The sequence below is a fragment of the Nonomuraea sp. NPDC005692 genome, from assembly GCF_040631115.1.
Taxonomy (GTDB): Bacteria; Actinomycetota; Actinomycetes; order Streptosporangiales; family Streptosporangiaceae; genus Nonomuraea.
Map to the genome: position 1 here is coordinate 113,665 of NZ_JBEXYU010000023.1, position 57,215 is coordinate 170,879.

Consider the following 57,215-nt stretch of genomic DNA (forward strand, 5'->3'; position numbering starts at 1 on the left):
GTCGTCCGCCGGGACGTCGAGCCGCGCCGCGGCGAGCTCGCGCTGCCCGGCGGGTTCATCGACCTGGGGGAGTCCTGGCAGCAGGCGGCCGTGCGCGAGCTGCGCGAGGAGACGGGAGTGGTGGCCGAGGCCGCCGACGTCACGCTCTTCGACGTGGTCAGCGCTCCCGACGGAACCGTGCTGATCTTCGGGCTCGGCCCGCGGGTCTCCGCGTCCGCGCTGCCGCCGATGGAGGCCACGGACGAGACGAGCGAGTGGGTGGTCATCGACGGGCCCGCCGAGCTGGCCTTCCCCGCCCACACCCGGATGGCGTCCGCCTACTTCGCGGGACGGGCCCGCCGCGGGCCGGAGTGAGCGGGGTGGGCGGCCGGCGGGTCAGCTCAGGTCGAGGCCCGGGTAGAGCGGGTGGGCGGCCAGCAGCTCGGCCGCCGCGGCCCGGGTCTTCTCGGCGGTGCTCTGCGGCAGGTCGTACTTCGCCTTGGAGGTGGCCGACGGCGTGGTGTCGGCCAGCACGCCGACGATCAGCTCGGCGACCTGGTCGAACTCCGGCGTCCCGAACCCGCGCGAGGTGAGCGCCGGGGTGCCGATCCGGATGCCCGAGGTGTACCAGGCGCCGTTGGGGTCGCGCGGGATCGCGTTGCGGTTGGTGACGATCCCGGCGTCGAGCAGCGCCGACTCCGCCTGCCGGCCGGTCAGCCCGTACGTGGACACGTCGAGCAGCACCAGGTGGTTGTCGGTGCCGCCGGTGACCAGCCGTACGCCGCGGCGCGCCAGGCCCTCGGCCAGGGCGACCGCGTTGGCGGCCACCGCCCGCGCGTAGTCGGCGAACGCGGACTGCCGCGCCTCGGCCAGGGCGACGGCCTTGGCCGCCATCACGTTGCCGAGCGGGCCGCCCAGCACCATCGGGCAGCCCCGGTCGATGGAGTCGGCGTACTCGCGCTGGCACAGCACCAGGCCGCCGCGCGGCCCGCGCAGCGACTTGTGCGTGGTGGTCGTCGTGACGTGCGCGTACGGCACCGGGTCGTGCACGCCGGTGAACACCTTGCCCGCGACCAGCCCGGCGAAGTGCGCCATGTCCACCATCAGGACCGCGCCCACCTCGTCGGCGATCTCCCGCATGCGGGCGAAGTCGATGCGCCGTGGGTAGGCCGAGTACCCGGCGATCAGGACCAGCGGGCGGAACTCGCGGGCGGTCGCGCGCAGCGCGTCGTAGTCGAGCAGGCCGCTCTCCGGGTCGGTGCCGTAGGAGCGCTGGTGGAACATCTTGCCCGAGATGTTGGGACGGAAGCCGTGCGTCAGGTGACCGCCCGCGTCGAGCGACATGCCGAGGGCCCGCTGGTCGCCCAGGGCCTTGCGCAGGGTCTCCCAGTCGTCCTCCGACAGGTCGTTGACGTGCCGCGCGCCGGCGGCGGCCAGGGCCGGGGCCTCGACCCGGTGGGCCAGGATGCCCCAGAACGCCACCAGGTTGGCGTCGATGCCCGAGTGTGGCTGGACGTAGGCGTGCTCGGCGCCGAACAGGGCCTTGGCGTGGTCGGCCGCCAGCTGCTCGACGGTGTCGATGTTCTGGCAGCCGGCGTAGAAGCGGTGGCCGATCGTGCCTTCCGCGTACTTGTCGGACAGCCACGTGCCCATCGTCAGCAGGACGGCAGGGGAGGCGTAGTTCTCGCTCGCGATGAGCTTCAGCGAGGCGCGCTGGTCGGCCAGCTCGGCGCGGATCGCGCCGGCCACGCCGGGCTCCACGGCGGCGATCACGTCGAGCGCGTTGCGGTAGGCGGCCGACACGGTGGCCGCGTCGTGGGCGCCGTAGGAATGGGGGTGCTCTTCAGCCATGACTTCTCCCGAGCCGTCGAAGTGAGGGCACCCAGGCGCGCGGCGACGTCCAGGACCGCTCCCCGGTGGTCAGTCCCACCTTACGATCACGCCAGTCACGATCCGAGGCTGACACTACGGTCATCGGCCTGAGCCGCGCAACGAGGGAGGCGCTTGAGCCTCCACCAAGGGGAGACGCCAAGGTGGAGCCATGGACGGCGGCACTCTCTACACGATCGGTGACCTGGCGCGGCGGACCGGGCTCCCGGTCAAGACCATCAGGTTCTACTCCGACCGCGGGATCGTGCCGCCGGTGGAACGCAGCCCGGCCGGCTACCGCCTCTACGACGCCGCCGCCGCGGCCCGCCTCGACCTCGTGCGCACCCTGCGCGACCTCGGGATCGACCTGGTCACGGTCCGCAAGGTCGTGGACCGCGAGCTGACGCTCGCGCAGGTCGCGGCGGCGCACGCCGAGGCGCTGGAGGTGCGCATCCGTACGCTGCGGATGCGGCGCGCGGTGCTGACGGCGGTGGCCCGGCGCGGCTCGGGGCCCGAGGAGATGGAGCTCATGCACAGACTCGCAGGACTGTCGGAGGACGAACGCCGCCGCCTGGTCGGCGACTTCCTGGACGCCGCCGTCCCGGACGCCGGGCCGGGGCTCGCGGGGATCAGGGTCTCGCTGACCCCCGAACTGCCGGACGACGCCGAGCCGGAGCAGGTGGAGGCGTGGCTGGAACTGGCCGAACTGATGGCGGACCCGTCCTTCCGCGCGAGGCTGCACGACCTGACCACCGACCACGCCACCGACCATGCCGGAGGCCATGGGGAAGGGGTGCTGCGGGACGCCGTGTCGCTGGGCGTGTGGGCGGCGGGGAAAGCGCTGGCGGCGGGCGTGGATCCCGCCGCGCCCGAGTCCGCGCCGGTCGTGGCGACGGTCGCCGGCGAGTACGCACGCCTCCTGGGCCGTCCCGACGACGCCGGCCTCCGGCGGCGGCTGCTGGCCAGGCTGACGGCGGCGAACGACCCCCGCAGGGAGCGCTACCTCCGCCTGCTCGCCGTGGTCAACGCCTGGCCGCCCCCGGCCCCGTCGGCCCCGGCCCTCGACTGGCTCGTCACCGCCCTGCGCACCCACCCGGCCCCCTGAACCCAGGCCCCGAAGACACCACCGGACGGGGCTCAGCCGCGGGCGGGGGCCTCGGCGGTGGTGGGGCCGGTCTCGGGGAGGCCCCGGGTCAGCAGGCGGGCGCCGATGCCGAGCAGCGCGCTGACGACCAGCGTGACGCCCATCGGCAGAGCGGTGTCCGCGCCGCCCAGGCCGACCAGCGGCGACACCAGCGCCCCCAGCGCGAACTGCAACGCGCCCATCACGGCCGCCGCCGTGCCGGTCGCGTACGGCGCCCGCCCCACCGTCAGCGCCGCCGCGTTCCCCATGATCAGCGTGAACGAGCTGACCAGCACGAACAGCACCGGCAGCACCACCACCGCGGCCACCCCCGCCCCCAGCAGCACCAGCAGGACGGCCGACAACCCCAGCACGGCCCCCTGCCCGGTCCGCAATAGCCCCTCCGGGCTGAACCGGAGCACCAGGCGCGCCCCGACCAGGCCGGTCAGCGTCATGCCCAGCGCGTTGGCGGCGAACGTCACGGTGTAGGCGGGGGTGGACAGGCCCAGGACGTTCTGCACGACGAAGGGCGAGGCCGAGATGTACCCCATCAGCCCCGCGAAGCCGAACGCGAAGGAGAAGGCGTAACCGAGATAGCCCCGGTCGGCGAACAGCCGCCGCACGGTCCGCCCGGTGGCGGCCAGGCCGCCCGCGTGCCGGCGCTCGGGCGGCAGCGTCTCGGGCACGACGAGCGCCGAACCGAGCAGCATCACCGCCGAGATGCCGGCCATCACCCAGAACTCCGCGCGCCACCCGGCGGGCGACAACGCGCCGCCGATCAGCGGGGCCACGACGGGCGCGACGCCGACCACCGAGGCCAGCAGCGAGAAGATCCGCGCCGCCGCCCGGCCGGACGTCAGGTCGGCCGCCACCGCGCGGCCGATGACGATGCCCGCCGACCCGGCGAACCCGTGCACGAAGCGCAGGGCGACGAGCGTCCGGATGTCCGGCGCCAGCGCGCACAGGACGCAGGCGGCCAGGGCCGCGGCGGTGGCCAGCAGGATCGGCCGGCGGCGGCCGAACCGGTCCGACAGCGGCCCGATGACGAGCTGCCCCAACGCCAGCCCGGTGAGGAACGCGGTCAGCGTGAGCTGCACGCCGGCCGCCCCCGCCCCCAGGTCGGCCGCCAGGTCGGTGAACACGGGCAGGTACATGTCGGTGGCCAGCGGCGCCACCGCCGACAGCAGGCCGAGCACGACCAGCAGCGGCCCGGACACCCCGGTCCTGGTCACGAGGCACGCCCCGGCGGGCAGTGGCGCTGATGGCGGTGGTGGGGAGTGGCGAACTCCATGGTGTCTCCAAGACGGCCGCGCGGCTAGAGACCTAGGATGTTCCGTGATCCGGCCACGGCTAACCGCGCCACCGGCAGCCGAGGGCGAGACGTTACCGCAGGTCCACCCACCACCGGAGCCGGCCAGAGCCCGGGTGAGCCGCGCCGTCGCCGAGACAGGAGCACCGCATGACCGCCCGGCTGCCCGCCCTTCCCCCGGAGGACCTGGACGACGCCCAGGCCGAGGTCTACCGCGCCGTCACCGGCGGCCCCCGGGCGGCGGGCCCCCAGGTCTTCCCCCTCGCCGACGAGCGGGGACGGCTGCGCGGCCCGTTCAACGCCATGCTGCTGAGCCCGCCGGTCGGCGGCGCGCTCCAGGCGCTGGGCGCGGCGGTGCGCTACGGCTCGGTGCTGCCCGACCGGGCCAGGGAGCTGGCGATCCTCGTCGTCGCCGCCCACTGGGGCAGCGACTTCGAACGCGACGCGCACGAGGCGGTGGGCCGGTCCTGCGGCCTGACCGAGGCCGAGCTGACCGCGGTGCGCGAGGGACGTCCGCCCGACCTGGCCGACCCGGCCGAACGCGCCGCCGTCCGCGCCGCCCGCGAGCTGACCCGGGCCGGGACGCTGGGCGAGGAGGACTACCGGGCGGTCACGGCCGCGCTCGGCGAGCGCGGCCTGTTCGAGCTGACCACCCTGGTCGGCTACTACGCCACGCTGGCCCTCCAGCTACGCGTCTTCGCGGGCGAGCTGCCCCCGAAGCAGCGCGAGAGCTGAGCGGCGGGCGTTCACGCGTCTCACGCCGGGAGGCGGCCGGTGGGTCTGGTGGCCACGGCGACCAGGGCCGTTCTCGGGACCTCCGCCACGTACTGCCCGTCGCGCCGGTGGACGACGGGGCGGGGCGGCGTGGCGGGCTCCGGCGGCCGGCGCGTCCCGTGGTCGAAGTGCCGTTCCAGGACCCGCCAGGCCGCCTCGGCGTCCTCCAGGGCGGCGAAGTACCCGCCCAGGCCGTACATGTCGGCGACGTAACGGCACATCCGCTCCTTGGCGGCCCGCTCGCTCCCGGCCCGGACGATCAGCGGGTCGTACAGGTCGAGCACCCGTACGGGCAGGCCCGCGTCGGCGAACAGGGCGGACAGGCCGGGCCGGGTGAAGTGCCGGTAGGCGTGCCCGCCCGCCGCGTGCGGATGCACGACCTGCGCGAAGAAGCCCGCCATGGGGCCGGAGTCGTCGAAGTCGTGCAGCACGATCCGGCCGCCCGGCCGCGTCACCCGCGCCGCCTCGGCCACCGCGCCCGGCCGGTCCGCCGGGGGGATGTGATGGGTCCCGTACGCCAGCAGCACCCCGTCGACCGACCCCTCCCGCAGGAACAGGAACTGGGCGGCCTGCCGCACCGCGGGCAGCCCCTGGGCGAGCGCCCGGTCGACCATCTGGCCGGACAGGTCGCCGGTGATGATCGCCGGTTTGGCGTCCAGGCTGCCGAGCCGGCCGGCGGCCGCCCGCGCGACCGTCCCGTCCCCGCCGAGGACGTCCAGCAGCAGCGGCGGCCCGGCCGCCGGATCGGGGGCGAGCAGCCCGAGCAGCGCCCGGATGCCGGTCCAGCGCACCAGCGCGTCCTGCTGCGCCCGGCGGTAGGAGTCGCCCCGCCCGCCGCGGTCGGAGTCGAACTCGCTGCTGGTCGCGGCGAGCACGCCGAGCGCCCGCGCCGCGCCCGGCCGGTCGAAGTCCAGCACGGCGTGCAACTGCGGATGGACGGTCGCGACCAGGCGCAGGTACTCGTCCAGGGTCAGTGAAGGGAGATAGGAGGCGCGCACCGGCCCTCGTCCTTTCCTGGTCACGTGCTGGATGGCGGGGACGGGAGCTGCGGCGGGTCGAGGCGGTGGCCCAGCCCGCCGACGAGCCGGGTGACCAGCTCGCTGCGGGCGGCGAACAACCGGCTGCGCGGCTCCAGCCGCACCCCGAACTGCTTCTTCGTCTCGTACGCCGCGCCGCCGAGCCGCAGCCGGCGCGCGCCCGAGCCGACGGCGGCCCGTACGCACGCCGTGAGCAGCGCGTGGTAGACGGCGGTGCCCTCGGTGAGGGCGTAGTCGCGCCCGATCCACCGGGCGACCAGCTCGTCACCGTCGCGGAGCAGGGCGACGCAGCCGGCCGGCGCGCCGTGCCGGCGGGCGGCCAGGACGGTCAGGTCCGCGCCCAGGGCGCCGGCCGCCTCGGTGAACAGGCGCGGTCGGTAGAAGACGTGCGGCCCGTGGCGGAGGTCCACCGCGGCCACCATCGGGCCCAGCCGGTCCAGCAGCCGGCCCGGCAGCCGGTCCGGCTCCCCGCCGGGCCCGGCCGTCAGCGGCCGGACCTCGATGCCCTCCCGCGCGGCCCGCCGCTGCGTGCGCCGGATCTCGGCCCGCCTCTTGCGCGGCAGATGGTCCAGGTACGCCTCGTACGACGGCCACGTCAGGTCCAGCAGCGTCTCCGGCAGCCAGCCCAGGCGGCTGTACCCCGGCTGCCCGGCGGCGTACGGCAGGTGGTCGACGACGCAGAACAGCAGCCGCTCGCGCCTGACCAGCGACCGCACCGCCCGCAGCAGGACCCGCCGCTGCGGCCCCTCACCGCCCAGCAGCCCGGACGTCGCCGTCATCGGCGCCTGGACCTGGAGGAACGGCCACCTCCTGGTCAGCCGCCCGAACCGGGACTCCAGCACCGGGTTGTGCAGCCGGTGCTCCAGGGCGCACACCGCCGCGGCCACGAGCCCGCCGTCCTTGCGGACCAGCAGGTAGCGCGGCCGGTGCCCGGACAGGACGCGTTCGGCCAGGGCCAGCCAGTGATGCCGCACGAAGGGCACGCCGTCGGCGAGCGCGTCCCACTCCCCGGCCCCGACCTCGCCGATCGAGGCCGCCACCTCAACGCTGTACATCGCCCACCTCGCCCGCCGGGCGGGCCACGTCAGCGCCGTCCATCGCCGCGCACCTCGAAGCGCAGCGCCCGGGTCACGGCGGCGGCGGCCGCGTCCAGCTCCGCCGGGCCGGACGCGTGCACGACGAACCAGCCGAGCCGGTCGGAGACGTCGCGGTAGGGCCGCACCCGCTGCCCGGGGCGGGCCAGCAGGACCAGCTCGGCCACCTCCGGCAGCGCCCTGGCCGCCTCCACGCCGGACACCGACACCAGCTCGCCCGCCCGCCCGGCGGTCAGCACCCGCCACAGGACCGGCCGGGGCGGGTGCGGGCGCAGCTCGATCGGCAGGCCGACCGCGGCCTGCACGGCGGCCCGCACCGGATCGACGCCGTAGCAGGACCGCACCATGTCGTCGGTGCCGTTGCCGCCCGTGCGCAGCCCGAGCTCGATGACGTACGGCCGGCCGTCCGGGGTGACGATCAGGTCGAGGTTGAGCGGGCCGCGCCGGTAGTCCAGGCGCTCGCAGACCTTGTCCATGATCGAGCGCGTGGTGTCCAGGACGCCGCCGGGCAGCCCGGCCGGCATCCGGCGGCTCATGGTCAGCACCAGCGGGGGCGGGCTCACCGTCTGCAGGCTGGTCGCGACGAACGCCACCCGCCCGTCGTCCACGACGCACTCGCAGTTGCACAGGATCCCGCGGATCTCCTCCTCGACCATCACCAGCCCGCCGTACGAGCTGCGCCGGGCCTCCTCGGCGGCGGCGAGCACGTCGCCGGGGGAGGCGCACCTGCTCACCCCGCGCCCGCTCTGGGCGTCGGCGGGCTTGACGACCACGGGGAAGCGCAGCTTGCGCGCCCGGACCGCCAGGTCGGCCGGGGCGTCGCCGATGATCCACGGGTAGGAGGACACGCCCAGGTCGTCGAGGATGCCGCGCAGCACCCATTTGTCCACCGAGGCCCGCGCCGCCGTCTCCGACAGCCGGGCCGGCAGCCCGTACGCGTCGGCCACCGCGCGCAGCGCGGGCACCGCGACGTCGCTGGAGGGGGCCACCACGCCCGCCAGGTCGGCACGTCCGGCGAGCGCGGCCGTGACGGCGGCCGGGTCGTGCGTGCTGACCGGCAGGTACTCGTCGGCGAGGGCGACGCCGGGCGCGTCGGCCGAACGGTCGACGGCGATCGTCCGCAGGCCCATGCCGGCCGCCGCCCGGTAGGTGGACAGCGAGCCGTCGGCGGCCCCGAGCACCACCAGGGATCTCGCGCCGCTCACCGGTCCGCCTCCTGGCCGCCCCGGTCGTCCGTCCGGCGCTTGCGGGCCCAGAACGGGCCGAGAGCCAGCGCGTCCGCGCCCGTCCTGAGGTAGCAGGCGACGGCGTCCTCGGGCGTGCACACGATCGGCTCGTCGTCGTCGCGGAAGGAGGCGCCGGCCAGCATCGGCACGCCGGTCAGCGCCTCGAAGCGGGTGATCAGGGAGTGGAAGAGCGGGTTGGCGGCACGGCTCACCGTCTGCACGCGGGCGCTGCCGTCCACGTGCGTGATCGCGGGCACCTCGCCGCGGCGGTGGTCCAGCACGTCGAACCCGAGCAGCATGACCGGCGAGGAGTGGCCGCCGGCGAAGTAGTCCCCCGACCGCTCGGCCAGGCACGACGGCGCCAGCGGCAGGAACGGCTCCCGGCGCCTGACCCGTTCGTTCATGCGCGCGGCGGACGTGGGGTCGCGCGGGTCGGCCAGCAGCGAGCGGTTGCCCAGGCCGCGCGGCCCGCACTCCGTCCGGCCCTGGAACCAGCCCACGATCAGGCCGTCGGCGATGCGGGCGGCGGCGTGCCGGGCGATGTCGTCCGGCCGCCGGTAGTCCACGCCCGCGTCGCGCAGCGCCTTCTCCATGCGTTCCTCGGTGTAGCCGGGCCCGGCGAAGACGTGACCGCCCGCCGGGCGGGGCCGGCCGTACAGGCCGACGCTCACCTCCAGCGCCGCGCCGAGCGAGGCGGCGGCGGGCTGGGCGAACAGCTCCTCGAAGCCGGACTCGGCCAGCAGGCGGCCGTTCAGCATCGGGTTCATCGCCGTCTCGCCGGCCACCGCGAGCCGGGTCGTCCCGGTCGTCTCGCGCAGCCATCGGGCCAGGTGCAGCCCGGCCCGCTCAAGGGTGGCCTGGAGGGCGAAGGCGATGTCCACGGCGTGCTGGGTGAGGGCCTCACCGGCGGGCGGGCCCGGCGGCCCGAAGGCGTCGAGGAACTTCGCCGAGACCGTGTGCCGCCCGCCGCCCGCGTGCGGCTCGAACCAGCTCAGGTCCAGCTCGTGGCCGCCGTACGGGGTCAGGCGCAGCAGGTCGGCGAAGGGCTGGACGTAGGTGTCGCCGCCGTACGCCGCCAGCGCCATCACCTTGTCCTCGTCCAGGCCGGGACGGAAACCGAGGTAGCCGGTGACCGCCGCGTACAGGGCGCCCAGCGAGTGGGGGTGCCCGACGTGCCGCAGGTGCCTGATCCGGTCCCCGTCGGCCACGGCCAGGCAGGTGCCGGTCCCGTCCATCGTGAGCACGGCGGCGGAGTCGAACGGGCTCACATGGAAGGCGCCGGCCGCGTACGCGCGGTGGTGTTCCACCAGGTGCACCCCGAACCCGGCGGGCCCGGTGTGCCCGGCGGCCTCCTTGACCTCCCAGCCGGGCGGGGAGCCCGTCCGCTGCCCGTGGAAGGCCACGTGGTCCACCTCGTCCAGCCCGATCCCCGCCTGTTCCAGGCAGTACGCGACCGCCCGGCGGGGGAACCGGCCGTCGTGCCGGACGCGGGTGAGTCGCTCCTCCTCGGCGAACGCCACGATCTCGCCGTCGCGCACCAGCGCCGCCGCAGAGTCGTGCGCCCGGGAGATGCCCAGTACGTACATGTCGTCACTCCGAGTCTCGCGAGATCAGCATCCGGCGCATCACATGGGCCTTCACGGGCACCCCGAGGGCGAGCGCCACCAGGCCCCCGGCCGCCCCCGACCACGGCACGACGACGACCGCCAGCGAGGCGGTGGCCACCAGCCCGGCGAACGCGCCCGCCGACGTCACGGCGAGCACGTCGTTGTTCGTGTTCTCCACCAGGTAGGCCGCGTACATCACGGTCAGGAACAGCGCCAGGACGACGACGACCAGCCCCGCCAGCACCGGTGGCGACGTCGCGAGCCCCCACCCGAGCAGGGCCGCGCAGGCGACGGCGACGGCGGCCCCCGCCCACCCGGCCCGGCCGAGCAGCCGTGCCGCACGAGCCCGCCCGGCCCGCCCGGCGAGCCCGCGCAGCCGTCGCGAGGTCGCGGGCTGCGCGACCCGCAGCAGGTAGATCACGAGCTGGCAGACCGCGACCGCCGGAAGCAGCGCGAGATACAGCACGCCGCTCTGCCCCGCCCGCCCCGAGGCGCCCAGCACCAGGTACACGACCGCGAAACAGAGCGCGTCACACAGGTCGGCCGCCCCCAGCAACCAGGTGGCCCGCGCCAGGGGACGCAGCAGCGACCGCCGCCCACGGCCGGAAGGAGGGCGCAGCCAGTCGCGAGGCAGCGCCGCGAGCGCCCCGCAGGTCACCGCGACCGTCCCGGCCAGGACGAGCAGCAGGTGCGTCTGCGGCGGCCAGCCGATCCACAAGGTGGCGGCGGTGACGGCGAGCACCACGCCGCCGCTCGCCGCGAACGCCGCCGTGTCCAGCACGGGCCGGCCCCGTACGCGGTGCAGCCCGGAGACCGTCATCAAAAGGCCCGTGCAGGCCGACCACGCCCCGGCCGCGAGGCAGAGGGCCGCCATCGACGACGGCGCGGTCACCGCCACGGGAACGAGCACCGCCAGCAGCACCGCGACCGGCGCGGCGGACATGGCCACCGTCAGCCTGGCCACCGCCGGGCCGGTCCGCCTGACCCGCGCCAGCGTCTTCAGCGCGGCCTTCTCCGGCGCGTCCGCGACAAGGAGCAGCCATCCGCACAGCCCGAGCGCGGTGGCGTAGTGGCCGAACGCGGACCCGTCCCACACGGCCGCCGGCGCCGCCGCGGCGACCTGCGTACCGGCCCTGAACGCGCCCCGCCCCGCCAGCAGCCGCAGCACCGCCACCGGCCGGAGGCGGGACGCGGCGTGCGCGTCGGGATGGGTCTGGGTCAACGTGGTCCCCCGTCGGTCGCCTGACGGCGTGGTGGCGTTCGTGCGCCGGGTCAGAGCGTCCGCCGTGCGGCCGGAATACCGGCCAGGGGGCCCAAAACAGATCAGTCAGCGGACGCCGGCGGTGGTCAGGCGGCGCCGGAGCGTTGTGCGGCCTGGTAGACGGCCATGGCCTCGTTGCCGAAGAAGGGGCCGAACATGAAGTCGGGGGCGAAGTCGTACTTGAAGCTGTTGACGGAGTTCAGCCAGCCGAGGCCGCTGGCGGTGTCGAACCCCTCGAACCACGGCCCGCCGCTCGACCCGCCGGTCATCGCGCAGCGCAGCCCCTGGTCGCGGGTCCTGACCGGGTCCTTGAACACCCGCCCGCTGCAGAACACCAGGTCGGAGCCGTCGAAGGGGGCGGCGGCCGGGTAGCCGAAGGAGAACATCTGCCGTCCGGTGGGCTGGTTGAAGGCCACCCCCTGGCCGCCGACGACGTCGGTGAGCGTACGCCCCTGTAAGGGCGCGACCACGGCGGCGGCGACGTCGAAGTTGATGTCCTCGTTGGTGTTCCACTGCTGGGTGGTCAGCAGCCGGGTGGCCACCCACGTGCCGAACGGGCGGCGGCCGTCGTCGAAGCCCGGGACGAACACCCAGTTGCGGTGGGCGGCGCCGCCCATCTTGACGCAGTGGCCCGCGGTCATCACGACGCTCTCGTTGGCGCTGGTCACCGCGGTGCCCGAGCAGGAGGCCGTCCGCCCCTCGGCGGTGGTGAAGAAGACCCGGCCGACCGTGCGGGCGACGCCGCCCCCGTCGGCCCACGCCTGGCCGGGACTGTTCTGCGCGGGCGCCGCCCGGCGGGCCGCCGCCGTGCTTCCGGCGAGCGAGGAGGCCGCCCCGCCGGTCCGGGGGCCGGTCCAGGAGCCGGTCCAGGAGGAGGTCGTGATCCGGCGGCCGCCCGTGACGCCCCGGGTCGCCCAGGGCGTGCCCTGCGTCGGCCCGTCGGAGGACGTCCCGCGGCGCGGCGTGGGCGCGGAGAGCGGCCTGGCCGCCCGCATGCGCTCCGGCGTCCAGTAGTCCATGACGGTCCTGCGCTGGGCCGACGAACCGGCCCCCGACCAGCCCACGGGGCCGCGGTCCTGGGTGGTCCCGGCCTGCGCGGGGACCGGCGCGCCCGCCACGGCGAGCGCGACGACGGCGAGCAGGGCGACTCTGCGGTGCATGACGTACCTCCGAAACCGGAACCGGGATCTGCCGTCAGGAGGTACGCGCGCCGCCCCCGCGCGGGCTCAAGCCATGCGGAATCGGGTATGGGCGCGGCCGGATTACACACCCGGTTACACACTCTGGACCATGCCGCCCGGCCGTCCCCCTTCCTAGCCTGGGGGCCATGACTGGTTGGACGGAGACGGTCCTGCTGCGGGCGGCCGCTCTCGGCCCGCGGGTGGCGGTCGCCGAGGCCGCGAGCGGCGCCACGCTCACGTACGGCACGCTCGCCGTCCGCGCCCGCCAGGCCGCCCAGGGCCTGCGGCGGCGGGGCCTGCGCCCCGGCGACCCGGTGGTCGTGCTGCTGCGCGGCGGCTGCCACCTCCCCGTCGCCGGGTACGCCGTGCTCGCCGCGGGCGGCGTGGTCGTGTCCATCCCCGGCGGACCGGCCGCCGCCGGCGCCCGCATCATGATCACCGACCGGGACGACGCCGACGCCATCGCCCAGGAGGCCGACATCCGGCAGGTCTACTCCTTCACCGGCATCCCCGGCACCGCCGGCTTCGACAGCCTGCTCGGCGCCGACGGCCCGATCGAGCCCACCGCCCGGCTCACCACCGCCCGCAAGGTGGGCGCCGCCGACGTCGTCCTGGTCGCCGGGGCCGACCTGCGGGCGTACGACATGGTGCTCGGCGCGGGCGCGCGGCTGGTCGCGGCGCACGAGCCCGACCCGGCCGAGTGCCGCAGGATCATCACCGAGCACGACGTCACCCTGCTGATCGACGCGCGGCTGCGGATCGTCCCGGTCCGCGCCCCCGATCCCGCGCTTGGGGCAAACCTCTGACAGCTCGTGAGGGCGGTGTCACACTGGGTGCCAATCCTGGGGTCCAGACACATGAGGATCATGGTGACGTTGCTCAGACACAACCTTCCCGCCGAGCCCGACAGGTTCATCGGCCGGGAACGGGATCTGGAGGAGTTGTGCGGGCTGGTCGGTGAGGTCAGGCTGCTGACGCTCAGCGGCGTCGGAGGCACCGGCAAGACCCGGTGCGCACTGCAGATCGCCTCCCGGCTGGTCCCGTCCTTCCCCGACGGGGTCTGGCTGGCCGAGCTGTCCAGGCTGACCCGGGCCGACCTGCTGGTCCACGAGATCACCAAGGTGCTGGGCGTGCACGAGGAGGGCGTGCGGCCGCTGCTCGACACGCTGGTCGACTTCCTGCGCGGCAAGAAGCCGCTGCTCGTCCTGGACAACTGCGAGCACCTGGTCGAGGCGTGCGCCGAGCTGGCCGAGCGGCTGCTGACCTCCTGCGAGGACCTGCGGCTGCTGGTGACCAGCCGGGAGCCGCTGAAGATCCCCGGCGAGCTGGTGTGGCGGGTGCCGCCGCTGGCGCTGCCCGGCCCGGCGGAGGCGGCCGAGGAGGTCGAGCGGGTCGAGTCCGTGCAGCTCTTCCTCGACCGGGCGCGCTCGGCCGGGTCGGGGCTCTCGGTCACCGGCGCCAACGCCGGCGACATCGCCCGGCTCTGCCACGCCCTCGACGGCCTGCCGCTGGCCCTGGAGCTGGCCGCGGCCAGGACCGCCGCGATGTCGCCCGGCCAGATCTCGGCCCGGGTCAACGACCGGTTCCGGCTGCTGACGGCGAGCGGCCGTACCGCGCCGGCCCGGCAGCGCACCCTGCTGGCCACCCTCGAATGGAGCCACGACCTGCTCTCGCCGCGCGAGCAGGTGCTCTTCCGGCGGCTCGCGGTGTTCAGCGGGCCGTTCACCCTCGACCTGGCCGAGTCCGTCTGCGCGGGGCCGAGCCTGGCCGCCGCCCAGGTCCTCGACGTGCTCAGCGGCCTGGTCGACAAGTCGCTCGTGCTGTTCGACCAGGGCAGCTCGTGCTACCGGCTGCTGGAGTCGGCCCGCCAGTTCGCCGCCGGGAAGCTGGAGTCGGCCGGCGAGGCCCGGCACCTGCGCGACCGGCTGCTCCACGGCCTGGCCGACCTCGCCCACCACCACGGCCGCGACGTGTGGGCCACGCCCGGCCTGACCTGGCCCGAGCGCTACGCCCGGCTGCTCGCGCTCCAGGACCTGCTGGGCAACGCCCGCGAGGCCCTGTCCTGGGCCGTCGAGTCCGGCCTGGCCGAGCCCGGTCTGCGGCTGGCGTGCGGCTACATGCCGCTGTGGGCCGGGTTCGGCGAGCTGACCGAGGGCCGCCGCTGGTACGAGAGCCTGCTCGCGCTGCCCGCCGCCCGCCCCCTCGGCGACCTGTCCGCCGAGGCCCTGCTCCACCACGCCAACCTGGCCTACGAGCAGCAGGACGCCGCCGCCTGCGGCGAGTCGGCCGCCCGCGCCCTCGAGCTGCGCCGCGCGACCGGCGACGACTTCATGCTGGCCTTCACCCTCGTGATCGCCGGCATGTACGAAGGCACCAAGGGCGACATCGCGCTGGCCGCCGAGCGCGGCGAGGAGGCCCTGGAACTGGCCCTGCGCGTCGGCAACGGCCTGATCGAGGCGTCGGCGCGGCTGCTGCTGTCCGGGGTGGCCGCCTTCCACGGCCTCCGGCGCGAGTCGCTGGCCAGGGGCGAGGAGGCCATCGAGGTCTACTCCCGCTTCGGCCACCTGTGGGGGGTCACCAGGGCCCACCTGGAGCTGGGCCGCTTCGCCGACTTCCTCGGCGATCTCGACAGCGCCCGCCGCCACCTGGAGGAGTGCGCCGAGCTGGCCGAGGAGATGGCGGCCAAGCCGGTCCTCGCGACCAGCCTCGGCCTGCTCGGCGCGGTCCTGGCCCGCCAGGGCGAGGCGGAGCGGGCCAGGGCGCGGCTGGCCCGGTGCGTGACGCTGAGCCGGTCCATGGGGCAGCACCTGCCGATCATCTCCGCGCTGGTCGCGCTGGCCGTCCTGGCCGAGAATCAGCACGACCTGGAGACCGCCGTACGCCTCTGGGCCGCGGCCAAGGCCATGGAGGAGCGGCTCGGGCTGCCCGTCTGGACGTCCGCCACGCCCGAGCCGCTGCTCGCCCGCGCCCGCGCGGAGGCCGGTGAGGGGCAGGTCCAGCTCTGGTGGACGATGGGCGGCGGCATGACGGAGGAGGAGGCCCTGCGCTACGGCCTCCAGGGCGAGCGGCCGGCCCAGGGCGCGCCGCGGCCTGCGGCTGGCCCGGCGTCGGTGCTCACGCCGCGCGAGCGGGAGATCGTCGTGCTGATCAGCCGGGGGCTGTCCAACCGGGCCATCGGCGAGGAGCTGTTCATCAGCCCCGCCACCGCCGCCCGGCACGTCGCCAACATCCTGCTCAAGCTCAACTTCGGCTCGCGCACGCAGGTCGCCGCCTGGGCCGCGGAGCACGGCGTACTCCACTGATCCCGCCGGGGCCTCGGCGGGGCCGGTCATCGGCCCGCGGCCACCTCGGCGGGCCGGGCCGGTGGCGGATCCAGGACCGCCGTGAACAGGTCGCCGGCCCGTTCCCGGAACCGTTCGGCGGCCGGCTCGTCGCCGGTGCGGCGGTGGGCGCGTCCCAGCGTCACCAGGGCCCGCGCCTCGCCCAGCTTGTAGCCGCTGCCGGCGTGCACGCGGGCCGCGCGGGCGGCGTAGGAGATGGCCAGGCCCGGATCGCCGGCCGCCAGCGCCGCCTCCGCGCCCGCCGCCAGCGCCGCGCCCTGCACCAGCACCGCGCCCGCCTTCCTGGCCAGCGCCAGCCCCGCCAGCGTGTCGCGCATGGCGGTCACGTGCTCGTCCAGGCGGGTACGCGCCACGGCCAGCCCCACGAGAGCGTCCGCCTGGCCCACGGCGGCGCCGATGCCGCGGGCCCGCTCCAGCGCGGCGCTCAGGTGCCCGACGGCGGCCACGGGGTCGGTCTGGCAGCCGATCCGGCCGAGCCCGAGCAGGGCGTCCAGCTCCAGCTTGGGATCGCCGACCGCCAGCGCCCGCCGCAGCGCCTCCTCGGCGTAGCCGAGCGCGTCGGCCCGCCGGCCCGCGTCCAGGTGCACGTCGGCCAGCTCCCTGCACAGGTCGGCCTGGTACCGTTCGCCGATCGCGGCGCCGAGCCCGCGCGCCGCCGTCAGGCAGCGGACGGCCTCGCCCAGCCGGCCGGTCAGCCGCAGCACGTTGCCGAGGCTGGCCAGCGCGGCGGCCTCGGTCGCCGTCAGTCCGCGGTCCCGGCAGAGCGACACCGCCTCGCTCAGGCGTTCCTCGGCGGCGTCGAGCCGGCCCATCTGGGTCAGCGCCAGCCCGAGGTCGACGAGCGGCGCGGCCCCCACCCGCGAGGAGCGCCGCGAGCCGTCCACGGCCAGGGTCAGCAGCCGCCGGGCCGCGCCGAGCCTGCCCTGCTGGAGGTGGACCACGCCGAGCGCGGCCAGCGCCGCGAGCTTCCCCTCCGGCCAGCCCGCCAGCTCGGCGGCCGTGAACGCCCCCCGCAGCTCCGCGACCGCCTCGGTCAGCTCGGCCGCCCGCCACCGGGTGGCGGCCAGGCAGTGCCCGACGGCCGCCTGGCCCAGGTGGTCGCCGGCCGCGCGGGCGGCCCGCCGCGCGTCCCGCAGCACGTCGGTCCAGCCGGGCTGGCCGCCGGTCAGGTCGAGGTAGCCGTTCATGGCGTCGATGAGCCGCCAGGCGTACGGGTGGTCCGGGGCGTTCCGTACGGCGGCGACGAGGTTGGCGCGTTCGGCGTCCAGCCAGGCCAGCGCGGGGGCGGCGGCGGTGAAGGCGGGCGGGCGGCCGGAGCCGTCGGCGGGGGCGCGCAGCAGATGGGGGTAGGCGACGTCGCCGGCCTCCCGGACCATCCGCAGGTACCAGGCCATCAGCGCGTCCAGTGCGCGGGCCCGTCCCGGCGCGGCCTCCTCGGCCAGCACGCGTTCGCGGGCGTACTCCCGCATCAGGTCGTGGAAGGTGTAGCGGCCCGGCTCCGGCTCCTCGACCAGGTGCGCGGCGGCGAGCCCGGACAGCAGCCGGTCGGCCTCGGCGGGCACGGTCCCGGCCAGCGCGCCGGCCGCCCCCGCGGTGAACGTGGGCCCGGGGACGAGCGCCAGCAGCCGGAACAGCCGCCGCGCCGCCGGATCCAGGCGGTGATAGGACAGGTCGAACGCGCCGCGCACGGCCGCGTGCGGATCTCCGGTGACCGCCAGGGCCGATAATCGGGTGCCGGTGAGCCGGCGCACCTGACCGGCGATGTCGCCGACGGCGTCCCCGCCCGGCCGCCCGAGGATGCCCGCGGCGGCGATGCGCAGCGCCAGCGGCAACCGGCCGCACGCCCTGGCCAGGTCGAACGCCGCGTCCCGCTCGGCGGCCAGCCGCTCGCCGCCGAGGATCCCGCCGAACAGCGTGACCGCCTCGCCGGTGGACAACACGCCGAGCGGGACGGGGATCGCGCCGTCCCGGGCGACCAGGCCGTCCAGGCGGTCCCTGCTGGTGATCACGGTGGCGCAGCGCCGTCCGCCCGGCAGCAGCGGGCGGACCTGCTCCTCGCTGCCGGCGTTGTCCAGCACCACCAGCACCCGCCGGTCGGCCAGCAGGCTGCGGTAGGCCGCGCTGGCCTCCTCCACCGTGCCGGGCACGCGCTCGGCGGGCAGGCCCAGCCCGCGCAGGAACCGGCCGAGCGCCTCGATCGGCAGCAGCGGCCGCTCGGCCGAGTGCCCGCGCAGGTCCACGTAGAGCTGGCCGTCGGGGAAGCGGTGGCGGTTGCGGTGGGCCCAGTGCAGGGCCAGGGCCGTCTTGCCCGATCCGCCCGCGCCGGTCAGCACCGAGATCGCCGTCCCGCCGCCGGCCGGGTCGCCGCCGTCCGCGAGCGGGTCGAGCAGCCGGAGCTCGGCCGTCCGGCCGGTGAACTGGCCGGGGCCGGGCGGCAGTTGCGCGGGCGTCACCGTTTCCCGGGAATCGGCCCGCCTGATCGGCGGAACGTTCCCGCGCAGGATGCGCTGGTGCAGTTGCCGCAGCTCGGGGCCGGGGTCGAGGCCCAGTTCCTCGGTGAGGCGGCGGCGGGTGCGCTCGTACCGCTCCAGCGCGTCCACGCGGCGGCCGGCCCGGCACAGCGCCAGCATGAGCAGGCCGACCAGCCCCTCGCGGAACGGGTGCTCGGCGACCAGCGCGATCAGCTCGGGGACCAGCACGGCCGCGCGGCCCGCCCGGACCTCGGCGTCCAGGCACTCCTCGACGGCTCCGAGGCGTTCCTCGGCGAGCGCGTCGCGCAGCCGGTCCAGCAGCTCGCCGCCGGAGACGCCGGTCAGCGGCTCGCCGCGCCACAGGGTCAGGGCGCGGCGCAGCCCGGTGGCCTGCCGCTCGGCCGTCTCCCCGGCGCGCGCCCGGGTGACCGCCGCGCGGAACTCGTGCACGTCCACCTGCCCGGGGTCCAGCCCGAGCTGGTAGCCGCGCGGGCGGTAGGCGATGGTGACGCCGGCCGCCGCCAGGAGGGGACGCAGCCGGGAGACGTACCCCTGCACCAGGTTGCGCGCCCCGGCCGGAGGACGCTCGCCCCACAGGCCCTCGATCAGCCGGTTCACCGAGACGAGCCGGCCCGCGTCCAGCGCGAGCAGGGCCAGCGCCGCGCGCTGCCGGGGCGGCCCGAGCGGGATCTCCTGGCGCCCCCGCCATGCCCGCACCGCCCCCAGGAGCCCGATCTTCAGTACGTCCGCCAGACCCGCCCGTGCTGTTTCGTCTGACATATCGCATTTCCCCTTTGCCACGTCGCAGGCCGCCATACAGGAGACATGACAGGCAGTACAGCCGAAATCCTGACGCCATCAAGCCCCCGTGCAGCGCCCTGCTGCACTCTGAACGCGATCTCGCTTGGGTTCGCTCCACATTCGCTTGACACGGGCTGACAGACGCGCGGACGCGCGGCCGGCCCCGTCGCGTCACCCGGGGAAGAGGCAGCGTTGTCCGAACCGCACCACGACGTTCTCCAGGAGTTCGCCCGGACGGCCGGGCGCCATCCCGGCCGTCCGGCCCTGGTCCACGACGGTCGCACCGTCACCTACGCCGAGCTGGCCGCGTGGGTCCGCGCGACGGCCCGGCGGCTCGGGCCCGATCCCGGGGCGGTGGCCGTGCCGGCGTCCCGCACGCCGGGGACCGTGGCCGCGCTGCTCGGCACGCTGGCGGCGGGCGGCGTGTACGTGCCCGTCGACCCGGCGCACCCGCGGGCCCGCCGGCAGGCGATGCTGGCGGCGGCCGGCTGCCGCACGCTGGTCGCGTCCGGACCGGACGCATGGGCCCCGGACGGCGTGCGGGTGATAGAGCCGCCCGATCACGGCGACCCCGACGGCGGCCCGGCGGGCGAGCTCCCGGCCGTCGCGGGGGACGCGCCCGCGTACGTCCTGTTCACCTCCGGTTCGACCGGCGCGCCCAAGCCCGTGGTGACGCCCAGGCGGGCGATCTCCGTCGTGACCGGGGCGCTGCGCGAGCTGTTCGGCATCACCCCGGCCGACCGGGTGCTCCAGTTCGCCTCGCTGAACTGGGACACCTGCCTGGAGGAGATCCTGCCCGCCCTGACCGGCGGGGCGGCGCTGGTCTTCCACGACGGCGCGCACTCGGGCTCGTTCCGCCGGATGTTGCGCGCGGTCGCCGACGAGCGGATCAGCGTGCTGGATCTGCCCACGGCGTTCTGGCACGAGCTGGTACGGCACCTGGCCGACGAGGGGGCCGCGCTGCCCCCGTGCGTCCGGCTGGTGATCATCGGCGGCGAGGCGGTCAGCCCGTCGCGCCTGGCGGACTGGCGGGCCCTGGACACCGGCGGCGTCCGCCTGCTCAACACCTACGGGTGCACGGAGACCACGCTCATCACGCACGCGATCGACCTGCACGGCCCGATGGCCGGCGGGGTCGCGGGGGGTCGGGCTTCGGCGGCGGGGGAGCGGGTGCCGATCGGGTGGGCGCTTGCGCACGTCGAGCAGCGGGTGAGCGCGGAGGGCGAGTTGCTGGTCGGCGGACCGGCCCTGGCGCTGGGCTACCTGGGCCTGCCGGAGGCGACCGCCGCCCGCTTCGTCACCCCCGAGCCGGGCGCCGGGCGGTTCTTCCGCACCGGGGACCGGGTCACCGTGACCGGCGGCGGGGCGCTCGTCCACGAGGGACGGCTCGACCACGAGCTCAAGATCCGGGGCATCCGGGTGGACCCGGCCGAGGTCGAGGCGCACATCGCCGGCCATCCGGGCGTGGGCGCGGTGGCGGTGGCGGGCGTCACGGTCGCCGATCACACCACCCTCGCCGCGTACGTCGTGCCCAGCCCGCAGCCCGGCCGGGACGCCGGGGACGGCTTGGCCGCCGAGGTCCGGGACTACCTGCGGGACCGGGTGCCGGGCCACCTGGTGCCCAGCCGGATCACCGTCGTGCCCGAACTGGCCTACACCACCAGCGGAAAGGTCGACCGCGCCGGTTCGCACCGGCGCTACACCACCAACTGAAGGAGATCATGCACGTGGACGTCACCGCCGTCTCTGACATCTTCCGGCGGGTACTGGAAAACCCCGAAATAACGGATGATTCCGACTTTTTCGTCTTAGGTGGGGATTCGCTGCTCGCCACCCGCGTCCTCAGCGCGATCGCCCGCGACTGCGGCGCCGAGCTGGACTTCGACGACTTCCTCGACGCGCCCACCCCGGCCGCGCTGGCCAAGAAGATCGCGAGCCTGGCATGAGGGTCGTCGTCGTGGGAGCGGGCCTCGCGGGGCTCACCGCCGCCGCCGACCTGGCCGCGACCGGCGCCGAGGTCACCGTGATCGAGGCCAGGGACCGCGTCGGCGGGCGTACGCACGGCATCGAGGTCGCCCCCGGCGGCTGGGCCGACGCGGGCGCGGCGTACCTGGGGGAGCGGCACACCGCGCTGACGACCCTGCTGGCCGAGTTGGACCTGAAGACCACCCCGGCCACCGTGGGCGGCGCGGCCAGGTTCGCGCTCGGCGGCGAGCCCGGGACCGGCCGGTTCCCGCCCCTGTCGGCGGTCGCGCTGGGCGGCCTGTTCGACGCGCTGGAGGAGCTGGCCGCCGCCGTCCGCCCCGAGGCACCCTGGCTGTCGCCGGACGCCGCCCGCCTGGACGCCACCACGGCGGCGGACTGGGCCGCCGAGCACCTGACGCATCCGGACGCGCGGCTGTTCTTCCCGCTGTTCGCCGGCGAGATGATGGCCGCGGACCCGGCGGACGTGTCCGTCCTGCATCTGGCCTTCTACCTGCGCTCGGGCGGCGGCCTGCGCTACCTGAACGCCTTCGCGGGCGGCGCGCAGGAGGACCGGATCGACGGCGGCGCCCACCAGGTGTGCCTGCGCCTGGCCACCCGGCTCGGCGACCGGGTGCGCCTGGGCGAGCCGGTGCGCGCGGTCCACCAGGACGCGACCGGCGTGGACGTCGTCACCGTGACCGGCGTCACCAGGGCGGACGCGGTGGTGGTCGCCGTGCCGCCGGTGCTGGCCGACGCCGTGGAGTTCCGGCCGGGCCTGCCCGCGCCGCGGTCGGGCCCAGGCACGGCGCCCGGCTGCGCGGTGAAGGTGCACCTGGTCTACCCCGCGCCGCTCTGGCGCGAGCAGGGCCTTTCGGGATGGTCGGTCAGCGCGGACGGCCCCCTGCTGTCCACCGTGGACGACTCGCCCGCCAATGGCTCGGCGGGCGTGCTGACCGGGTTCGTGACCGGCGCGCAGGCCAAGGCGTTCGCCGCGCTGCCCCCGGACGAGCAGGCCGGTCAGGCGCGGGCCCAGGTCGCGCGGCTGTTCCCCGGGCTGCCCGCCCCGGACGCCTGCCACGTGACCGACTGGCTCGGCGAGCGGCACAGCCGGGGCTGCTACGCGGCGCTGTTCGGGCCGGGCGACTGGCTGCGGCTCGGCCCGCGGCTGACGACCCCCCACCAGCGGGTGCACTGGGCCGGCACCGAGACGAGCACCGAGTTCTTCGGCCTGATGGAAGGCGCCATCCGCTCAGGACACCGGGTGGCCGCGGAGATCGACGCGACCTGGAGGCACAACCATGACTGACCGGACCCCGATCGCCCCCCTGGCCGTACGGCAGGGCTTCATGACCGAGCCCGGCCTCGGCGCGGGCAACTTCCTCGACCACGCGCTCGCGGCCAACCCCAACCGGTCGGTGCCGTTCGTCCACAGCCACCACACCGACCACCGCGGCCAGGTCGTCTTACGCGGCCACAGCCTGACCGACCTCGCGGCCCTGCGCGACCGGTACGCCACCTGGTACCACGCCAACGGCGTGCGGCCCGGCGAGCCCGTGGGCGTCGTCGTCGCCGAGGGCCTGGAGCCGCTGCTGCACTTCCTGGCGCTCACCGCGCTCGGCGCCATCCCGGCGATGGTCAACGACGCCATGCGGGCCGACGTCATGGCCGGCTACCTGGAGCACGTCGGCGTGGTGGGCGTGGTCGCCGACGACACGACCCGGCTGCAGCTCGCCTACCGCAACACGCCGCGGGCCCGGCCCCGGTTCGTCGCCCTGGCGTCCGAGGTGCGGGCCCACGACGCGGCGTCGGGCGGGCTGCCGCAGCAGTACCCGTACCGGCACGAGCCGGACGACGTGGTGGCGCTCATCCACTCCTCCGGCACCACCGGCACCCCCAAGTCCACCATCCTCGGACATCGCAGCTTCTGGGACGGCAAGCAGCTCCGGATGGTGCGTTTCCCGGCGGAGCCGTACGACCGGCTGATGTCGCTCATGCCGCACACGCACGCGGGCGGGCTCAGCTACTTCCTCACCGCGGTGCTGCTCGGGCTGCCGACCGTGATCATGTCGGACTGGCGGCGGGCCGGGGTGGAGCCGGTCATGGAGGCGTTCCAGCCGACCATGGTGGCCTCGTTCCCGCGCACGTTCGTCGAGCTGGCCACCGGCGAGCTGCCGGTCAGGGGCGCGGCCAGGGTGCACTCCTGGTTCAACACCGGCGACAGCGCCCACTACGGCCACATCCGGCGGCTCGTCCAGCTCGGCGAGCGGCCCGCGGGGCTGATCAGGTCGTGGCTGCTGCCGCGCGGCGAGGCCGCCGGCGAGCCGCTGCCCGGCTCCCAGTTCGTGGACGGCCTCGGCTCCTCGGAGATGGGCATGGCGCTGTTCGGCCAGGTCACCTCCCCCGAGACGCCGCGCGCCGACCGCTGCGTGGGCAAGCCCCAGGACGCGGTGATCAAGGCCGCCGTGCTCGACGAGAACGGGCGAGAGCTGCCCGACGGCGAGGTCGGCCTGCTGGGCGTGATCACCCCGTCGCGCACCCCCGGCTACTGGAACGACGCCAGGCTGACCGGCAGCTTCGAGCTCAACGGCTACTGGCTGACCGGCGACGTCGCCCGCCGGGACGCCGAGGGCGACTTCTACCACCTCGACCGCACCGTGGACGTGATCGACACCGCCGCCGGGCCGGTCTACAGCCTGCCCGTCGAGGAGGTCCTCATCGCCGACTGCGCGGACCTCGTCCAGGACTGCTCGGTCGTCGGCGTGCCGGGGCCCGAGGGGCAGGTGCCGATCGCCGTCGTACGGCCGCAGGCCGAGGCCGCCGCGGTCACCGCCGAGGAGATCAGGGAGAAGGCCAACAAGGCGCTGGCCGACGCGGGCCTGGCCACGCTGGCCGCCGTGATCCTGGCGCGCACCGAGCAGGACTACCCGCTCGGCCCCACAGGCAAGGTGCTCAAGCGCGAGCTGCGCACCCGGCACGCGGCGCTGTTCGCCGGATGAGCCCGAACGACGACAGGTCCCGCCGCCCCGCCGCCGACGTCGAGACCGCCCGGTCCGGGGCTGCGGGGTCCGGGGCCGCGGGGTCCGGGGCCGCCGGCCGCCCCTACGTGTACGCGCGGCGGGCGCTCGCCGAGCCCGACTGGCGGCGGCTGCCGGGGTGGCGCGGGGTCACCGAGGCGCAGTGGCGCGACGCCCAGTGGCAGCGCGCCCACTGCGTGCGCAACGCGGCACAGCTCCGCGCCGTGACCGGCGACCTGCTCCAGGACGCCTTCCTCGCCGACCTGGCCGCCGACGTGGCCCGGTTCGCCACCATGTCCATCCTGGTCACGCCCCAGCTCCTCAACGTCATGGCGCCGGACGAGGCCGGCGATCCGGCCGCGTTCACGGCGGCGTTCCTGGCCAACCCGGTCCGCCGCTACCTGCTGCCGGTCGCCTCCGACCGGCACCCGGTCTGGCCCAGCCATCCGCGGGCCCAGCGGGACTCGCTGCACGAGGCCGAGATGTGGGCGGTGGAGGGCCTGACCCACCGCTACCCGACGAAGGTGCTGGCCGAGCTGCTGGCCACGTGCCCGCAGTACTGCGGCCACTGCACCCGGATGGACCTGGTCGGCACCTCCACCCCGCAGGTCGTCAAGGCCAGGCTCACGCTCAGGCCGGTGGACCGGCAGGAGCTGATGCTGGACTACCTCAAGCGCACGCCCGCCGTCCGGGACGTGGTGGTCTCCGGCGGCGACCTGGCGAACATGCCGTGGCCGCGGCTGGAGGCGTTCCTGCTGCGACTGCTGGAGCTGGAGTCCGTACGCGACATCCGGCTGGCCACCAAGGCGCTGGTCGGGCTGCCGCAGCACTGGCTCCAGCCGGCCGTGGTCGAGGGCGTGGGCCGGGTGGCCGCCGTCGCGCGGGCCCGCGGGGTGAACCTGGCCGTGCACACCCACGCCAACCACGCCCGCTCGGTGACGCCGCTGGTCGCCGAGGCGGCCGGCGCCCTGCTCGCGGCCGGCGTGCGGGACGTGCGCAACCAAGGGGTGCTCATGCGCGGCGTGAACGCCACCCCGCACGACCTGCTCGACCTGTGCTTCGCCCTGCACGGCGAGGCCGGCATCCTGCCCTACTACTTCTACGTCTGCGACCTGATCCCCAACGCCGAGCACTGGCGCACCCCGCTGCACCAGGCGCGGCACCTCCAGGAGGCCATCATGGGCCACCTGCCCGGCTACGCCACGCCCCGGATCGTGTGCGACGTGCCCTACGTCGGCAAACGCTGGGTGCACCAGGCCGCCGCCTACGACCGGGAACGCGGCGTCTCGTACTGGACCAGGAGCCACGGGATCGGGCTGGAGCCGCCCGGCCCGGAGCGCCGCTTCCCCTTCTACGACCCGATCGACACCCTGCCCGAGCCCGGCCGCCGCTGGTGGGCGAGCCAGAAGGGAGAGTCATGACCCCGTTGCGCCGTTTGTGCTGGATCTTCCCCGACCGGGAGTCCACCAGGGCCACCGCGATGTGGCACCCGTTCTTCTGGGACCTGTACGAGGACGTCGCCGCCGAGCTCGGCCTGCGCTGGACCAGGAACTCCCCGGACTCGGTCACCGTGGACGCGCTGGAGCCCGGCAGGCCCCGCGTCTTCGTGGACGACGAGCCCGTCACCCCCGAGGACACGCTCTTCATCACCGCCCTGTACTCCCTGCCCTACCAGTCCATGGACGTCTTCAACCAGTACGCCCTCTACGCCGTGCTGGAGGAGGCCGGCTTCTACCTGCCGTTCCCGCCGTCCCTGTCGCCCGTGGCCAACGACAAGCTGGCCACCGTCCTGCGGCTGAGCGACTCGCCCGTGCCGCCGATCCCGACCCTGCGCATCGGCACCGGCCGGGACACCAGCAAGCACCTGTACGAGGCCGCCATCGCCGGCCTCACCTACCCGGCCCTGGTCAAGCCGTCCGGGTGGTGCGGCGGCGGCGGGGTGAACCTGGCCCGCGACTCCGAGGAGCTGCGCGGCCTGGCCAGCCTCGCCCAGGGCGGCGACACCACGCTCGTCGTCCAGCCCTACCTGGGCGACGGCACCGTGGACTACCGCGTCTACGTCGTGGACGGCGAGCCGTACGCGGTCATGAAGCGCATCCCGGAGCCGGGCTCGCCGGTCGCCAACGCCAGCAGGGGCGGCACGATGGAGTTCCCGCCCGTGCCGCCCGAGCTGGCGGCGGCCACGGCGTACTTCTACGAGCGGCTGCCCATCCCGTTCTTCTGCGTCGACTTCCTGCACGACGGCGAGCGCTACTGGTTCTCCGAGCTGGAGCCCGACGGCGTGATCGCGCCCGACCTCGGCGACCCCGCCCGTACCCTCCAGCGCGACGTCACCCGCGCCCGCTGGACGGCCTACCGCGACGGCCACGCCCGCTTCCTCAAAGACCGCCTGCCGCAAGACCGCCTGCCGCAAGACCGCCTTCCGCAAGACCGCCTTTCGCACGAACCCGAGAGCTGGTGACCCCCATGACCGAATCGTTCTCGCTGACGTCCGCGGCGGCCGAGCCGCTGCTGCGCGTCCCGAGGCGCTCGCTGGAGCGGCTGAGGAGCGTGCCCGCGCTCGCGCCGCGCTACGAGGGCCACGAGAAGGTGCTCACGCTGGAGGACCTGGCCGCCCTGCCGCCGCTGGTCAAGGACGACCTCAACGTTGCGCTCGCGCACCTGGAGCCCAAGGCCGGGCAGGGCGCGACCTGGCTGTTCCAGAGCGGCGGCAGCACCGGCGCGCCCAAGGTCGGCTACGCCCCCACCGGCTTCTACATGGAGGGCGTGCACCGCCATTGGCAGCCCCTGGAACCGGACGACGTCTTCGTCAACGCCTGGGGCGCCGGCCGCATGTGGGGCGCCCACTTCCTGGCCGCCGCCCTCGCCGACCTGTCCGGCTGCCGGGTCATCGCCCTGGGCTCGGTCGGCAAGGAGGAGTACGGCGACTGGCTGGGCTTCTTCGCCGACCGGAGGGTGACCGCGTTCGGCGGCACGCCCAGCGTGCTGCGGCTGTGGTTCGCCCACGCGCGGGCGGCCGGCCTGCGCCTGCCCGCGCTGCGCAAGGTGCTCTGGCTGGGTGAGGCCTGGCATCCCCAGCTCGACGAGGACCTGGCCGAGGTCGCCCCGGACGCCCGCCGCTGGGGCATGTTCGGCAGCACCGAGACCTGGGTCGCCGCCACCAACACCCCGGACTGCCCGGCCGACGTCTTCCACCCGCTGCCCGACCAGCTCGTGCACAGCGACGCCGACGAACTGCTGGACTTCACCACGCTCAACCCCGACATGCTCAACCCGGTGCTGCGCTACCGCACCGGCGACGCCGGCCGCCTCGTCTCCTGCCCGTGCGGCCGGGACGGCCGGGCGCTGCGCATCCTGGGCCGTCGCGACTCGGTCGTCCAGGTGCGCGGCCTCGGCCTGCACGTGGACGACGTCGTCGCCCAGGCCGAACGCGAGCCCGGCGTGCTGCGCGCCCAGGTCCTGGTCACCGAGCGGCAGGGCCGGGTCTCCGGCGTGGACGTGCTGCTGCTGACCGGCCCCGCGACCCCGCCCGACCTGCCCGAACGGCTGCGCCGCGACCTCCTGGCCGGCACCTTCACCCTCAGCACGGCCTTCCAGCACGACCCCGGCTCCTTCCGGGTGCGCACGGTCGACGCGCTGATCGGCAACGACCGCACCGGCAAGACCTCCTCCTTCGTCGTGCGGGAGGAGCAGTGAGGATGCCGGGGTCGCTCGGCAGGGAGTTCGGCCTCTACTGGAGCGGCCAGACGGTGAGCCTGCTCGGCGACCGGATCACCGTGTTCGTCGTCCCGACGTTGATGATCTTCGTGTTGCACGCCTCCGCGCTGGAGGTCGGCATCGTGGCCATGGCCCAGTACCTCGGCATCCCGCTGCTGGGGCCGATCGCCGGGGTGCTCGTGGACCGGTGGGACAAGCGGCTGACCATGGTCGTGTGCGACCTCGTCCGGCTGGTGGCGGTGGGGGTCATCCCGGTCGCGTACTGGTTCGGGGTGCTCTCGACGCCGGTGTTGTTCGTGTGCGTGGCGCTGATCAGCGGCGCGACCATCTTCTTCAACATCGGCTACCTCGTCGCCGTGCCCACGACCGTGCCGCAGGACCGGCTGGTGCGGGCGTACTCGCGGCTGGAGGGCAGCAGCACGGTGTCGGAGGTGGCCGGGCCGTCGATCGCGGCGGGCCTGTACCACCTGCTCGGCGTCGCCTCGCTGCTCGTGGACGCGGCCACCTACCTGGTCTCGGCGGCGTGCCTGCGGGCCATGAAGCCGTGGGGCGTCACGACCGGGGAGCGGGTGCCGGTGCGCTCGCGGCTGATGCTCGGCTTCCGGCTGAACTGGGCCGACCCGGTGCTGCGCCGGGTGGTGCTGGCCGCGGTGGTGCTCAACTCGGGCGGGCCGGTCTTCGTCACGGTCCTGCCGGTGCTGGCCTACCAGGGGCTCGGCGTCTCGGTGGGCGTGTTCGGCGCGGCGATGTCGGCGGCGGCCGTGGGCGCGGTGCTCGGCGCGCTGGCCGCCCCGAGGATCAGCGACCGGCTCGGCCTCGGCCGGACCATGGCCTGGGCGCTGCTGCTGCACTGCCTGGTCGGCCTCGGCGTGCTGGCCGCGCCCGCGCTGCCCGCCGCGCCGGTGATCGGCGTGACGTTCGGCTGCTACGGCTTCTTCATGTCGTGCATCAACGTGTGCAGCGCGCCGATCCGGCAGTCGCGGATGGCCGCCGAGAACCAGGGCGTCATGCACGCCGCGTTCCGCACGGCGACCTGGGGGGTGATCCCGCTGGCCGCGCTCGCGGGCGGGTCGGCGGTCACCCTGCTGACGCCCGCGCTGGGCGTGCTCGGCGCGGCGCAGGCCGTCATGGCCGGCGGCACGCTGCTGGCCGCGTTCTCGTTCCTGCCCGCCTCGGGGATCCAGGCCCTCATGGACCGGGCCGAGCCGCAGGCCCACCTGGCGGGGAGCGCGTCATGACGACTGTGCTGATCACCGGGACCTCGTCGGGGATCGGGCTGGCCACGGCGGTGACCGCCGCGCGGGCCGGGATGACGGTGGTGGCCACCATGCGCGACCCCGGCCGGGACGGCGACCTGCGCGCGGCGGCCGACCGGGCCGGCGTCACCCTGGACGTCCGCCACCTCGACGTCACCGACCCCGCCTCGGCGCGGGCGTGCGTGAAGGGCGTGCGGGAGACGTACGGAGGGCTGGACGCGCTGGTCAACAACGCGGGCGTGTCGAACTTCGACCCGACGATGGAGATGTCCACGCCGGAGGCGCTGCGCGCCAACTTCGAGGTCAACTTCTTCGGGGTGATCGAGGTCAGCCGGGTGGCGATGCCGCTGCTGCGGGCCGCCGGAGGGCGTCTGGTGACGGTCGGCAGCGTGCACGGCGTCGTGGGCCAGCCGTTCAACGAGGCGTACGCGGCGGCGAAGGCGGCGGTCGAGGGGTTCATGGAGAGCCTGGCGCCGGTCGCGGCCGCGCACGGCGTACGGGTGAGCGTGGTCGTGCCCGGCTTCGTCTCCGACACCCGGTTCGGGATTTTTCCGGACATCAACCGGAAGACGATCCGGGCCGCCTCCGGCCCGTACGCCCCCACCTTCGACGCCTACCTCGACTGGGTGCGCGGCCCCGGCTGGGAGGGCGCCGGCCAGACCTCCTGGCAGGTGGCCGACGTGATCGTGGACGCGCTGACCGCCGCCGACCCGCCCTTCCGCATCCCGACCGGCCCCTGGGTGTCGCGGTACGTGGCCGGCAAGCTCGCCGACCCCGACGGCTCGGCCGTCCAGGAGATGGCCGAATCCTGGATCGGCGGCGCCCCATGACCGGCCCCGACCCGGCCTGCCGGGCGCTCGGCATCGCCCTGGAGGAGGCCGCCGCCGGGCGGGCCCGGCTGCGCATGCGCGTCACCGAGGACATGGTGAACGGGCACGGCGTCGCCCACGGCGGCTACCTGTTCCTGCTCGCCGACGCCGCCTTCGACCACGCCTGCAACAGCCGCGGCCCGGTCATGCTGGCCCACAGCGCCCAGGTGACGTTCCTGCGCCCGGCCGCGGCGGGCGACGTGCTGGTGGCCGAGGCCACCGAACGGGCCAGGCACGGCAGGCATGGCGTCTACGACGTCACCGTACGCCGCCCGGCCGGCGAGATCGTCGCAGAGTTCCGCGGCCACGGCGTCGTGGTCGCCGGCCGTCCCGCCAGCGAAGGGAGAACCTCATGAACCGGCGGACCGGACGCTGGATCGAGCACTGGGAACCCGAGGACCCGGGGTTCTGGGCGGCCGTCGGACGCCGCGTCGCCACCAGGAACCTGATCTTCTCCATCTTCGTCGAGCATCTCGGCTTCGCGGTGTGGCTGCTCTGGAGCGCCGTCGTCGTCCTGCTGCCGAAGGCGGGCTTCCCGTTCACCGTCGACCAGCTCTTCTGGCTGGTCGCGGTGCCGAACCTGGTCGGCAGCACGCTGCGGCTGCCCTACACCTTCGCCGTCTCGGCCTTCGGCGGGCGCAACTGGAACGTGGCCAGCGCCCTGCTGCTCCTGGCGCCGACGGGGCTGCTGGCCTGGCTGGTCACCGATCCGGCCAGGCCCTACTGGATGTTCCTGGCCGCCGCGGCCACGGCCGGGCTCGGCGGCGGCAACTTCGCCTCCTCCATGGCCAACGTCTCCTACTTCTACCCGGAGCGGCGCAAGGGGTTCGCGCTCGGCGTGAACGCGGCCGGCGGGAACCTGGGCGTGGCGGTCGTGCAACTGCTGATCCCGCTGGTGGCGGCGGGTGGCCTGGCGTACGCCGGGCTGGTGTGGATGCCGCTGGTCGTGGCCGCCGCGCTGTGCGCGTACCTGTTCATGGACAACCTGGCCGTCGCCAGGACCGGCTTCGGCACCCAGGGCAGGGCGTTCCTGCGTCCGCACACCTGGGTCATGTCCTTCCTGTACATCGGCACCTTCGGCTCGTTCATCGGTTACTCGGCGGCGTTCCCGCTGGTCGCCCGGTCGGCGTTCGCCGAGTCCGCCTCGCCGTACCTGGCCTTCCTCGGGCCGCTGGCCGGGTCGCTGGCGCGGCCGGTCGGCGGCTGGCTGGCCGACCGGCACGGCGGCGCCAGGGTCACCTCGTGGTCGTTCGTCGCCATGGCCGCCGGGGCGGTGGCCGCGCTGGCCGCGCTCGGACGGCACAGCTTCCCGCTCTTCCTGGGCGCGTTCCTGCTGCTGTTCGTCGCCTCGGGGGCGGGGAACGGGTCCACGTACCGGATGATCCCGGCCATCTTCACCGCGCAGGCCCGGCACGGGTCGCCGGACGCGCGGCTGCGGGCCAGGCGCGAGGCCGCGGCGGCCATCGGCATCGCCTCCGCGGTCGGCGCGTTCGGCGGGTTCCTCATCCCCCGGGGCTTCGCCGTCTCGCTGGCCGGGTCGGGTTCCGTCGCGCCCGCCCTCCAGGTGTTCATCGGCGCCTACGCCGTCTTCCTGGCCACCAACTGGTGGTTCTACCGCCGCCGGGTGCTGGCGCGGGTCCCGAGCCTCGCTCACAGCCGGATCTGAGCATCGACGACCAAGGAGTGACCCATGCCCGCCAAATCCCTGCGTGACCTGATCGACTTCGCCCGGCGGCACTCGCCGTTCTACGCCGAGCTCTACCGCGACCTGCCCGACGGCGTGGACGACCTCACCGCGCTGCCGATCATCGACCAGAACGCCTTCTGGGCCGCCAACACCTATCCGGACAACAGGCTGCTGACCGGCCCCCTGACCGACGCCGGCGTCTACGCCTCCGGCGGCACCACCGGAGCGCCCAAGTTCTCCCCCTGGACGCGCGCCGAGCACGCCGACTCGGTGACCGCGTTCGGCGCCGGCATGGTGCGGGCGGGCCTGCGGCCCGGCCACCGGGTGGCGAACCTGTTCTCCGCCGGCGAGATGTACGGCGGCTTCCTCTACATCGAGCACGCCCTGCACAACGCCCCCGTGGAGAACGTGCGCCTGCCCATCGCCTGCCACGCCGAGGACGGCTACATCGCCGACCTGATCGAGCTGTTCGGCGTGCACGTGCTGGCGGGGCCGCCGATGAAGCTCGGCAAGGTGGCCGAGGCGGTGATCGCGCGCGGGCGCAGCGCGGACACCGTGGAGCTGCTGCTGTTCGCCGGCGACCTGCTCTTCGACGACCTGCGTCCGCAGCTGGCCAAGGCCTTCCCCGGCGCGGCGATCGCCTCGCTCGGCTACGCCTCCGTGGACGCCGGGCTGATCGGCGGCCCCGTGGCGGGCGCGGACGTGCGGGTGCACGAGGCGTTCCCCGACCGCACCCTGGTGGAGCTGATCGACGAGGTGACCGGCGACCCGGTCACCACGCCCGGCGTGCGCGGGCGGGTGGTCGTCACCAACCTGTTCAGGACGCTGATGCCGGTCATCCGCTACCCGGTCGGCGACCTCGGCGAGTGGACCGACGCAGAATGCCGGGCCTTCCGGCTGGTCGGCAGGACGTCCGAGGGGGCCAGGGTGGAGACGGTGGCGATGTCCAGCGAGGCCGTCCGGGCCGTGCTGGTCGCCGCCGACCCGGACCGGGCGATGTCGGCGATGCAGATGGTCCAGCGCCGCTGGGACGGCAAGGACGGCCTGCTGCTCCGGCTGGCCTGCGCGCAGGAGCCGCCGCCCGGCCTGACCCAGCGCCTCGTGGACGCCGTGTACGCGGCCAAGCCGCTCTACCCGAAGTCCGTCGCCGAGGGCCTGGTGCACCCGCTGACCGTCGAATGGGTGCGGCCGTCGGAGCTGGTGACGCACCCGCGTACCGGGAAGGTGCTGCAGGTGGTGGACGAGCGCCCGCACCCCTGACCCGGGCCGGAGCCTCCGGCCAAGGCCGGAGGCTCCGGATTCCTCCGGATTTTTCCGCGTCGTCCGATGTTTCGTTTCTATGATGGAAACGAGCGTCCGCGGGGCGATGCTCACTCGGGCACGCACCAGCTGACGACGACCCGGCAGGTTGCTGCGATGGCGGATTCGTTCAACGACGCTCACCTTCGCCTGGTGACGAAGGAGTGCCTCCCGCTCGGGAGCGGCGACCGGCTCCCGGTCATCGTGCTGCTCGGCCCCGACGGCACCGACCGCGAGGTGTGCCTCACCCGCGTCTGGAGGAGCGTCACCAGGCCCGAGTCGCCCCGGGTGCGGGTGGACTTCCGGCTGCCGGGGCTGCGCGACGCGCCAGTGGTCAAGACCGTCGAGCGCATCGCCCACGACCTGATGGAGACCTCCAGCGTCCGGCTGCCCCGGGTGGTCTTCGCGCTGCACGTGCTGGCCCTGGACCCGCGGGACCGCTCCGACAACGAGCTGGCCGGCGAACTGGACGACCTCGTGGACGGCGGCGACCCCGAGCGACTGTCCGACGCCCTTTCCCTGCTGCGCGACCTGCTCGGCCGCATCCCGGGTGCCGAGCCGCTGGCCGCGCTCACCTCGGTGCTCCAGTACGCCGCGCGGGGCCAGCGCCGCCGCGTGGTCAGGCTGCTCAACGACAAGGGCAGGACCTGGCTGGCCGCCCAGATGGCCAACGGCAACGTGATCGACCTGGCCAGGCGGCGGGACGGCCACGGCGGCGACCCGTCCGGGTCCGCCGGGGCGATCCTGTGCCGGGCCCTCGTGGCCGACCTCACCGACTCCTGGTCCAAGAGCCACCGCCACGCCCGCAGCTGCCTGCTGCTGCTGGAGGGGGCCGAGACCGCGGCGGGCCGCGCGCTGCTCAGGGCGCTCGGCCCGGCCAAGGGCGCCGATCCGCTGCTGGTGGTGGCGGAGTCGAAGGAATGGCTGCCGATGGGCGGGTCGTGGGCGCGTCCCGGCACGGTCGTGCCCGGCGCGGCCCACCCGCCCACGCTGGCGGAGGCGAGCTACCGCGACTGGCGGGCCGGCTACGACACCCGGGAGCAGCCGTGGTGGTACCCCGTGCTGATGCCGCCGCTGGAGGCCGACCGGTCGCGCGCCTACGCCTCGGCCGTCCGGGAGCTGACCGGCGGCCATCCGGCCGTGACCCGGCGCCTGGGCAGGCTCGCCGCCGCCGCCCAGGACGACGACGCCTTCCGCGCCGTCGTGTGCCGCGAGGACCTGCTGCGCTGGCCCGACCGGCTGCACCTGGCCCACCTGGACGAGCTGACCGACTGGTCGGCGGCCAGGAACGTGGACGACGCGGAGAGCGCCCTGCTCAAACGGGCCGGCCGGACGCCGAACCTGCGCAACGAGCTGGCCGACCAGCTCTGGCTCGACCGCCGTCCGGAGGAACGGGACCCGCACGGCCGCTACGAGGGGGCGCGCGGCCACCAGGTCACCGTGATCCATCCGTGGCTGCGGCGGCTGCTGCTGCACCGGCTCGCCGTCACCGGCCGCTGGGACGACGTGCACCGGGACCTGGAACGTTTCCACCTCGGCCCCGGAGGCGAGGAGACCCCGCGCAGCCTGCACCACCGCCTGGCCCGCGTCCGCCGGGACGACCCCGAGGGCCGTCTGAGCCACGTGGCCGAGCACCTGCACCGGCTCTTCGACCGGCTCGACGTGCGCGAGGACGGCCGCAGCCGGCTGCCGGAATGGCTGGCCGGCTTCAACGAGGTGACCACCGCCCCCAACCGGCTGCCGCTGGTCACGCCCCTGGACGAGCTGTACGACTCCCTGGTGGCGACCGCCGCCCCGCACGAGCGCGGGGACTGGCTCACCGTGGTCAGGGCCCTGGTCGTGGACCGCTGGTTCTGGCTCGACCCGCTGCTCGACCCGTCCGGGAGCCGGGCCGAGCAGGTCGCGCGCGGGCTGCGGGACCTGGCCAGGCGGTCGACCACCAGTCCGGCGATCTTGTTACGGGAGGCCGACAGGTATGAGCGAAGACGCTGACGACCTCGGCACGGCCGGTGCGGGCGATCCGGCGCCGGCGGAGGTCGGTGCGAACTGGGCGGCGGGCCGCCGCAACCGCCTCCTCCTGCGCAGGGCGCTGGCGGGGGTGCTCGTCGTGGCGGCCGTCGTCGTCCTCGGGCTCTACGTCAGGACGTCGCGGCTCACCGACGACAGCGACGCCTTCGGCCCCGACCTGGCCCCGGTCATGAGCCTCATCGCCGCCGAGAACGCCGCGGTGGAGAAGGAGCACCCGGACGACTACGTGACCGTCGTCGCGATGTTCCCGATGACCGGCTCACTCACCGACATCGCCCTGAACCGGGAGAGCATCAGGCACGGCCTGGAGGGCGTCCATCTGGCGCAGGTGTGGCGCAACCGGCAGCCGTCCTCGCCGCCGTACGTGCGGGTGCTGGTCGCCAGCGACGGGCCGCAGGACTGGGAGCCGACGGTCGAGGCCGTCCGGGACCGGACCGCGGAGGAGCACATCGTGGCCGTGACCGGGCTGGGCGCCAGCACCGGCGCGACCCGCGGCACGGTCGCGAGCCTGAGCGCGAGCCGGTACGCGATGGTCTCGGCGGTCATCACCTCCGACGAGCTCACCGGCTTCCCGGGGCTGGCCCGCGTCGCGGCCCTGAACAGCGAGCAGGCCCAGGCCGGGGTGGTGCACGCCAGGAAGGTCAACCCCGGGCTCAAGGCGGTCGTGATCAAGGACCTCAACCCGGCCGACAGCTACGTCAAGACGCTCGCCCGGTTCTACACCGGCTCGCTGGCCGGCCGGGAACGCGTGATGGAGCTGTCGTTCGACTCCTCGACCAGGTTCTCCGGCACCGTGCTCGACGTCATCGCCGAGCGCGTCTGCAACTCCGGCGCGAACACCGTCCTGTACGCCGGCCGCAGCGAGCAGCTGCCCGCGCTGATGCAGGCGCTCAGCCAGCGCGAGCGGTGCGTCCGGCCCGGCGTCACCGTGATCACCGGCGACGACGCCAGCGAGATGAACCGCAAGGTCGACCTCGGCATGTGGGGGGACACCCGGATCCGGCTCTTCTACACGGCCCTGGCCCACCCGGCGAGCCTCGCGCTGCCCGGCGGCGGGGTGCTCACGGCGATCCGCGCCAGGTTCGAGGGCGACGACCCCGACAGCTTCCGGCGCATGTTCCCGCACGAGAGCCTCGACGACGGCATGGCCATCATGCACCACGACGCCATGTTCGTGGCCCTGGAGACGGCCAAGGCGTTCGCCCGGGAGCCGGACGTGCCCTCGCCGCAGGACATGGCGAACATGCTGACCAGCGGCACGGTGACGGTCGAGGGCGCCAGCGGCCCGATCAGGATCGTCGAGGGCGGCGCCCGCCAGACCAAGGAGATCCCGATCCTCCAGCTCAACCCGGACGGCACCTCGGCGTACTCGGGCCGGGTCACGGTGACGGACGGCGGCCCTGGCCGGAGCTGACCGTCTTTCATGTATTACCTATTGCTTTTGTGGGAAATTTCGCGCAGGATCAGAGGCGTGAAGAGCCTTCTGGTGGCCCGCCTCCACGTCGACCTCCGGCGGCAGGCGAGCGCGCTCTGTGCCGTGCGGTGACCTCCGGGTCCCCGCTCTCCTCGGACGCCCGAGCGTCCTTCCCCCAGATCTTCCCCGAAGCTCAGAGGAGTGGCCGAACCATGTCGACCCCCACCAGCGTGCTCACCGTCCGGCGCGTCGCCGGGCACATCGGCGCCGAGATCACCGGCGTCGATCTGGCCCACCCGCTCGACCCGTCCGTGGTCGAGGAGATCCGCCAGGCGCTGCTCGCGTACAAAGTCGTGTTCTTCCGCGGGCAGGAGCTCGACCACGCCGCGCAGATCGCCTTCGCCCGCCAGTTCGGCGAGCTGACCCACGCCCACCCGCACGAGGACGCGCCGCCCGAGGAGTTCCCGCAGATCCTGACCATCGACCCCCGCCGGTACGAGAAGCGTTACGGCGTCAACTACCGCGAGCTCTACCAGAGGAGGCGCTACTCCTACTTCTCCGGCTGGCACACCGACGTCACCGCCGCCGTCAACCCGCCCGCCGCCTCGATCCTGCGGGCCGAGACCGTGCCGGAGTTCGGCGGCGACACGCAGTGGACGAACCTGGTGGCCGCGTACGAGGGCCTGTCCGCGCCGCTGCGCGACCTGGTGGACGGCCTGCGCGCCGAGCACCGCTTCCTGGCCGGCTACCAGGCCGCCGACGAGGACGGCAAGCTGGTCAAGCGCATCAACGACAACCTGCTGATCTCCGTGCACCCGGTGGTGCGGGTGCATCCGGAGACCGGTGAGCGGGCGTTGTTCGTCAATCCCGGCTTCACCGACCACATCGTGGGCCTGTCGGCCGTGGAGAGCCGCCGCATCCTCGACCTGCTGTACGAGCAGCTCACCCGGCCCGAGTACACCGTGCGGTTCCGCTGGCAGCCCGGCAGCGTCGCCTTCTGGGACAACCGCGCCACCGCCCACCTCGCCCCGTCCGACCTCGACCACCTCGACGTGCCGCGCAGGCTGCACCGGGTCACGCTGATCGGCGACCGTCCCGTCGGACCCGACGGGTTCGTCTCCGAGATCGTGGCCGGAAGGGAGTTCAGGGCGCAGTCACTCGTGGTCGCCTGACGGCGGCGGCCACCTCCGCGAGCGGGACCCGCTCGCGGCACCGGACGCGCGGGCGGGGGCTGGGGGGTGCCCGCCCGCGGCGTCGGTCCCTACTTCCGGACGGGGGCGCGCGACCCGCTCAGCCGGCGGCCGAGCCGCTGGGCCGGGGCCTCGATGACGTGGTACGTCACCAGGCACAGCGGGATCAGGACCAGGTAGTACAGCACCAGGTTCGGCAGCAGGCGCAGCAGCAGGGGATGCAGCAGGTAGACGGAGAAGCTGATCACGCCGAGCCGGGTCAGCACGCGCGGGAACGCCCTGTGGCGCATCGCCAGCCCCACCCCGAACACGGCGAACGCGAGCACGAGCGCGGGCGCCCATCCCGGGTCGTCCTTGGCGGGGACGCCGCAGGCCACCACCGCCAGGCAGGCGAGCCCGGCGGTCCGCCAGGAGATCACGCCCTGCTCGGCGCGGTGCACCGCGGTCCCGGCGAACATGGCGGCCAGGATGATCACGCCCTGCCAGGTGCCGGCCCGGCTGCCCAGGACCACCAGCGCCAGCCCGAGCAGCCCGCCCGCCGCGGCGGCCGCCGTACGGGCCCGGCCGTCCCCGAGGACGGTGACCGCGATCGCCGCCACGACCGCGAGGGCGAGCAGCGCGGCGGTCAGGTCGGCCCCGCCGTTGATCGACGCGCCCGGCAGCAGCAGCCCCGCCGGCACGGCCAGCGCCGCCAGGGCGACGGCGATCCCCGCCGACCTGCGGGACTGGCCGGTCGCGAACAGCGCCACGCTGATCAGGTAGAAGGCCATCTCGTACGACAGCGTCCAGGTCACGCCGATGACGGGCGGCAGGTTGAGCAGCTCCTGCAACATCGTCAGGTTGCCGAGCGCGACCAGGGGCGCGGGACGTTCGCCGAGGCCCGGATCCAGCGGGAACAGGCCCGCGAGGGCGAGCAGGAACGCCAGGCCGAGGGTGGCGAGCAGCAGCGGCAGCAGGCGGAAGGCCCGCCCGGTCCAGAAGGCGCGCAGGTCGCCGCGCCGTTCCAGGGAGGCCGGGATGATGTAGCCGCTGACCAGGAAGAAGACGAAGACGCCCCACGTGCCGAGGTCGATCCTGCGGTCCACGACCGCCCACGCGGCGGGGACGAACGACCAGCCCGCGTGGTGCGCGGTGACGGCCAGCGCGGCGGGCCCCCGCAGGGCGTCCAGCCAGGCCAGCCGGGCGGAGGCGGGGGACATCTGTCGGATTCTAGGCCATTTGCGACAGAACCCTCCGTGATCGCCGCCGCGCTCAGCGGGACGGTGAACGCCGCAGGCGCAGGCCGATCACCACGACGGCGACGCCCACCAGCAGGACCACCGGCCCGATGACCGCCCAGGTGGCGTCGCCGGTCATCACGCTGCCGCCCACCACGCCCAGTCCCTGGAGCGCCCAGAGCCCACCGACCAGGGCCAGCAGTACGCCGACGACGATGAGGATCCAAGAGGTCATCGTTCTTCCCGTCTCTCGTCCCGCCGCTCTCGTTCCGCCGCGGGGGCTCCGTGTGCGTGTTGATCGCGTGGCTCCCGCAGAGTAGCCGAGCCTTTGTCACGATATGCGGATTTTTCTGGTCACCTCTTGGCGGCGGCTTCCTGCCGTCCTAGTGTTCAGTGCAATGCCACACATTACTGAGCCCTATGGAAGGAGTGATCATCCGTGCGTGACGGCAGGCCCCCGAAACTGTCCGAGATCCCCGCTTTCGCCGCGTACATGAACACCGGCTGGGGCGCCGCCGACCGCACGCCGCGCGTCGTGCCCGGCGCGGCCGAGGCCGCCGCAGCCCACCGGGCCCGGCTGGCCGAGACGCTGCCCGGCCGGACCGTCGTGCTGGCCGCGGGGCAGGCCCCGATCCGCAGCAACGACATGGCCTACGACTTCCGCGCCGGCAGCGACTTCGTCTGGCTGACCGGCTGCCAGATCGAGAACGCCGTCGTCGTGCTGGAGGGCGCCGAGGCCACCCTCTACGTGCCGCCGCCCGCCGGCCCCGGCGACCCGGCGTTCTTCACCGACTCCAGGTACGGCGAGCTGTGGGTGGGCGCCGTCCCCGGCCTGGACGACTGGGCGAAGGCACTGGGCGTGCGGGTCCGGCCGCTGGCCGAACTGACCACGGAGGTGACCGAGGACCAGGAGGCCGCCCGGGTCCTGGCCGAGCTGCGCATGTACAAGGACGACTGGGAGGTCGGGCAGCTGCGCGAGGCGGTGGACCGCACCGTCGAGGGGTTCGCCGCCGTCGTCCGCGAGATCCCCGCCGCCGTGGCCGGGCGCGGCGAGCGGTGGCTCCAGGGCACCTTCGACCGGTACGCCCGCGCCTACGGCAACGGCCCCGGCTACCCCTCCATCGTCGGCGGCGGCCCGCACGCGCCCACCCTGCACTGGGTGCGCTGCGACGGCCCGGTGACCCCCGGCGAGCTGCTCCTGCTCGACCTCGGCGTCGAGGCGGAGAGCTGCTACACCGCCGACGTCACCCGCACCTTCCCCGTCTCCGGCCGCTTCACCCCGGCGCAACGGCAGGTGCACGACCTGGTCGAACGGGCCCACCGGGCCGCGCTCGCCGCGGTCGCCCCCGGCCGCCGCTTCAGCGACTTCCACCACGCCGCCATGGAGGTGGTCGCGCACGGCCTGGCCGACTGGGGCCTGCTGCCGGTCTCGGTGGACGAGGCGCTGTCCGACGCCGGCCAGCACCACCGCCGCTACCTGGTCTGCGGCGTCGGCCACCACCTCGGCCTGGACGTGCACGACTGCGGCCGGGCGAGCCAGGAGTCCTACCAGGACGCCGTCATGGCCCCCGGCATGGCGCTCACGGTGGAGCCCGGCCTGTACTTCCATCCGCACGACCTCACCGTCCCGCCGGAGCTGCGCGGGATCGGCGTCCGGATCGAGGACGACCTGGTGGTCACCGAGCAGGGCGCCGACGTGTTGTCGGCCGCGCTGCCTCTCGACGCCGACGGGCTGGAGAAGTGGATGGCCGCCGGGTAGGTAGTGGCTGTGACATTGCACCGCATAATCTCTCGAATATCCCCATGTGAGGAGACCTCAGCATGACCACCTCCGCCACGCCGTGGCGCGGCATCCACGTCGCGACGGCCCTGCCCTTCGCCGACGACCTCTCCGTGGACTACGACGGGTTCGCCGAGCACGTGCGATTCCTGGCCGAAGGCGGCTGTGACGGTGTGACGCCCAACGGCTCGCTGGGCGAGTACCAGACGCTCACGCCGGAGGAGCGGGCCCGCGTCGTCGAGACGGCCGTCCAGGCCGCGCCGGACGGGTTCGGCGTCATGCCGGGCGTGGCCGCGTACGGCGCCATGGAGGCCCGCCGCTGGGCCGAGCAGGCGGCCGAGGCGGGGGCCACGTCCGTGCTGCTGCTGCCGCCGAACGCCTACCGGGCCCCGCGCGAGGCTGTCGTCGCCCACTACCGGGAGGTCGCCAAGGCCGGGCTGCCGGTCGTGGCCTACAACAACCCGTTCGACACCAAGGTCGACCTGACCCCCGCCCTGCTGGCCGAGCTGTACCACGAGGGCCTGATCGTCGGCGTCAAGGAGTTCACCGGCGACGTGCGCAGGGCGTACGAGATCGCCGAGCTGGCGCCGGAGCTGGACCTGCTCATCGGGGCCGACGACGTGCTGCTGGAGCTGGGCCTGGCCGGGGCCGTGGGCTGGATCGCCGGGTACCCGAACATGATCCCGGAGTCCACGACCCGCCTGTACCGGCTGGCCACCTCGGGCGACCCGGCCGACCTGCCCGAGGCGCTGCGCGTCTACCGCGACCTGCACCCGCTGCTGCGCTGGGACTCCAAGCCCGAGTTCGTGCAGTCGATCAAGCTGTCCATGGACCTGGCCGGGCGCAGGGGCGGCGCCTGCCGTCCGCCGCGCCTGCCGCTCGCGCCCGAGCTGGTCGCCCGCATCACCGCCGACACCGAGGCCGTCCTGGAGAAGGGCTACAAGTGAGATCACGTCGCACCTTCCACGCCGTCGACTCCCACACCGAGGGCATGCCCACCCGCGTGATCGTCGGCGGCGTCGGCACCCTCCCGGGGGCGACCATGGCCGAGCGCCGGCTGTGGTTCATGGAGAACAGCGACGACGTGCGCACGCTGCTCATGTACGAGCCGCGCGGCCACGCCGCGATGAGCGGGGCGATCCTCCAGCCGCCCACCCGGCCCGACGCCGACTACGGCGTGCTGTTCATCGAGGTCTCCGGGCTGCTGCCGATGTGCGGCCACGGCACGATCGGCGTGGCGACCGTCCTGGTGGAGACCGGGATGGTGCCCGTGGTCGAGCCGGTCACCACGATCCGGCTCGACACGCCGGCCGGGCTCGTGGTGGCGTCCGTGGCGGTCGAGGACGGCGCGGCGACCTCGGTGACCATCCAGAACGTGCCCTCCTTCGCGTACGCGCTGGACCGCAAGGTCGAGGTGCCCGGCTTCGGGGAGATCGGCTACGACCTGGCCTTCGGCGGCAACTTCTACGCCTTCGTCGAGCTGGCCGAGCTGGGGCTGCCCTTCGACCGGGCCCGCGCCGGCGACCTGCTGTCGGCCGGGCTCGCGATCATGGACGCCGTCAACGAGCACGACCGCCCGGTCCACCCCGAGCGGCCCGACATCAACGGCTGCCACCACGTCTACCTGGCCGCTCCCGGCTCGACGGCGCAACTGTCCAGGCACGCCATGGCCATCCACCCCGGCTGGTTCGACCGCTCGCCGTGCGGCACCGGCACCAGCGCCCGCATGGCCCAGTTCCACGCCAGGGGCGAGCTGGCACTCGGCGACGACTTCGTCAACGAGTCGTTCATCGGGACCCGCTTCACCGGACGGCTGCTCGGCGAGACCACGGTCGGCCCGCTGCCCGCCGTGCTGCCCTCGATCACCGGCCGCGCCTGGGTCACCGGCACCTCGCAGTTCCACCTCGACCCGACCGACCCCTTCCCGGCGGGGTTCCTGCTGTGAGCCGTCCCGCCCAGGCACCCGGCCCGCGGGCGGGCGGCGCGAAGGGCACGCCGTGAGCGCCGACCTCGTCGTGGTCGGCGCCGGCGTGGTGGGCGCGGCCGGCGCGTACTTCGCCGCGCTGGCCGGGCTGCGCGTGGTGGTCGTCGAGCGCGGAGCCATCGCCGGGGGCACCTCCAGCGCGGGCGAGGGCAACCTGCTCGTGTCCGACAAGGAGGCCGGGCCCGAGCTCGACCTCGCGCTCTACTCCCAGCGGGTGTGGCGCGAGGACCTGGCCGAGCACGTCGGGCTGTGGGAGTTCGAGGCCAAGGGCGGGCTGGTCGTCGCGGCGTCCGGGCCCGGCCTGGCCTCGCTGCGCGAGCTGGGCGAGCACCAGCGCCGCCACGGCGTCGAGGTGCGCGACGTGGCGGAGGAGGAGCTGCGCGACTATGAGCCGCACCTCGCGCCCGGACTCGCCGGAGCCGCCTTCTACCCCCAGGACGCGCAGGTCCAGCCCATGCTGGTGGTCGCCCACCTGCTGCGCCTGGCCCGCGCGCACGGCGCCGAGGTGCGCACCCGCACCGGCGTCATCGGCTTCCTGCGCGACGGGAGCCGCGTGACCGGCGTGCGCACCACGGCCGGCGACCTGCCCGCGGGGGCGGTGCTCAACGCGACCGGCACGTGGGCCGGCGACGTCGCCGCCCTGGCCGGGGTGCACGTGCCCGTCCTGCCCCGGCGCGGGTTCGTGCTGGTCACCCAGCCCATGCCGCCCCGGACGATCCGCCACAAGGTCTACGCCGCCGAGTACGTCGGGGACGTGGCCAGCTCCGACGCCGCCCTGCAGACCTCGCCCGTCGTGGAGGGCACCGGCAGCGGCACGATCCTCATCGGCGCCTCCCGGGAGCGTGTCGGCTTCGACCGCACGTTCTCCCCGCAAGCGGCCGGCGCGCTGGCGGCCAAGGCGATCGCGCTGTTCCCGATGTTGCGGGACGTCCGGGCCATGCGCACGTACCTGGGCTTCCGGCCGTACTGCCCGGACCATCTGCCGGTGATCGGGCCCGACCCGCGCGCGCCCGGGCTGTGGCACGCCTGCGGGCACGAGGGCGCCGGCATCGGACTGTCCGCGGGCACCGGCAAGCTCGTCGCCCAGGCGCTCACCGGCCGCACCCCGGACCTCGACCTCAAGCCGTTCGCCCCCGACCGCTTCCCCACCCCCGACCACATTCCCGGCACCGAGTTTCCCGGCACCGGGTCCGCCGCGACCGGGGAGGGGCCCCGATGACCCACCAGATGACCTTCCGCGGCGAGAGCGTCCCCGCCGAGCCCGGCCAGAGCGTCGGGGCCGCCCTGGTCGCGGCCGGCGTCCTCGACTGGCGCACCACCCGCGAGGCCGGCCGGCCGCGCGGCCTGTTCTGCGGCATCGGCATCTGCTTCGACTGCCTCATCACCGTCGACGGTGTCCCCGACCTGCGCGCCTGCCTGGTCCCGGCGCGCGACGGCATGCGCCTCGGCGACGACGCCCCCGCAGACGGCGGGCCGGGAGGTCCACATGCGTGAGACGCACGACGTCGCCGTGGTCGGCGCGGGCCCGGCGGGGCTGGCCGCCGCCGTCGAGGCCGCCGAGGCCGGGCTGGACGTGGCCCTCGTGGACGGCGCCCGCCAGCCGGGCGGCCAGTTCTGGCGGCACTACGACGAACGCCACGCCCGCCCCGAGGACGCCGCCGGGCACCACGACTGGCCGGTCTTCACCCGGCTGCGCGACCGGCTGCGCGCCCTGACCGCCGCCGGACGGGTCCGCTACCTGCCCGGCCACCAGGTCTGGCTGGCGACCCGCGACGGCGCGGGCACGTTCACGCTGCGCACCACGCCCACAGTCCCCGAGGAGGGGGCCGCCGGCACGACGGTGACCGCCCGCGCGCTGATCCTGTGCCCCGGCGGCTACGACAGGCAGCTGCCCGTGCCCGGCTGGGACCTGCCCGGCGTGATGGCCGCCGGGGGAGTGCAGGCCCTGCTCAAGGGGCAGCGCACGCTCGCGGGCCGCCGCGCGGTCGTCGCCGGGACCGGGCCGTTCCTGCTGCCGGTCGCCACCGGCCTGGCCGCGGCCGGGGCGCGGGTGGCGGCGGTCGCCGAGGCCAACGCCACGCTCGGCTGGCTGCGCGACCTGCGCGGCGCCGCGTCCGTGCCGGCCAAGGGGCTGGAGGCGCTGCAGTACGCCGCGCTGATGGCCCGTCACCGTGTTCCGTACCGCACCGGGACCGTGGTCACCGAGATCCTGGGGGAGAACCGGGTCGAGGCGGTCCGGCTCGCCCGGCTCGGCCGCGACGGCCGCCCGGCCGGGCCGGCCCGTGAGATCCCCGCCGACCTCGTCGCGCTCGGCTGGGGCTTCACGCCGTCCCTCGAACTGCCGCTCATGCTCGGCGCGGACACCAGGAAGGACGTCGACGGCTCGCTCGTCGTGACCGTGGACGCCTTCCAGCGCACCGGCGTCCCCGGCCTGTACGTCGCGGGCGAGGCGACCGGCGTCGGCGGCGCCGTGCTGGCCCGGCAGGAGGGCCGGCTGAGCGCCCTGGCCCTGGTCCGTACGCTGGGCCGCCGGGCCGACCCGGCGCTCATGGGCCGGTTGCGCCGGTCGATCGCCCGCGGGCGGCGCTTCGCCGCGGCCATGCACCGGACCTACCCCGTGCCGCGCGCCTGGACGTCCTGGCTGCGGGACGAGACGCTGGTCTGCCGCTGCGAGGAGGTCTCCTACGGCGACCTCCGCCGCGCCCACGACGACCTGGGCGCCGACGACCCGCGCACGCTGAAGATGCTGGCCAGGCCGGGCATGGGCTGGTGCCAGGGACGGGTGTGCGGGTTCGCCACCGCCGGCGTCGCGGCCTGCCTGAGCCGCCGCGAGAGCACGGCCGGCGACCTGCGCCCGCTGTCCACCCGGAGCCTGGCGGCCCCGGTGTCCCTGGGCGAGCTGGCCGCGCTCGCCGACGAAACCCCTGACGAGAACGACGAAAGAGGACGAGACCGTGAGTGACGTGCTGAGCGTCGACCCGCGTACCGGACAGGCCCGCGAGCGCGTCGCGGCGGAGTCGACGCCGCAGGACGTGGACCGCGCCGTGCGCGCCGCTGCCGCCGCCGCCCCCGCGCTGGCCGACCGGTCCGTACGCGCCGACCTGCTGCGTACCGCAGCCGCGCTGCTGGAGGAGGGCGGCGAGGAGATCATCGTGACCGCCGACGCGGAGACGGCGCTCGGCCGGGTCCGCCTCACCGGCGAGCTGGCCCGCACCTGCTACCAGCTGCGGGCCTTCGCCGACGTGGCCGAGTCGGGCGCCTTCCTGGACGTGATCATCGACCACGCCGACCCGGCCGCCCGCCCGGCCCCCCGCCCCGACCTGCGGCGCTACAAGGTGCCGCTGGGCGTGGTCGCGGTGTTCGCGGCGAGCAACTTCCCGCTGGCCTTCAGCGTGCCGGGCGGCGACACCGCCAGCGCGCTGGCCGCCGGCTGCCCGGTCGTCGTCAAGGCGCATCCGGACCATCCGGCGACCAGCGTCCTGACCGCCCGCGCGCTGCGCGCCGCCGCGGCGAAGGCCGGTCTGCCGGCCGACGTCGTGGGCCTGGTCCACGGCTTCGCGGCGGGCCCGGAGCTGGTCCGGCACCCGATGACCGCCGCCGTCGGCTTCACCGGCTCGGTACGCGGCGGGCGGGCGCTGCACGACCTGGCCGCCGCGCGTCCGCGGCCGATCCCGTTCCACGGCGAGCTGGGCAGCCTCAACCCGGTCGTGGTGACCGAGCGGGCCGCCGCGACCAGGGCGGCCGAGATCGGCGCCGGCCTGGCCGCCTCCTACACCCAGGGCCTCGGCCAGTTCTGCGTCAAGCCGGGCCTGGTCCTGCTGCCCGCCGGCCCGGCGGGCGACGCGGTGCTCGACGCCGTGGTCACGGCCACCGTGCCCGCCGGACCGCTGCTCGACCCGCGCATGCGGGCGGCCTTCCTGGACGGCGTGCGCTCCCGCGCCCAGCTGCCCGGCGTCACGCAGGCGCTGGCCGCGGGCGAGGACGACGCTGCGCCGCTGGCCGTCCGGCCGGGCGTGCTGACCGTGGCGGCCGAGCGGCTCGCGGACGGGGACGTCCACGCCGAGCTGCTGGAGGAGTGCTTCGGACCGGTCACCGTGGTGGCCCGGTACGGCTCGGAGTCCGAGCGGGACGCCGTGCTCGGCGCGCTGCCCGGCAACCTCACCGCGACCGCGCACCTGGGGGCCGACGAGCGCGAGGGCGCGGCGGCCGGCCTGGTGGCCAGGCTCGCCGGGCTGGCCGGGCGGGTCGTCGTGGACGGCTGGCCCACGGGCGTGTCGGTCGCGCCCGCGATGCAGCACGGCGGGCCGTACCCGGCCTCGACCAGCACCTCGACCTCGGTCGGCGGCACCGCGATCGAGCGCTGGCTGCGCCCGGTGTGCTTCCAGGACACCCCCGACCCCCTCCTGCCGCCGGAGCTGCGCGAGGCCAACCCGCTCGGCGTCCCCCGGACGGTGGACGGAGTCGCCTGACTTTTTATCTACACTTGTAGACGATCTGGGGCTATATTGCTCGTGTGTCCACCACCGATGCCACGGTCGTGGCCGTCACCGGCGAGGTCCCCGCGGCCTCGCTGGGCGCGGTCCTGCCGCACGAGCACCTGCTGAGCGACTTCGCCCCGCCCGACGACACGCCCGAGTCCTGGGCGCGCACCGGCCGTACCCGTCCCACGGCGGCCGGCGCCCTGTGGCTCTACCGCGCGCCGCTGACGATGGACCTGCTCGGCGAGGTCGGCATGGGCGCCGTCAACCGGGACGACCTGCTGCTCGGCGACGCGGGCCTGGCCGCCGCCGAGCTGGCCGCGTTCCGGGAGGCCGGTGGCGGCACGGTGGTGGACCTCACGACCGACGGGCTCGGCCGCGACCCGGCCGGGCTGCGCAGGCTCGCCGAGGAGACGGGCGTGACCGTCGTCATGGGCTGCGGCCGGGCCGCCGCCGGGCCGGCCGAGGAGCTGACCGAGGAGCTGGTCCGCGACCTCACCGAGGGAGTGGACGGCGTGCGGGCCGGCATCATCGGCGAGCTGGCCGCGCTCGACCCCGGCGTGCCCGCCGAGCGCGCGCTCCTGGTCGCCGCGGCTCGCGCGGCGGCGGCCACCGGCGCCGCCGTCTCGCTGGCCCGCAACGAGGACGCGGCCGTCCAGCAGCGCGTGCTCGACCTGCTCGCCGAGGAGGGGGCGGACCTCGCGCGGGTGGCCGTCGGGCACTGCGACGCGCTCTCCCCGCGGCCCGACGACCTCGAACCGCTGCTCGAACGCGGCGTCTTCGTGCAGTTCGACCGGCTCGGCAGGCTGCCCACCGCGCTCAGCGTCTCCGACGACCAGGACGTCGCCGCGGCCGTGCTCGAACTCGCCCGCCGCGGCCACGCCGGACGCCTCCTGCTCTCGCAGGGCGTACGGGCCAAGTCGCAGCTCCTCGCCTACGGCGGCGGCGGTTACGCCTTCGTCCTGCGGCAGTTCGTGCCGTACCTGAGGATGCTCGGCGCCGACGACGAGCTGATCGAGACCGTCACCGTGCGCAACCCGCGGCGGCTGCTCACGCTCCGGACCGAGGAGGCGGGCTCGTGAGCCGCTACCCCTTCCCCATCCCCGACCTGGCCGGGCAGGCGCTCACCGTCGCCGGCCCGGTGGACCCGGCGCTGCTCGGGCAGACGTCCATGCACGAGCACATCTTCATCGACCTGCGCAGGCCCGCCCGGTCCCGCCGGCCCGGCGAGGACGCCCCGGCGGCGGCCGAGCCGCTCACCCTGGCCAACCTCGCCCGTACCCGCCACGGCGGGCCGAACGCCGACAACGACCTGCTGGGCGACTTCGACGAGATGCTCGCCGAGACCCTCGCCTTCGCCCACGGCGGCGGGCGCACCATGGTCGAGGTCTCGCCCATCGGCCTCGGCCGCGACCCCGAGGCGCTGCTGCGGCTGTCCCGGGCCAGCGGGATGCACATCGTCATGGGCGGCGGCTGGTACACCCCGGCCTTCCATCCGGCCGACATGGACGAGCGCACCGTCGACGAGCTGGCCGACGTCATCGTGCGCGACGTCGTGCTCGGGGCCGACGGCACCGGCGTACGTACGGGCATCATCGGCGAGGTCGGCGCGGAGTCGGTGCCGCTGACCGGCGGCGAGCTCAAGAGCGTACGGGCCGCCGGGCGGGCCGCCCGCGTCACCGGCGCGCCGGTCACCTTCCACGTCGGCGGCGTCGGCGAGGAGAAGTTCCGGGTGCTCGACATCCTCCAGGAGGAGGGCGTCGCGCCCGGCAACGTCGTCCTGGGCCACTGCATGGACGTCCTGTCCGGGCCCGAGTTCGCCGAGCGGCTGCTGGCCCGCGGCGTCTTCGTCGAGTTCGACTTCCTGGCCGCGCCGGGCAGCCCGTGGGGGCACCTCGTCCTGGGCAGCGACCACAAGGTCCTGCGCGGCATCGCCGACCTGGTCGAACGGGGCTACGCGGGCCAGATCGTGCTCGGCCACGACGTGTGCCAGAAGATCCAGCTCAAGAGGTACGGCGGCAAGGGCTACGACTACATCCCGCGGCACTTCCTGCCCGCCCTGCGCCGCCTCGGCGTCAGCCCCGAGGCCATCCACATGATCATGGTCGAGAACCCGGCACGGGCGCTCGCCTTCGCAGAACCGCAGTGACCAGGAGAACCATGCCCCCCATCCCTGTGCCCCCCACTCCTGTGCCGTTCGACCCGGCGCTGGCCTTGGTCCTGGACGGCATGCCCCGGCCGGACGGCCCCGCCCCCACCCTTGAGACCATCCCCCTGATGCGCGCCGCCGGCGCGGCCATGCCCATGCCGCCGGTCGCCGAGGTGATCGGCGGCCGCGAGATCGACGCCGAGGAGCTGCTCGTCCCCGGCCCGGCCGGCGCGCCGGACCTGGAGGTCACGGTGCTGCGCCCGCGCCGCCTGCGGGCCCCGGTCCCCGGGCTGTACAACATTCACGGCGGCGGCATGATCAGCGGCCACCGGACCATGGACACGCCGCGCCTGGTCGCGCTCGTCGAGGAACTGGGCGTCGTCGCCGTCAACGTCGAGTACCGCCTGGCCCCCGAGCACCCACACCCGGCGCCGGTCGAGGACTGCTACGCCGGGCTGGCCTGGATGTCGCGGCACGCCGCCGAGCTCGGCGTGGACCCCGGGCGCGTGGTGGTCATGGGCGGCAGCGCCGGCGGCGGCCTGGCGGCCGGGGTCGCCCTGCTGGCCCGCGACCGCGGCGGCCCCGGCCTGGCCGGGCAGCTCCTGCTGTGCCCGATGCTGGACGACCTCAACACCACCGTCTCCAGCCACCAGTACGACGGCCTCGGCACCTGGCCGCGCGCCCTGAACCTGCTGGGCTGGCGGGCCCTGCTCGGCGAGCGGGCCGGCGATCCGGACGCCGACGTGCCCGGTCACGCGGCCCCGGCGCGGGCGGCCGACCTGTCGGGGCTGCCGCCCGCGTTCATCGAGGCGGGGGCCGCCGAGCTGTTCCGCGACGAGGACGTCGCGTACGCCACGCGGATCTGGGCGGCCGGCGGGCAGGCCGAGCTGCACATCTGGAACGGCGCCTTCCACGGGTTCGACATCTTCGCGCCGGACCACGAGATCACCCGCGCCGCCCTCGCCACCCGCCTCTCCTGGCTCCACCGCACCCTGACCCCCTGACCCCACCACCCCCACCCATCGGCCCCCCGCGTCATGCGGCGGAGGGGTCAGATGGCCAGGATGCGTTGTAGCCAGGAGTGTTTGGTTTCCAGGGCGGCGCGGGAGACGCGGGCGCCGGGGGTGCCCGCGAAGCCGTGGTGGCCCCCGGCCCACACGTGCAGTTCGGCCTGCCCGCCGGTCGCCCAGATGCGGCCGGCGAACTCGACCGCCTCGTCCCGGAACACCTCGGCCGCACCGACCTCGATGAAGACCGGCGGCAGCCCCGACAGGTCGGCCGCCCGCGCCGGGACCTCGTGCGGCAGCACGTCCGGGCCGCCCCGACGGTCGCCGAGCAGGGCGGTCCAGGCGGTGTCGTTGTTGTTGCGGTCCCAGGCGCCGATGCCGTCGTACTGGAGGCTCGACACGGTCGAGTTCCGGTCGTCGATCATGGGCGCGCCGACGTAGAGCCCGGCGGCGGCCGGGCCGTTCCGGTCGCGGGCCATGATGCCGACGGACGCGGTGAGCCCGCCGCCCGCGCTGAAGCCGGACACGAGCAGCCGCCCCGGATCGAACCCCAGCTCCTCGGCGTGCCCGGCGGTCCAGACGAAGCCCGCGTAGCAGTCCTCGGCCGCCGCCGGGGCCGGGTGCTCCGGCGCGAGCCGGTACTCGACCGTCACCCCGACCATGCCGTGCTCCAGAGCCGCCTGGATCAGGCCCTCGATGCCGAAGAAGCGGGTGCCGAGGATCATGCCGCCGCCGTGGATCTCGTACACGGCGGCCGCGCCGGGCGCGGGCCCGCCCTTGGGACGTACGACCGTGAGGGTGACGTCGGGGGCGCCCTCGGGGCCGGGCACGTCCACGTCCCACCACTCGACGGGACGGCCGGCGACGATCGCCTCCATGGGCGGGATGAGATCGGCGAAGATCTCGCGGTTGCGCTGGATGGTGTCCGCGCGCAGCGGAACGCTCTCGACCGCCGCCAGGAACGCCGCGAGACCTTCCGCCAGCTCAGGGTCGTAGGGAACGGGGACGTAGCTCATCGTGCCGCCTCTCGGAGCCGAACGGACGGCTTAAAGTCTACGAGCGTAGAAGCGGTCTGTCCTGATATACACGGGTACGCGATCAGTCCGACCATGTCCCCAAGGAGAAGACCATGGTGAAGAGACTTCTCGAAGCGACCCCGTTACGCGCGGGGGTCGTCGCCGCCGTCGCACTGACCGGCACGCTGCTGACCTCCGCCCCGGCCGGCGCCGCCACGGCGGGTCTCCAGGCCGCCGCCGCCCAGACCTCCTCGGCCGTCCAGGAGGCCGCCTCCCGTCCGGCCAACGGCCGGATCGTCTACGACCGTCTCAGTGGCGGCCGCGGCATACTCAAGATCAAGAACGGCACGTCGAAGGACGGCGTCGTCACCATCGTCAAGGGCCGGACCAAGGCGGTCAGCGTCTACGTCCGCGCGCGCTCCACGGCCCGCATCCGGGACGTCAGGGACGGCACGTACCGCATCTTCTTCACCACCGGCTACCGGTTCAGCACGTCGAAGGGCCGCTTCACCAGGGGCGCGACGTACCAGAAGTTCAACGACCGGCTGCGTTTCCGCACGACCTCGACGCAGTACACCATCTGGACCCTGACCCTGAACCCGATCAGGGGCGGCAACGCCCGCACCAGCCCCGTGAACCCGAAGGACTTCCCCTGATCCGGGCCTGAGCGGGCGCGCCTCCCGGTCAGTCCTTGCCGGAACCGGCGAATCCACCGAAAAAGCTGAGAACGCGGTCGACCTGGACGTACACCCGGGGCGGCAGGTGCGGCAGCACCCGGGAGTGCCGCTGGCCGAGCAGCGCGATGAACTCGACCGGCGAGAGGTCGATGTAGCGCGTCAGGTTCTCGTACCACTGGGCGCTGAGCCGGGCCGACTTCTGGTGCGGACGGATCGCCTTGCGGCGTTCGCGGTCGTAGCGGGCCAGGGCGGCCGGGAGCTCCGGCTCCTGGTTCAGCGCGTTGACCAGGAAGGCGGCGTCCCCGAAGGCAAGGGCGGTGCCCGCGCCGATGGAGTAGTGGGTGGTGTGCGCGGCGTCCCCGAGCAGGACGAGGTCGTCGTGGTACCACGTGCGGTTGGTCAGCGTGCGGAAGTTCAGCCAGTACGCGCTGCCGTCGGTGTGCGCCCGTCCGATCAGCGGATGGCCGTCCAGGACGTCGGCGAAGATCTTCTCCAGCAGCGCCAGGCCGTCGGCCTCGGCGGCCTGGTCGAGGCCGAGCCCCTTCCAGGTCTCGGGGGAGCACTCGACGACGCACGTGCTGTGGTCCCCGCTGTAGACGTAGCAGTAGCACCAGATCCAGCCGTGCGGGGTCTCGGTGAAGGCGAAGGTGAAGGCGTCGAAGACCTTCGTGGTGCCGAGCCAGATGTAGTGGTTGCGGCCGACCGCGATCTCGGTGCCGAAATGGTCGGCGTGCGGCTCGCGCAGCGTGCTGTTGATGCCGTCGCCGGCCACGACCAGGTCGGCGTCGAGCTCTTCGCGGGAGGCGATCTCGCGGCCGTGCTCGACGCGCACGCCCAGGGAGCGGGCGCGGTCGGCGAGGATGTCGAGCAGGCGGTGGCGGCAGATGCCGAAGCCCTCGTCCGACTCCGTGAGCGTCACCGTCGCGCGGTCCTGGACGTGGGTGACCCAGCTGTCCCAGCGGATCGAGTTCTCCCGGATGGCGTCCGCCGACTCGGGGTCGGCGGCGCGCAGGTTCTTGAGCAGGTCGTCCCAGTAGGTCACGCCCCAGCCGTAGGTGGTGCCGGCCGGGTTGCGCTCGTAGACGGTGACCTCGTGGGACGGGTCGACCCGCTTCATCAGGATCGAGAAGTACAGATTGGCGGGCCCACCGCCGACGCAGGCGACCTTCACACTAGCTCCCCTAGCGACAGAAAGTAATCAATTCAGCACAGAGAGTATCAGAGGGTCTGTGCGAGGGGAGAAGGCACGCCCGCCGGACGGTCAGGCCGCCGCCCGCGCCGTACCGCGCAGGCCGAGGGTGAGGCTGCCGGCCAGCAGCACGACGCCGGACAGCACCCCGCTGACGACCGGCACCCACGCCACCGCGGGCGTGGCGGCCAGGACGAGCCCGCCGGCGCCGAGCAGCGTGAGCGCGACGCCCGGCACGGCGATGCTCCAGTCCTTCCAGATGGGCGCCAGCGCGACGAAGTGCACGCCCACCACGAACGCCACCCACGCCACGTTCCCCTCCTCAGGACGCCCGAGCGCGGCCAGCACCCGCAGCCCGCCGAACAGCAGGACCGCCTCGACCACGACCACGGCCAGGTAGCCGGGCCCGAACATGCCCCGCCGGCCGGCCGGGGCGGGACGTTCCGCGCGCACGGCACGGAACCACATCGCCAGCACGGCCGCCGCCGCCAGGCACGCGACGGCCCGCAGCAGGTTCGCGGTCACGGGGCCGAGGGGGCCGTGCGCGTTGACGACGACGAACACCGCGCCGAACACCGCGCCGACCAGCAATCCAGTCATTTTCTGCATGACGTCCATAGAAGCGCCCGCCGCGGCCCGCCCGCACGGGTGCTGGGACGAGGACGGGGTAGCCCTGGCCCTACCTCACCACGCCGCGCAGGTAGGCCAGCACCGCCAGCACCCGCCGGTTGTCGTCGTCGGTCGCGGGCAGGTCGAGCTTGGCGAACACGGAGGCCACGTGCTTGCCGACGGCCGCCTCCGTGATCGACAGGGCACGGGCCACGGCGCTGTTGGAACGGCCCTCGGCGATCAGCGCCAGCACCTCCCGCTCCCGGGGCGAGAGCCGGTAGGCCGGCTCGGTGACCTCCCTGGCCCGCGCCCACGACAGCTCGAACAGGTCGATGAGGGTGGCGATCAACCCCTGCTGCCTGATCATCAAGGCGCCCGGCGTGTAGGCGATCGGGGTGATCCGGACGAACGCCACGGAGCGGTCGAAGATGAGCAGCTGCTGGATGGGCTCGTCGATGACCCGGTGCAGGTCGCCGGCGGCGTGCAGCTCTTTGATGCGGGCGGCCTTGCGCGGGTCGTCCAGCACGCTCGAATGGACGATCGTGCGCATCGCCAGGCCCTCGCGCAGGGCGTCCAGCACGGTACGCCTGCTGCGCTGCTCGTCCCGGCCCTGCTCGCGCGAGCCCACCGGGTGCATGGCCCGCAGCTCGGCCGACGACCGGGTGGCGCGCAGGATCTGCCGGCGGACGAGCTCGGGGTCCTCCAGCCGCTCGACGTCGACGGGGATGCCGCGCAGCTCGCCGACCACCTCTTCCAGGCGGCGGGCGAGGTGGTCAAGCGACTGGCTCTCGGTCACCGCTCCTCCTCCGCACGCGCAGCCCATTCTCCCCGCCCTGCGAAGGGATGCCCAAATCGGCGAAGGGGCGCCGTCCGGCTGGACGGCGCCCCGGTTCGCGGGACCGCTGGGCGGCGCTGATCAGTCGCGCGGGTCCCAGCCGTCGGTGTCCACGTCCAGGTCCAGCTCGTCGGCGATGTCGCCCCAGTCGGCGAACTTGAAGTTGGTGTTCTCCCGGTCCGCCGTGGCCGGCGTGTTCACGCCGTCGTGGCCGATGAACATGCCCTCGTCGAACTCGCCCAGCGGCACGTTGAGCACGGTAGAGCCGTCGCTCACCTCCGAGCCGTCGATGCCGTTCGCCTCACCGATCCGGAACTGGCCGAGGTAGGCGTTGGAGCCCTCCCTGCGGTAGACGGCGAAGGTGTTGTCGCCCTGGCTGGAGGCCAGCAGGTAGCCCTTGCCGTCCTCGCGGTAGTAGATGGTCAGGCCCTCGGCGTCCGCGGTGAGGTGCGTGCCGCCGTAGCCGGGGTCGGCGCCGGGGGTGCACTCCTCGGTCGCGGGGTCGTAGGTGCCCGGGACGCCGTACTCGCGGACCTTGTCCACCAGGACGGGCGTGCCGGTGAGGTCGGCGCGCATCCGCCAGATGCCGACGTCCTCCTGGGCGGCGTAGAGCACGTCCCGCTGCTGGTCCACGACCATGCCCTCGACCTGCGCCTGCTCGTCCGGCTCAAGGCAGGGGGACCAGGTCTGGCCGTTCGGCAGGGTGAAGGAGCCCGGCAGGGTCAGCGTCCGCACGAGCTGGTAGCCGATCTTGCCGCCCGGCTTGGCGAGCAGCTTGACCAGGCCGACCGAGGTCTTGTGCCGGCGGCTGACCAGCGCGTACGTGCCGGTGGAGTCCTTCCAGGCGGCCAGGCCGTAGGCCGTCTCGGCGTCGTTGACCTGCTGCTGCGTCGTGCTGAACACGAACGGCGCGGCCGGGTCGGTCACGTCGGTGAGGTGGCCGTGCGAGATGGCGTAGATGCGCAGCGTGTCCCGGCCGCGGTCGGAGACGATCGCCAGGTCCCTGCCGCCGAAGCCGTAGGCGACGTCGACGTTGTTGAAGCGGCCTGCCTCGTCGTCGGGCCCGGGGGCGGCGGGCGCCGGCAGATGCTGGAGCTGCTGCCCGTCGAGGTCGTAGACGTACAGGCCGCCCTTCTTGGCGGTGGCGATCACCACGCTGTCCTCGGAGTCGGACGGGTCGACCCAGATCGCGGGGTCGTCGCCGTTGGCGTCGCCGCCGGCCTCGTCGTCGTACAGGGAGGGGGTCTCGACTTCGGGGTACACGGTCGCCACGCCGGCACCGGCCGCGGGGACGGCGATCCCGCCCAACACGGTCAACATCAGGGCTGCCAGGGAGAGCCTGGACAGGGGACGCATTGCGCCTCCTCGTTCGGGGTGTTGATGTTGTCCCAAAAGGTAACGACCAGTTTACAAGAAATCAATAGGTCGTCCTTATGTCAGGACATTAGGTGTTGCATGGATGCCAGGGCATGCCGGAGCGCCCGGCCGGGGATCCTCCCGGCCGGGCTGTGCGACGGCCCGCGCTAGCTGCGGTTGACGCGCCAGAAGTCCGACATGGCCTGGCGGTTCTGCAGGTCGCCGAGCAGGCCCTTGGGGTCGGTGTGGAAGAGCTGGCCCTGCCAGTCCGACAGGCCCGGCGGGGTGACCATCGGCTTGACCGTGCTGTTGCCCGAGACGCCGCCCTCGCCGATCTCGTGCTTGACGCCCTCCTCGGTCATGATGAAGTGCACGAACAGCTTGGCCGCGTTGGGGTGCTTGCTCTTGGTGGCGATCGCCGCGTACTTGGGGTAGCTGAAGCCGGTGAAGGGGGTCATCCCCTCGCAGGCGGCCTGGTGGTAGCCCTTGTCCTCGTTGTTGCGGAACTTCGAGATCGACATGAAGCCGATCTTCTTGTCCGTGGCGGCCGGCGCGCCCACCGCGGCGGAGATGTCCTCGTCGGAGCCGGTCAGCACCGGCTTGTTGAGCGACAGGCGCTTGATCCACTCCTGCGCGGCGCTCTTCTCCTCGGTCTTCAGCGGCTTGCCGTACTTGGCCTGGTAGGCCTGTTCGAGCGCCTGGTTGCCGTACGCGTCGAGCTGGGTGAAGAACGACAGCACGGTCGGCTTGCCCAGCGGGTCCTGCATCACCAGCTTGCCGGACCACTCCGGATCGGTCAGGTCCCAGACGTTCTTCACCGGGCAGCCGCCGGGGGAGAGCTTGGTGTTGTAGCCGAAGACCGTCGCCTTGGAGAGCGCGAGCAGCGGGTTCTGGTTCTCGGCGGGGATCTGGTCCTTCAGGTCGCCGGGGATCCACGTCTGGGTGACGCCCTGCGGCGCCAGCTGGCCGACCAGGACGCCGCCGTCCTCGTACATGGCCGCGTCGATGGTGACGTTGTCGGCGGCGTGCTCCCTGGTCATCTTCTCGGCCGTCTGCGGGGTGTCCGACTTGACCCCCTCCATGGCGATGCCGTACTTCGCGGTGAACGCCTTGGCCACTTCCTCGATGTCGCCGCTGGAGTCGTAGACCAGGACGCTGCCTTCCTTCTTCGCCGCGGCGACCAGCGCCTCCAGGTCGAAGTTCGCATCGAGCGAGGGGCCGGGCAGCGCCTTGGCCGTCGCCGCCGCCGACGGTCCTCCGCCTGCGGTGGAGGGCGCGCACGCCACTGCGGCGGTCGCCAGCAACGCCATGGAGATGATCTTCCCGGTACGCCTCATGATGGCGTCACTCCTCTTGCCTCTCGGGTACGCAAGGCGCCGCGCCAGCCCCGACCGGCGCCATTGTGT

General features: G+C 74.4%; 49 protein-coding genes and 1 riboswitch (1 of these 50 running past the window's edge). Of the genes, 32 read left to right on the forward strand and 17 right to left on the reverse strand.

Annotation, left to right across the window (positions count from 1 at the left end):
- On the forward strand, window positions 1-354 hold the 3' portion of the coding sequence (locus tag ABZ459_RS35615) for an NUDIX domain-containing protein (protein ID WP_357979793.1). Its footprint begins 150 nt before the window's first position; the window shows 354 of its 504 coding nt (coding positions 151-504); the start codon falls outside the window, past its left edge; the stop codon is at window positions 352-354.
- A 21-nt stretch (window positions 355-375) separates the two neighbouring features.
- Here ABZ459_RS35615 and ABZ459_RS35620 read toward each other — a convergent pair whose 3' ends face one another.
- Window positions 376-1,830, reverse strand: coding sequence for a glycine hydroxymethyltransferase (locus ABZ459_RS35620; protein ID WP_357979795.1), 1,455 nt, complete (start codon window positions 1,828-1,830; stop codon window positions 376-378).
- Window positions 1,831-1,852: 22 nt separating this feature from the next.
- A riboswitch (ZMP/ZTP riboswitch) is annotated at window positions 1,853-1,939 on the reverse strand.
- An 81-nt stretch (window positions 1,940-2,020) separates the two neighbouring features.
- On the opposite strand from ABZ459_RS35620, the gene ABZ459_RS35625 reads away from it, so the two are divergent.
- Window positions 2,021-2,953, forward strand: a complete 933-nt coding sequence (locus ABZ459_RS35625; protein ID WP_357979797.1) for a MerR family transcriptional regulator — start codon at window positions 2,021-2,023, stop codon at window positions 2,951-2,953.
- A gap of 32 nt (window positions 2,954-2,985) precedes the next feature.
- On the opposite strand, the gene ABZ459_RS35630 is transcribed toward ABZ459_RS35625, so the two are convergent.
- The gene (locus tag ABZ459_RS35630; protein WP_357979799.1) at window positions 2,986-4,203 is read right to left on the reverse strand and encodes a Bcr/CflA family efflux MFS transporter; all 1,218 of its coding nucleotides are present in this window, start codon (window positions 4,201-4,203) and stop codon (window positions 2,986-2,988) included.
- 227 nt (window positions 4,204-4,430) lie between these two features.
- On the opposite strand from ABZ459_RS35630, the gene ABZ459_RS35635 reads away from it, so the two are divergent.
- Complete coding sequence (locus ABZ459_RS35635; protein ID WP_357979801.1) at window positions 4,431-5,015, forward strand: carboxymuconolactone decarboxylase family protein; 585 nt, start codon at window positions 4,431-4,433, stop codon at window positions 5,013-5,015.
- A gap of 20 nt (window positions 5,016-5,035) precedes the next feature.
- On the opposite strand, the gene ABZ459_RS35640 is transcribed toward ABZ459_RS35635, so the two are convergent.
- The 6 genes from ABZ459_RS35640 to ABZ459_RS35665 form a co-directional block, all read right to left on the reverse strand.
- Window positions 5,036-6,052 carry a class I SAM-dependent methyltransferase gene (locus ABZ459_RS35640; protein ID WP_357979803.1) on the reverse strand — a complete coding sequence of 339 codons (1,017 nt, stop codon included), beginning with the start codon at window positions 6,050-6,052 and terminating at the stop codon, window positions 5,036-5,038.
- 20 nt (window positions 6,053-6,072) lie between these two features.
- Entirely contained in the window at window positions 6,073-7,146 is a 1,074-nt protein-coding gene (locus ABZ459_RS35645) for a GNAT family N-acetyltransferase (protein WP_357979806.1), read from the reverse strand.
- A 29-nt stretch (window positions 7,147-7,175) separates the two neighbouring features.
- The gene (locus ABZ459_RS35650; protein ID WP_357979808.1) at window positions 7,176-8,390 is read right to left on the reverse strand and encodes a hypothetical protein; all 1,215 of its coding nucleotides are present in this window, start codon (window positions 8,388-8,390) and stop codon (window positions 7,176-7,178) included.
- Window positions 8,387-9,997 carry a carbamoyltransferase C-terminal domain-containing protein gene (locus tag ABZ459_RS35655; RefSeq protein ID WP_357979810.1) on the reverse strand — a complete coding sequence of 537 codons (1,611 nt, stop codon included), beginning with the start codon at window positions 9,995-9,997 and terminating at the stop codon, window positions 8,387-8,389. The genes ABZ459_RS35650 and ABZ459_RS35655 overlap by 4 nt, the downstream gene beginning before the upstream one ends.
- Window positions 9,998-10,001: 4 nt before the next feature.
- On the reverse strand, window positions 10,002-11,240 hold the full coding sequence (locus tag ABZ459_RS35660; RefSeq protein WP_357979812.1) for a hypothetical protein: 1,239 nt from the start codon (window positions 11,238-11,240) through the stop codon (window positions 10,002-10,004).
- Between the two features lie 125 nt (window positions 11,241-11,365).
- Complete coding sequence (locus ABZ459_RS35665; protein ID WP_357979814.1) at window positions 11,366-12,439, reverse strand: trypsin-like peptidase domain-containing protein; 1,074 nt, start codon at window positions 12,437-12,439, stop codon at window positions 11,366-11,368.
- A gap of 167 nt (window positions 12,440-12,606) precedes the next feature.
- Between ABZ459_RS35665 and ABZ459_RS35670 the strand changes: the two genes are divergently transcribed.
- Together ABZ459_RS35670 and ABZ459_RS35675 are read left to right on the forward strand one after the other, a co-directional pair.
- The gene (locus ABZ459_RS35670; protein WP_357979816.1) at window positions 12,607-13,266 is read left to right on the forward strand and encodes an AMP-binding protein; all 660 of its coding nucleotides are present in this window, start codon (window positions 12,607-12,609) and stop codon (window positions 13,264-13,266) included.
- Window positions 13,267-13,335: 69 nt separating this feature from the next.
- On the forward strand, window positions 13,336-15,762 hold the full coding sequence (locus tag ABZ459_RS35675; RefSeq protein WP_357979818.1) for a LuxR C-terminal-related transcriptional regulator: 2,427 nt from the start codon (window positions 13,336-13,338) through the stop codon (window positions 15,760-15,762).
- 26 nt (window positions 15,763-15,788) lie between these two features.
- On the opposite strand, the gene ABZ459_RS35680 is transcribed toward ABZ459_RS35675, so the two are convergent.
- Window positions 15,789-19,052, reverse strand: coding sequence for a BTAD domain-containing putative transcriptional regulator (locus ABZ459_RS35680; protein ID WP_357979820.1), 3,264 nt, complete (start codon window positions 19,050-19,052; stop codon window positions 15,789-15,791).
- A gap of 213 nt (window positions 19,053-19,265) precedes the next feature.
- Here ABZ459_RS35680 and ABZ459_RS35685 point away from each other — a divergent pair, with 213 nt between their 5' ends.
- From ABZ459_RS35685 to ABZ459_RS35760, 16 genes are all read left to right on the forward strand, one after another.
- Window positions 19,266-20,786 carry an amino acid adenylation domain-containing protein gene (locus ABZ459_RS35685; protein WP_357979822.1) on the forward strand — a complete coding sequence of 507 codons (1,521 nt, stop codon included), beginning with the start codon at window positions 19,266-19,268 and terminating at the stop codon, window positions 20,784-20,786.
- Between the two features lie 14 nt (window positions 20,787-20,800).
- Complete coding sequence (locus ABZ459_RS35690; RefSeq protein ID WP_352324385.1) at window positions 20,801-21,019, forward strand: phosphopantetheine-binding protein; 219 nt, start codon at window positions 20,801-20,803, stop codon at window positions 21,017-21,019.
- The gene (locus ABZ459_RS35695; RefSeq protein WP_357979824.1) at window positions 21,016-22,344 is read left to right on the forward strand and encodes an FAD-dependent oxidoreductase; all 1,329 of its coding nucleotides are present in this window, start codon (window positions 21,016-21,018) and stop codon (window positions 22,342-22,344) included. The genes ABZ459_RS35690 and ABZ459_RS35695 overlap by 4 nt, the downstream gene beginning before the upstream one ends.
- The gene (locus ABZ459_RS35700) at window positions 22,337-24,034 is read left to right on the forward strand and encodes a class I adenylate-forming enzyme family protein (RefSeq protein WP_357979826.1); all 1,698 of its coding nucleotides are present in this window, start codon (window positions 22,337-22,339) and stop codon (window positions 24,032-24,034) included. The genes ABZ459_RS35695 and ABZ459_RS35700 overlap by 8 nt, the downstream gene beginning before the upstream one ends.
- Complete coding sequence (locus ABZ459_RS35705; RefSeq protein WP_357979828.1) at window positions 24,031-25,473, forward strand: lysine 2,3-aminomutase; 1,443 nt, start codon at window positions 24,031-24,033, stop codon at window positions 25,471-25,473. The genes ABZ459_RS35700 and ABZ459_RS35705 overlap by 4 nt, the downstream gene beginning before the upstream one ends.
- A complete protein-coding gene (locus ABZ459_RS35710; protein ID WP_357979830.1) occupies window positions 25,470-26,513 on the forward strand; it encodes a hypothetical protein in 1,044 nt (347 codons plus the stop codon). The genes ABZ459_RS35705 and ABZ459_RS35710 overlap by 4 nt, the downstream gene beginning before the upstream one ends.
- Window positions 26,514-26,518: 5 nt before the next feature.
- Window positions 26,519-27,748 (forward strand): AMP-binding protein, encoded by a 1,230-nt coding sequence (locus ABZ459_RS35715; protein WP_357979832.1) that lies wholly within the window; start codon window positions 26,519-26,521, stop codon window positions 27,746-27,748.
- Window positions 27,749-27,750: 2 nt separating this feature from the next.
- Complete coding sequence (locus ABZ459_RS35720) at window positions 27,751-29,007, forward strand: MFS transporter (RefSeq protein ID WP_357979834.1); 1,257 nt, start codon at window positions 27,751-27,753, stop codon at window positions 29,005-29,007.
- Window positions 29,004-29,855 carry an SDR family NAD(P)-dependent oxidoreductase gene (locus tag ABZ459_RS35725; RefSeq protein WP_357979836.1) on the forward strand — a complete coding sequence of 284 codons (852 nt, stop codon included), beginning with the start codon at window positions 29,004-29,006 and terminating at the stop codon, window positions 29,853-29,855. The genes ABZ459_RS35720 and ABZ459_RS35725 overlap by 4 nt, the downstream gene beginning before the upstream one ends.
- On the forward strand, window positions 29,852-30,250 hold the full coding sequence (paaI, locus tag ABZ459_RS35730) for a hydroxyphenylacetyl-CoA thioesterase PaaI (protein WP_357979838.1): 399 nt from the start codon (window positions 29,852-29,854) through the stop codon (window positions 30,248-30,250). The genes ABZ459_RS35725 and paaI overlap by 4 nt, the downstream gene beginning before the upstream one ends.
- Window positions 30,247-31,560, forward strand: coding sequence for an MFS transporter (locus ABZ459_RS35735; protein ID WP_357979840.1), 1,314 nt, complete (start codon window positions 30,247-30,249; stop codon window positions 31,558-31,560). Before paaI ends, ABZ459_RS35735 begins: the two co-directional genes overlap by 4 nt.
- Window positions 31,561-31,584: 24 nt before the next feature.
- Window positions 31,585-32,841, forward strand: coding sequence for a hypothetical protein (locus ABZ459_RS35740; RefSeq protein ID WP_357979842.1), 1,257 nt, complete (start codon window positions 31,585-31,587; stop codon window positions 32,839-32,841).
- A 156-nt stretch (window positions 32,842-32,997) separates the two neighbouring features.
- Complete coding sequence (locus ABZ459_RS35745; protein ID WP_357979844.1) at window positions 32,998-34,872, forward strand: hypothetical protein; 1,875 nt, start codon at window positions 32,998-33,000, stop codon at window positions 34,870-34,872.
- On the forward strand, window positions 34,856-36,322 hold the full coding sequence (locus tag ABZ459_RS35750; RefSeq protein ID WP_357979846.1) for a hypothetical protein: 1,467 nt from the start codon (window positions 34,856-34,858) through the stop codon (window positions 36,320-36,322). The genes ABZ459_RS35745 and ABZ459_RS35750 overlap by 17 nt, the downstream gene beginning before the upstream one ends.
- A gap of 9 nt (window positions 36,323-36,331) precedes the next feature.
- Window positions 36,332-36,454, forward strand: a complete 123-nt coding sequence (locus tag ABZ459_RS35755) for a putative leader peptide (RefSeq protein ID WP_352324370.1) — start codon at window positions 36,332-36,334, stop codon at window positions 36,452-36,454.
- An 80-nt stretch (window positions 36,455-36,534) separates the two neighbouring features.
- Window positions 36,535-37,494 (forward strand): TauD/TfdA family dioxygenase, encoded by a 960-nt coding sequence (locus tag ABZ459_RS35760; protein WP_357979848.1) that lies wholly within the window; start codon window positions 36,535-36,537, stop codon window positions 37,492-37,494.
- Between the two features lie 89 nt (window positions 37,495-37,583).
- On the opposite strand, the gene ABZ459_RS35765 is transcribed toward ABZ459_RS35760, so the two are convergent.
- Together ABZ459_RS35765 and ABZ459_RS35770 are read right to left on the reverse strand one after the other, a co-directional pair.
- Window positions 37,584-38,711, reverse strand: a complete 1,128-nt coding sequence (locus ABZ459_RS35765; protein WP_357979850.1) for an acyltransferase family protein — start codon at window positions 38,709-38,711, stop codon at window positions 37,584-37,586.
- A gap of 52 nt (window positions 38,712-38,763) precedes the next feature.
- Window positions 38,764-38,964 carry a hypothetical protein gene (locus tag ABZ459_RS35770; protein WP_357979852.1) on the reverse strand — a complete coding sequence of 67 codons (201 nt, stop codon included), beginning with the start codon at window positions 38,962-38,964 and terminating at the stop codon, window positions 38,764-38,766.
- A gap of 204 nt (window positions 38,965-39,168) precedes the next feature.
- On the opposite strand from ABZ459_RS35770, the gene ABZ459_RS35775 reads away from it, so the two are divergent.
- From ABZ459_RS35775 to ABZ459_RS35820, 10 genes are all read left to right on the forward strand, one after another.
- On the forward strand, window positions 39,169-40,488 hold the full coding sequence (locus ABZ459_RS35775) for an aminopeptidase P family protein (protein ID WP_357979854.1): 1,320 nt from the start codon (window positions 39,169-39,171) through the stop codon (window positions 40,486-40,488).
- Between the two features lie 62 nt (window positions 40,489-40,550).
- Window positions 40,551-41,456, forward strand: a complete 906-nt coding sequence (locus ABZ459_RS35780) for a dihydrodipicolinate synthase family protein (protein ID WP_357979856.1) — start codon at window positions 40,551-40,553, stop codon at window positions 41,454-41,456.
- Window positions 41,453-42,454: a proline racemase family protein gene (locus ABZ459_RS35785; RefSeq protein WP_357979858.1), complete on the forward strand. Its 1,002-nt coding sequence runs from the start codon at window positions 41,453-41,455 to the stop codon at window positions 42,452-42,454. Before ABZ459_RS35780 ends, ABZ459_RS35785 begins: the two co-directional genes overlap by 4 nt.
- A 52-nt stretch (window positions 42,455-42,506) precedes the next feature.
- The gene (locus tag ABZ459_RS35790; protein WP_357979860.1) at window positions 42,507-43,712 is read left to right on the forward strand and encodes an FAD-binding oxidoreductase; all 1,206 of its coding nucleotides are present in this window, start codon (window positions 42,507-42,509) and stop codon (window positions 43,710-43,712) included.
- A complete protein-coding gene (locus ABZ459_RS35795) occupies window positions 43,709-43,987 on the forward strand; it encodes a (2Fe-2S)-binding protein (protein ID WP_357979862.1) in 279 nt (92 codons plus the stop codon). The genes ABZ459_RS35790 and ABZ459_RS35795 overlap by 4 nt, the downstream gene beginning before the upstream one ends.
- Window positions 43,980-45,455: an FAD-dependent oxidoreductase gene (locus ABZ459_RS35800; protein ID WP_357979864.1), complete on the forward strand. Its 1,476-nt coding sequence runs from the start codon at window positions 43,980-43,982 to the stop codon at window positions 45,453-45,455. Before ABZ459_RS35795 ends, ABZ459_RS35800 begins: the two co-directional genes overlap by 8 nt.
- A complete protein-coding gene (locus tag ABZ459_RS35805; protein WP_357979866.1) occupies window positions 45,448-46,962 on the forward strand; it encodes an aldehyde dehydrogenase (NADP(+)) in 1,515 nt (504 codons plus the stop codon). Before ABZ459_RS35800 ends, ABZ459_RS35805 begins: the two co-directional genes overlap by 8 nt.
- A 44-nt stretch (window positions 46,963-47,006) precedes the next feature.
- On the forward strand, window positions 47,007-48,053 hold the full coding sequence (locus ABZ459_RS35810; RefSeq protein WP_357979868.1) for a phosphotriesterase: 1,047 nt from the start codon (window positions 47,007-47,009) through the stop codon (window positions 48,051-48,053).
- The gene (locus ABZ459_RS35815; protein ID WP_357979872.1) at window positions 48,050-49,120 is read left to right on the forward strand and encodes an aryldialkylphosphatase; all 1,071 of its coding nucleotides are present in this window, start codon (window positions 48,050-48,052) and stop codon (window positions 49,118-49,120) included. Before ABZ459_RS35810 ends, ABZ459_RS35815 begins: the two co-directional genes overlap by 4 nt.
- A gap of 11 nt (window positions 49,121-49,131) precedes the next feature.
- A complete protein-coding gene (locus tag ABZ459_RS35820) occupies window positions 49,132-50,124 on the forward strand; it encodes an alpha/beta hydrolase (protein ID WP_357979875.1) in 993 nt (330 codons plus the stop codon).
- Window positions 50,125-50,171: 47 nt separating this feature from the next.
- Here ABZ459_RS35820 and ABZ459_RS35825 read toward each other — a convergent pair whose 3' ends face one another.
- The gene (locus ABZ459_RS35825; protein ID WP_357979878.1) at window positions 50,172-51,143 is read right to left on the reverse strand and encodes an alpha/beta hydrolase; all 972 of its coding nucleotides are present in this window, start codon (window positions 51,141-51,143) and stop codon (window positions 50,172-50,174) included.
- A gap of 113 nt (window positions 51,144-51,256) precedes the next feature.
- On the opposite strand from ABZ459_RS35825, the gene ABZ459_RS35830 reads away from it, so the two are divergent.
- Window positions 51,257-51,799, forward strand: a complete 543-nt coding sequence (locus tag ABZ459_RS35830) for a hypothetical protein (RefSeq protein ID WP_357979881.1) — start codon at window positions 51,257-51,259, stop codon at window positions 51,797-51,799.
- Between the two features lie 28 nt (window positions 51,800-51,827).
- On the opposite strand, the gene ABZ459_RS35835 is transcribed toward ABZ459_RS35830, so the two are convergent.
- The 5 genes from ABZ459_RS35835 to ABZ459_RS35855 all read right to left on the reverse strand — a co-directional run bounded on the left by ABZ459_RS35835 (window position 51,828) and on the right by ABZ459_RS35855 (window position 57,146).
- Entirely contained in the window at window positions 51,828-52,991 is a 1,164-nt protein-coding gene (locus ABZ459_RS35835) for an FAD-dependent monooxygenase (protein ID WP_357979884.1), read from the reverse strand.
- Window positions 52,992-53,081: 90 nt separating this feature from the next.
- Entirely contained in the window at window positions 53,082-53,609 is a 528-nt protein-coding gene (locus tag ABZ459_RS35840; protein WP_357979887.1) for a hypothetical protein, read from the reverse strand.
- A gap of 79 nt (window positions 53,610-53,688) precedes the next feature.
- A complete protein-coding gene (locus ABZ459_RS35845; protein ID WP_357979890.1) occupies window positions 53,689-54,414 on the reverse strand; it encodes a helix-turn-helix transcriptional regulator in 726 nt (241 codons plus the stop codon).
- 120 nt (window positions 54,415-54,534) lie between these two features.
- Window positions 54,535-55,809: a phytase gene (locus ABZ459_RS35850; RefSeq protein ID WP_357979893.1), complete on the reverse strand. Its 1,275-nt coding sequence runs from the start codon at window positions 55,807-55,809 to the stop codon at window positions 54,535-54,537.
- Window positions 55,810-55,976: 167 nt separating this feature from the next.
- Entirely contained in the window at window positions 55,977-57,146 is a 1,170-nt protein-coding gene (locus ABZ459_RS35855) for an ABC transporter substrate-binding protein (RefSeq protein WP_357979896.1), read from the reverse strand.
- Window positions 57,147-57,215 lie beyond the last annotated feature (69 nt).

Bases quoted from the DNA above. Each gene is read 5' to 3' on its own strand.
- ABZ459_RS35620 (WP_357979795.1), bottom strand. From the start codon at position 1,830: ATGGCTGAAGAGCACCCCCATTCCTACGGCGCCCACGACGCGGCCACC.
- ABZ459_RS35625 (WP_357979797.1), top strand. From the start codon at position 2,021: ATGGACGGCGGCACTCTCTACACGATCGGTGACCTGGCGCGGCGGACC.
- ABZ459_RS35635 (WP_357979801.1), top strand. From the start codon at position 4,431: ATGACCGCCCGGCTGCCCGCCCTTCCCCCGGAGGACCTGGACGACGCC.
- ABZ459_RS35645 (WP_357979806.1), bottom strand. From the start codon at position 7,146: ATGTACAGCGTTGAGGTGGCGGCCTCGATCGGCGAGGTCGGGGCCGGG.
- ABZ459_RS35655 (WP_357979810.1), bottom strand. From the start codon at position 9,997: ATGTACGTACTGGGCATCTCCCGGGCGCACGACTCTGCGGCGGCGCTG.
- ABZ459_RS35665 (WP_357979814.1), bottom strand. From the start codon at position 12,439: ATGCACCGCAGAGTCGCCCTGCTCGCCGTCGTCGCGCTCGCCGTGGCG.
- ABZ459_RS35670 (WP_357979816.1), top strand. From the start codon at position 12,607: ATGACTGGTTGGACGGAGACGGTCCTGCTGCGGGCGGCCGCTCTCGGC.
- ABZ459_RS35680 (WP_357979820.1), bottom strand. From the start codon at position 19,052: ATGTCAGACGAAACAGCACGGGCGGGTCTGGCGGACGTACTGAAGATC.
- ABZ459_RS35695 (WP_357979824.1), top strand. From the start codon at position 21,016: ATGAGGGTCGTCGTCGTGGGAGCGGGCCTCGCGGGGCTCACCGCCGCC.
- ABZ459_RS35700 (WP_357979826.1), top strand. From the start codon at position 22,337: ATGACTGACCGGACCCCGATCGCCCCCCTGGCCGTACGGCAGGGCTTC.
- ABZ459_RS35705 (WP_357979828.1), top strand. From the start codon at position 24,031: ATGAGCCCGAACGACGACAGGTCCCGCCGCCCCGCCGCCGACGTCGAG.
- ABZ459_RS35710 (WP_357979830.1), top strand. From the start codon at position 25,470: ATGACCCCGTTGCGCCGTTTGTGCTGGATCTTCCCCGACCGGGAGTCC.
- ABZ459_RS35715 (WP_357979832.1), top strand. From the start codon at position 26,519: ATGACCGAATCGTTCTCGCTGACGTCCGCGGCGGCCGAGCCGCTGCTG.
- ABZ459_RS35720 (WP_357979834.1), top strand. From the start codon at position 27,751: ATGCCGGGGTCGCTCGGCAGGGAGTTCGGCCTCTACTGGAGCGGCCAG.
- ABZ459_RS35725 (WP_357979836.1), top strand. From the start codon at position 29,004: ATGACGACTGTGCTGATCACCGGGACCTCGTCGGGGATCGGGCTGGCC.
- paaI (WP_357979838.1), top strand. From the start codon at position 29,852: ATGACCGGCCCCGACCCGGCCTGCCGGGCGCTCGGCATCGCCCTGGAG.
- ABZ459_RS35735 (WP_357979840.1), top strand. From the start codon at position 30,247: ATGAACCGGCGGACCGGACGCTGGATCGAGCACTGGGAACCCGAGGAC.
- ABZ459_RS35740 (WP_357979842.1), top strand. From the start codon at position 31,585: ATGCCCGCCAAATCCCTGCGTGACCTGATCGACTTCGCCCGGCGGCAC.
- ABZ459_RS35745 (WP_357979844.1), top strand. From the start codon at position 32,998: ATGGCGGATTCGTTCAACGACGCTCACCTTCGCCTGGTGACGAAGGAG.
- ABZ459_RS35750 (WP_357979846.1), top strand. From the start codon at position 34,856: ATGAGCGAAGACGCTGACGACCTCGGCACGGCCGGTGCGGGCGATCCG.
- ABZ459_RS35755 (WP_352324370.1), top strand. From the start codon at position 36,332: ATGTATTACCTATTGCTTTTGTGGGAAATTTCGCGCAGGATCAGAGGC.
- ABZ459_RS35760 (WP_357979848.1), top strand. From the start codon at position 36,535: ATGTCGACCCCCACCAGCGTGCTCACCGTCCGGCGCGTCGCCGGGCAC.
- ABZ459_RS35765 (WP_357979850.1), bottom strand. From the start codon at position 38,711: ATGTCCCCCGCCTCCGCCCGGCTGGCCTGGCTGGACGCCCTGCGGGGG.
- ABZ459_RS35770 (WP_357979852.1), bottom strand. From the start codon at position 38,964: ATGACCTCTTGGATCCTCATCGTCGTCGGCGTACTGCTGGCCCTGGTC.
- ABZ459_RS35780 (WP_357979856.1), top strand. From the start codon at position 40,551: ATGACCACCTCCGCCACGCCGTGGCGCGGCATCCACGTCGCGACGGCC.
- ABZ459_RS35795 (WP_357979862.1), top strand. From the start codon at position 43,709: ATGACCCACCAGATGACCTTCCGCGGCGAGAGCGTCCCCGCCGAGCCC.
- ABZ459_RS35800 (WP_357979864.1), top strand. From the start codon at position 43,980: ATGCGTGAGACGCACGACGTCGCCGTGGTCGGCGCGGGCCCGGCGGGG.
- ABZ459_RS35820 (WP_357979875.1), top strand. From the start codon at position 49,132: ATGCCCCCCATCCCTGTGCCCCCCACTCCTGTGCCGTTCGACCCGGCG.
- ABZ459_RS35825 (WP_357979878.1), bottom strand. From the start codon at position 51,143: ATGAGCTACGTCCCCGTTCCCTACGACCCTGAGCTGGCGGAAGGTCTC.
- ABZ459_RS35830 (WP_357979881.1), top strand. From the start codon at position 51,257: ATGGTGAAGAGACTTCTCGAAGCGACCCCGTTACGCGCGGGGGTCGTC.
- ABZ459_RS35840 (WP_357979887.1), bottom strand. From the start codon at position 53,609: ATGACTGGATTGCTGGTCGGCGCGGTGTTCGGCGCGGTGTTCGTCGTC.
- ABZ459_RS35850 (WP_357979893.1), bottom strand. From the start codon at position 55,809: ATGCGTCCCCTGTCCAGGCTCTCCCTGGCAGCCCTGATGTTGACCGTG.
- ABZ459_RS35855 (WP_357979896.1), bottom strand. From the start codon at position 57,146: ATGAGGCGTACCGGGAAGATCATCTCCATGGCGTTGCTGGCGACCGCC.